Here is a 57,671-nt window from a genome sequence, read left to right as displayed (position 1 = left end):
TTTTCCCGGCAAAAACATCAGTATCACTACTGCAAGGGATCATTCGCGTTATGCAGGCTAACCTGAACACCCGCTATATTCCCCGGACACGTTATGAAGGGCTCGTCCATCTGATTAATGCAGAAGATGAAAACCCGGATGAAATAAAAAACCGTGAAACTCAATGGCGCACACATGTTGCAGAACTGGACGCGATGCCTGTGTCCGGCAATCATATGACCATGTTATCCACTCCATCAACCAAACTCTGGGTGGGTAAACTCTGGCAGAAACTGGCAAATACAATCAGGTAAGTCTAAAGAGGCAAACTATGCAGGATTTTCTCAACCCATTTATGACAAATATCGGTGCGCAGGAGTTGTCTGCACTGGAAGCGGACATCACAGATAACCCGGTCAGCTATTGTCATGATAGGTTAAACAGGCCGGTATGCAGCCTTGAAGAGCTGGAAAAACAGTTCTCTTCCGTAAACATACCGGAATGCCCGGTTGATACCGGAATATACACCCGGTATCTGAGCGAAAATGTGCTAAATCAGGTTATGCCTGTTTCCTCACCTGCCTTTGTGGGCCATATGACATCTGCTCTTCCCCTGCACTTACCGGCGCTGGGGAAGATACTGACAGCACTGAACCAAAATGTCGTCAAACTGGAAACTTCCCACGTCCTGACCGCGTTGGAGCGCCAAGTCTTGGGAATGATGCACAAACTCGTCTACAACTGTGATGACAACTTCTATCAAAAATGGCTTCACAATGGTGATCATGCGCTGGCGAGCTTCTGCTCCGGCGGAACGTTGGCTAATCTGACTGCATTATGGGCATGTCGGAATCAGCTTATGCCCGCAGATGGAGATTTTGCCGGACTGACTCGTGAAGGCTTAGCCCGTGGGCTAATCCATTATGGCTATAGCGGACTGGCGATTCTGGTATCAGAACTGGGACACTATTCACTGAAAAAGGCCGTCGATGTACTGGGTCTTGGGCAGGATGCGCTGGTTAAAATCGCCACAGACAAAGACGGGAAAATCTGTATTGACGATCTGCTCATTCAGTTACAGGAACTGCGCCGACGTAATATCAAACCGATGGCGATTGTCGGCATCGCCGGCAGTACCGAAACCGGCTCTATCGACCCGCTGGATGCGCTGGCTGATATCGCTGAACGAGAGCAGTGTCATTTTCACGTCGATGCCGCATGGGGAGGTGCCAGCCTGTTATCAGAACGCTACCGGCACTTATTCAAGGGTATCGAGCGTGCAGATAGCGTAACTATTGATGCACATAAACAAATGTACGTCCCAATGGGATCAGGCATGGTGCTATTCCGTCAGCCCACTATGGCCGATGCTATTGAGCAACATGCTAATTACATCTTGCGCAAGGGATCAAAAGATCTGGGCAGACATACTCTGGAAGGTTCACGTAGCGCGATGTCGCTGATGCTGCATAGTAACCTTCACCTGCTTGGGCGACAGGGAATGGCAGCTCTGATAGATGCCGGCATTGAGAAAGCACATCAGTTTGCGGACTTCATTCACCAACAGGAAGATTTCGAACTAATCAGCAAGCCGCAGCTTTGTCTGTTGACTTACCGTTATGCCCCACCCGTTGCAATTAAACTGATGCGTGAGGGTTCTGAGCAAATACGACAAAAAGTGCAGGATATGCTTAATGCCCTCAATCAGAATATCCAGACCATGCAGCGCTCTGCCGGAAAAACATTTGTTTCACGTACCAGTATTAAACCTGCGCAATGGGATAAACAACCAACGACTGTTTTTCGCGTTGTGCTGGCAAATCCACTGACAACGCCGGAAATACTAGAGGATATGATTAAAGAACAGCGCCAACTGGCAAGGCAAAGTGAGTTCTGGGAGGATTTACAAGCTTTGCTGAGTTCAGAGTGAAATAGGTTCTGAAAGAGGGGGCATCATGAGTCGATACGGGACTGACTAAGCAGCTTCGATATTGGAGCAGCCGATAATATATTGTACATTTATCGGCCTTCAATAAAGATTATCGCCCTGACAATCAAGGCCAGTGACTGACCGATAAAACAGAGGGATATGTTGTGGCAAAAAAAGAAAAACAGCCTAACCATGATGCGTTATTCAAGCATTTTTTAACACAACCTGAAACAGCCAAGGAATTTCTATCCCTTTATCTGCCAAGTGAGATTCAGTCTTTGTGTGATTTAACCACACTGAAACTGGAACCCGGTAGTTTTGTCGATCGGCATTTACGCCAACTGCACAGTGATGTGCTGTATTCCGTTGAGACAACGCAGGGGGACGGTTATATTTATTGCCTGATTGAGCATCAATCCACACCTGACCCCTTAATGGCCTGGCGGTTGATATATTATTCGATGTCAGCCATGGCCGCTCACCTGAAAAAAGGGCATACTGAACTGCCTTTAGTGGTTCCTTTGCTATTTTATCATGGTGAGGTTCGGCCATATCCTTACTCAAACCGGTGGCTGGATTGTTTCACACTCCCCGAACAGGCTGCTCGCTTATATCACCAAGCGTTTCCACTGGTAGATATCACTGCGTTTAGCGATGAAGAAATCCTGACGCATAAAAGCATTGCCTTAATGGAGTTGGTGCAAAAACACATTCGTTGTCGGGATATGCTGGAGTGGATCCCCCAATTGGTGGCCTTATTGAATGCAGGTTATAATACGGTGAACAACGCAATGTTGTGTTAAGCTATATTTTACTGAATGGGCATACTCTGGATATCTCACAATTTGTCCATCAACTCATTGAACAATCTCCGGAGCATAAAACGATGTTGATGACTATTGCAGAACAGCTTGAGCAAAAAGGGCGCGAGCAGGGTAGAACAGAAGGTCGAGCGGAAGGTAAGGCAGAAGGCAAACTAGAAACCGCTCGCGCTCTATTACAGCATGGTGTCAGTCTGGATATTATAGCCACCAGTACTGGACTGAGCCGGGAAGAAATTGAAGCGTTAAAACATTAAATTCATCTCCCTCTTTCATAGCAAAATGCCGATATTCAAAATCGGCATTTTTGTTTTAATCTAAAAAAATTGTTGTTTTTCATTACTAAATAGCTTAAAAATTGGCATGTCTCTTTATGATATAAATATAGCTTAATAATTAACTTGAGTAATATCATAAATAAAAGTTTCTACTTGTAGTAGTTCAGACTTAATCTGAACTATCACAATATATACATTTTGTTTTCTTAAGTTTATATTTATTATATTCACGCTCCTCCGTATATACTAAATTTAAACTATCTTCTGCTAATTTAGCACCCATAATAATTTCTCTTTTCTGACCATAAGAATCATGAGGACTATTAAAGGCGACCCCCTTTTCTGCAAACATCGGCATTAATTTTGTTTCATGATTTATATCACTAAAAATTGTGACATCTTTAGTTTCCTCCCCAACAGCTTCCTTGACAACACCTTTATTCTCAATTAGAAATTCTTTTATCGCCGATGCTTTATCCTCTTGCCTAAAACTCCCACCCCCATGATTGTTATTTTTATTTTCGATAATTGGTATCTTTTTTTTCACCTTAAAAGTATGAAGATAAACCTTTCCACTTCCTGATGTTTCTCCTTTTTTTTCTCCTGTAGGAAGAAAGTCTGAATCGTATCCTTCAGATATTTTTTTATCAAATGCAAAATATTGCCCAGCCCAATCATCTTGAGAATTTTCTGATGATGCAGCTATTGAAAAATCAATTTTTTCATATCTACTTGATTTAAATAACTCCGTGCCCACTTCTAGATAACTTTTAATCAATTCACCTGAGTTAATTTTAAGTGCTTTTTCCGCTAATTGCACTGGCGTCGATTTATCCGAAACAATGTTAGATTCTTTATTTTTTTGATCTTCTAATAATTTATTCTTTTCATTTCCAATGGCATTCTCTTCATTACCAGATAAAGAATCTTCCTCAAATTGATCATTTAAGCCAACAAGGCCTCTCCTTACTGATTTTTTTTCTTCTATTTCTACCTTATACATTATTTATTTCCTCACTTATTGTATATCCTTTAAATTTAAGATATAGGTTTCAAATCTGTTGAAAAAACAAATAATTTTCCGTTTTATTTTTCATTCGTGATTTTTGTTAGTTTTGATGAAGATACAATTCTCTATTTTGCAAGTTTCCTTACTCTTTCATTAATACTTATTATTAATTTTTCTATTTTTCCTTTTTTATCAATCAGCATGGGAAGATCTACCTCATCATATTTTACTATATTCTTTAATGCTGGCATTGGAGTCAATACCTTCCGTGCTACTGACCGAAGTTGATTTTTAAACCCCGTAAGTCTCATTTTATGATCTTTATACTTTTCGTTTAGAAATTTCTCTGCATAAGGATAGTTTTCATTTATATTTTCACGTAATTTATTTGTGAAATTCAATATTTTTTCAACTTTATTTTTTTCTATTTTTTTCATTGCCCTATATTGTGAAATTGCCAGATTAATTAATTCATATATAGGTATAAATTCAGACAAGCTATTAACCATTTTCTTCACTAACTCCAAACCAAATTCCTCCTTAACATTATTTTTATTAATTTTATCTTTTTTAATAAAATCATTAAAAAGCTTTATTATTAAATTTGTATCATAATTATTAAGTTCGGATATTACCTTGCTTGTTTTAGGATAAGAATCAACAAATTTTAAATGATCATCAATTTTTTTCGTGATCCCATCGACAGCTAAATTAAGTATAATCCCCAGACCTGATACGCTTACAGGGCCTGTTATCGCACCTACCACAGTTTTTCCTGTTTTATTTAAAATAGAAGTTACAACTTTTCCACCAAAATTAATAGCACTATTACGCTTAGACTTAGGCGAGGAATTTTGTAAAGACTCCATTAGCTCTAATGCTCTATCTATTCTCTCTAAATATGGCAAGGCAATATTCATATAATTATAATAAAGTGAAGTTCCATTTTGTAATTCATCAGAATCCAGATGTTCATATTCAGAATTTTCATATTCGTCTTCAGATTCATCTTCATACTCATCATCCGATATAGATTCATTATCAGATTTTTCTTGTATTAACGATTTTATTCTTTCTTCATCCGATGTTTTCATTTTAGGCATACTATGCCTCCTTTTATATAAATCACTTTACATAAATAGCATTTAATATAATTTTTAATTTTACTTAAAATAAGTGTTTTTATCTAAAACCATCTAAATCCATTACATCATTATTTTTTTCTCTATAAATATTATAGGTGGATTGTTTTTTATTTTTGTAGTCAACTTCGATATCTTTAAGTTGCTCATAGAGGGAAAATATTTTATTGTACAACCGTTCTCCTTCTTCCGTTAGAACTAATCCCTGACTTTTTCTGACAAAGAGTTTAACGCCTAATGAAAATTCCAGTTTTTTTAAACTTCGACTAATGGGAGATTGTGTAATAAATAATTCCTTTGATGCCTTATTAATTGATTTATTTCTAGCCACCGCCATGAAATTTTCTAAATCTTTTGAAATAAACACATCAGCTCCTTTTTACAAAAATAAGTTTTATCCACTGATACCATCAAATAATTGATGCATTATTTTCTGAGGATGATACCCAGCATATATTGGTTCTTTTTCTTATTTATATTAATTACTCAAGACATAACACCCCAGTTTTAATAATTTAAAGTTGATCACGCTCAAGTGATAACTTTTTCTTAATCATTTTAATACGAATACCATAATTATCTATTATGGTAATAACACTATTTTCTTTTTCCCAATTATTAAATATCATCTCAATTTCATCCAGATATTTATGATAGGTAATACCTGATACAGATAAAGAGAGGTCAATTTCTGTTGGTTTTTCAGGAACCATTACTTCGTTTACAACTGAAAAATTAATTTTACTTACTGCCAGACTAATATTTTCCTGACTTTCATTATTTGCCACAGATGATTTTTGTAATTCTGTAATCAGAATCTTCCTCAACTCAATAATAATCCGTTCATGGCTGATTGGAGCGATTTGTTCTAATGTGGTAGAAATATTAGATACCGCGGGCACATTATCTAAACCATCAGTGAGATGAACAGGTATTGTCACTGAATAATTCAGTGACAACCGTGGGCGATTTCCCAATGATTGCCAAAAATGCCCTAAGCTGTTCAGGCTTTCTTTTGGTGGCACAATTTGAGCATAAGAGCCAGAAATATCTGGCAATTTTCGGTTATTAATCAAAGCATTTAAGACTTGTGACATAACTTGTATTGCCTGATTACCCGGTTGACTTTCTGGGCTATAAGGATCGCTTTTAAATTCGTTCGCTCCCCAGTAAGTAATCAGATAATTACATTTAATATTAATCCAGCCCGGTAACAATGTTTTTGAAGCAGCCTTAAATACTCTGGATTCTGCTGAACGAAGCTGTAGATCTTCATGGATATCATAGAGAAAAACACTCACTACGGGATCGGAATGCGGGACATTTAATTCAGGAAGATCAAAAATAATTGAGACATTTTTCAAATATCTCTCTAAGACGCTCTTTATTGATTTATTAACTTCAATGATAGGATAATTTTCTGGCATAATTCAAAATCCTCTGAAAAAAATTAATACAATAATTCTGCAATAATAAATATGAACCGTTATTTAAATTTTATTATTGCTATAACATTCAGAAAGTTAATCTACCTACTTTAGCTAATTCTCGCGCCAATGCGATTTCAATATTCGCATTATTAACCTCATTCTGACCATTCTTTTTAGCAAAAAATGAGGACAATAAAGCAATATTTCGAATATTTGCTCCTGTAATGCTGATTTTTTGGGCTAATTTATTGAAATCTACATCTGCGGCAATACTTATATTCTTTGGCCAGATAGCCTGCCACATTTTCCTACGGATGATTTCATCCGGATAAGTGAAACGAGTAATAAATGTAAAACGACGATTAAAGGCGCTGTCCAGATGGTTGCGGTTATTGGTGGATAAAATAACCAATCCCGGAAAGTTTTCCAGTCGTTGCAGTAAATAAGAGACTTCAATATTGGCATGTCTGTCTTGGGCATCTTTGGTTTCACTACGTTTACCAAAGAGCGCATCTGCCTCATCAAAGAATAAAATTCCGGCATCCTGTTCCGCCAAATCGAAAATACGGGATAAATTTTTCTCAGTCTCCCCAACGTATTTATTTACAACAGTAGACAAATCTACTTTTATTAAGTCCACGCCAATACAATTGGCAATCACCTCTGCTGCCATTGTTTTTCCGGTACCGGAATCACCATAAAATAAGGCACTGATACCAGTGCCATAGCCAATTTTAGCTTTAAATTCTGTTGTTAAAACTTGTTCCCGGTAGGTAATCGCTGTCAATATTTCTTGTATTTGCTGCTCAATATCAGCAGATACCAATAAATCCTTTAATGAACGTTTAGGGATAATACGTTGTGCCAGTTGGCCAAAATTTTGTTGAGCCCGTAAATTAAATGCCTTGCGAATATCCGAGTGTTGCAATACGTCCAAAGGATCTCGCTGTTGCTGGTAAAATCGTGCTTCTTGCAAAATCAATGGCAAGGTTTGTGGATCAAATGTGTAACTTTGGCTTAAAGCAGTTACATCAATATCACTTACACCGTGGTTAATTAAATACTCAGCCAATAAACTGACTTTTTGCTCTGAGGTAAAAGTAGGCATCTCAATCACTACGGCTGATAATTTATCCAGCCAGACCAGTGAGGAAGACGACTCTATCAGGCAGATAACTCTTAATTCAGGTTGGTGTAATAAGGTGGCTAGAGGTGCCAGCAGCGGCTTATTCTCTTCGGCAAATGAGCTAAAATTTTGCAGTAATAAGCAAGCACCACGCAGACGAATTTCGCGCAAGATGAGTTTTATACGGGAAAGCAGTACCTTATCGTCATTATCAGCCAGTTTAGCGATATCCACTATCAGTGTTTGCCGCCCTTCAGACTCCATAATATTGGCAATTACCTGTACTTTGGCACTATTGCTTATTCCCTTCAATAAGACAATGGAACGGATATCATTATGGTCAGATAGCAAAACATTACTGAGTGACTGTTTTAATTGGACAGGATAATAGCTATTTTCAGTAGGAATTAACCATTCAGCATAATATTCCAAATCAGGCGCAATATATTGGTTGCCTAGTAAAAAGTGGTACACGCTATTATCTGTGATAAAAGATGTCTGAAGCCAAGACAATGTTTTCTTACGGTTGTTAATAGATATTAACTGACAATTAATTAAAGGGGCCTGATGTAAAAAACTTGCTTGTTGTGCGTGCTTATCCTGCACTGAGTGACAAAAAATCTCCAGCGCCAGTACAAAAGAAGGCAGTTGAGATGATTGATCCCTTTGAATTGCAGCAAACAACTGATAATAGCGGCTATCAAATTGTGGCAGTAAACCTAACAGCAAAACATCTCTTTCAAAATCAGTGAGTTCAAAACGTTCAATCAGATCAGTTAATCGGGAAGCGACAGGCGTGATAGTTTGCTCTATGGTCAGGTTCTCGCCATCAAGCCAGTGAGGTTTACCTAATGGATTATCCAGTCTGGCGATAACGTCTTCTTCGCTTAACAGAAAATCATCAAAGGGATCATCGTGCAGAGCACTTATATAATGAAAATGGGATTGAAGAATAAGATCGATGCGTTCCAATTGGCTAAATAAAAACGCTGAATGGCAGTCATTGCTTTTCTGAGCTGGATTAGAAAAGATCGGCGTTATATTCATAGTGTTTTACTCAAGTTAGTTTCTTCTTCGGATCAATCTATAGCCACTCTATTGTTATAGGATTCTTTAACCAGCTAAAACTGGCAATATTCATTGGCCACAACCATTCACTCAATAGAGCATCATAAATTTCAGATTTAATCTGGATATTGATTAAACCATTCAGCTCGCTGACTTCTCCGCCTCGTTGTAGAAATAAATATCGGGCATCATTTATTCCCATTTTTTTCCAACCCGGCAGTTGTTGAATAATTTTTTCCAACCACTGGCTGATGGCTATTTGTTGTTCCGGTTTTGGAGTATGCCATCGCGCGTTATCCTGTATAGATAAGCCACAAAGCAATTTATTGAGGGTTAATCGCCATTCCGGTATTTCGTCTTCCGACCAAATCAGCCAATCAAGTAAACAGACTGCCTCTCTTTGTGCTTCAGGGGTAATAAATTGGTTTTGATCTAATAAGCCAAAGGTACGAAAAAATGTGGGAAGTAATGGCCATAAGACTATACAACCAGCATTGGTGACGGATAAAACGGATTGCGCCAATAACGTTGGAGGGGCGTTATTTGATTGTGAAAGTAACGTTTCAGAAGATTTACCTTTTTGCGATAATAACGTCGTCGGAGCTTTATTTAATTGTGATAATAATGCCGGAGAATCTTTATCTGATTGTGAAAGTAATGTTTCAGTGGATTTACCTGATTGCGATAATAACGTCGTCGGAGCTTTATTTAATTGTAAAAATAATTGCCCTACTTTTGTCTGCATATCATTTTTATCGTACTCAGGTTTCAATGAATGCTGGTTATCTTGAGAAATATGATCTGTTGATGTTGAATTGTTTAATATGCCCCCTGTTTTTGTAGGCTGCTTAATATCAGTATTGAACGTTTGATGATAAAGATAATTCTTTGCCGCGATACTCAATTTTTCTGCTGCCATTGCTGCCCTGGGGATTGTCTGCACGGATGAGTTAATATCGGATATTATTGTTTTACTGAATAACCGGGAAAGCCTATCAAGCAGTTCCGGGTGGCAAATTTGAATCAGGCGGTTACGAGCCGCAGGTTGTAAACAATGTTTGGCTAACATCGGTAGCCAATGTTGTGGCTTATGAATAATCTGTTGCCAAACATCATTATCAACATGCGCCATATTTGTAGCGTAATGCCCATTTTTATCAGATAACCAACTGCCTTTGTGTAAGTAATAATCTATTTCTTTTATCAATGAAGACTCATAAAAAATACTATCAGTCATGTTATTGGCTGTTTTTTGGGACTGTTTTTTATGGTAATGACTTAATGAAAGAGAAGCATTATCATTTTTATGATCAGCATATTTAACCATAGTTTCTTTTATTGAAGAAAAGGAATGTATTTTCTTACTCATATTATGTTCTACAGAATGGCCATATTTTTTTAGTATTTTTTTCAATTCTCTCTCTAACCTTCTGGGAATCTCTGTCTCGAATAAAGTAATATCAATGCTGCCTAAATTTACTGTTAACTTTTCTATGAATAAATTATCATTCCCAACATGTTCTAATTTTTCAATATTCTCTTTAATAACAAAAGATAACTCCTTATGAAATAGAATAGAGAGTCTATCCATTATTTCTTTACCATCATAACCTAAAGATTCAATAGAAATAATTGTTTTATATATTATATTGCTTTTTCCGTTAATCAATAAAGTCATTCTTTAATTACGACTCCATAAATAGAATAAGTTTTCATTAATTATACGCAATGAATTTCAAAATGCGTCGCGGCGGCAAGGGAGCCCCAGGATCATAGATAACTATGTGACTGGGGTGAGCGAGCCTAGCCAACAAAGAGGCAACTTGAAAGAGGAAGCGTATAGCAATGAATATCGATCAATACTTATTTCTGTTAATTTTAATTAAGGAAACATCACTATTTTTTCATAATAAAAGCAAGAATATAATACGGTACGGTAACATTATTATCATGAGAATGTGCACCTTGATTAGTTAGATTGATATCATGAGAATGTGCTTCTCCTTCACCACTTTCCCACGTATAAGGTGAATATGTGGGTTTTGTTATTTCAGCTTGTACTTCTCCAACAGGAACAAAAACTTTGTCCTTTTCATATTTTTCATTTCCATTTAGCCCAAAATAATTATACTTATAGGTTTCTCCTTGCATATGATGATGTTTAGCATTTTCCTGTTCAGTTAATTTATGCCCTTCCGTTTTTCCTTTTATATTCACAGTTTGGCTTTCTGATTCGAACGTAAATTTTTTACTGTCCTTATCACCTGAAAATGTATTTGAGGACTGTCCTTCAATGTCAGCCAATACACCTCCCATAATAAATCTATTAACAAGATCGGGAGTACCATTATTACCATCACATAGCACCCAACCTTCTGGAATAACTTTTCCAGAAAACATCATAATCATTCCTTGAGGAAGTACTTCATTAAGATCAACGCTAATACCGTTTGAATCAACAGTAATACCATTACCAAGACCTACAGATAAAACATCGTCTTTTAATATTACTGGCGCGAATTTTTTATCTTTCGAACTGGAAGGTTCTGCTATCTTTAAGTTAAGCCGCCCTTCATCATCCAGTTTTAATCCCGTTCCCGGTCCTTGGCTATTTTCCGACTGATCGGGTGACTGACCACAAGCTTTACGCCCAATATCAGCAATATTAATTAAATTCCAAAAATCAACTTGCAAAGGAATACTTTGTTCTTTAAATTTGTTCTGTAATTCTTCTATTTTAGGCCCAATAACTTCAGCGTTGGATAACATTGGCTGTTTTTTTTCTCTTTCATCATTACGAATTTCTTTCATGGCTAACTCCATAAAATTAATTTATTTTTATTTAGTTATTCGGTGTTTTTATTTATCCAATTTGGGAACATAAAATAATTCGTTATCTATTATTATATTCTTATTCCATTTATCACCATTTTCACCAACAACTTGTTTTCTTTGTTCTGATGTAGCAATACGCATTGTACCTATACCTTCCAAAGCAGAAGGCAATCTACCCAGTGTCAGACTTTTAAGAATAGAATAGGCGGCCTCACCTAAAGGAGTACCATTATTTTGCCAACGCTGATAATTAATACCGAAATTCTCAAATTCCTCTGATCCCATCCAATGAATAATCATAGAAACATGGGCCGGAAATTCACTGAGGATTGTTCTTTTAACCCAATCTTCCAATTGGTAGGGATCAACTTTATAAGATTTATTATTCAATTTACTTATTAACCCATAGTTGACTACTACGCTAATAACAAATGAAAAACGGTCAGAGTTCTCATAGTCTTTATCTGAAAAATACCAATGATATCGCCAAGCGTCTTTTTTAGGAGGGAATGCTGATATGGAACCGCCCTGACGTTCAATAATCATCGTGCCTTTAATACGATCAAAACTGACAACTTTTGCATACAGCACTGCGGGCACTTCTTCTTTAGAATCAGCATCTGCAGATTTGGAAGCGGAATTTTTAGATGCCAAACTAATTTGTTTAGTCAGGGTAATTTCATAACCCTCTTTAATCAGCGATGGAAAGGGAGTTTGCGCTGTACGGGTCAGACGCTTTTGTGTTTCAGGTAAAGGCTTACCGTTTAAAGTTTGATCATCATCGTAAGCCAGACGATAATCCATATCTTCCATCCAAATTTCGCTATTTTCCCAGCGCAGTTTGCTCTCTCCTGCGGCTGTTATAATCTGTTTTAGATCGCGTTGCAGTTGTACACTATTTGCGATATCCAGCCAAAACTTATCTCCCTCGGTTTTGACTATTACCTGCCCGCGTATTGTTAATAGCTTTCTGCCCTGCTCGTCTCCGTCTCCATAGATGAGTAAGTTGATCAATTGCCCTTGCGCCAGTTGACCATCAATTTCCTGTTGCTCAATCACGACATAATGTTTACCGGTTTGGGCGTCTTTTTCTTCCGTTACCGATTTTGGTACCTGCTCATCGTCAAACTGCTTATTGGGTTTAATCGGCAGTAATGCTCTATGCTCTACCAGATAAAAAGGCAATTTTCTCAGATCAGGTTTGGGTTTAAAAATTTCACCGCTCAATCCCAGACGGGCAGCAATGCGTTTTTGTAATGATGATATCTGGTCAATTCGGACATTAGCACGGTGGTAAACGAGTGTTGGTTGTTCAGCCAGATAGCCCTGTTGCACGGTAATAAAATCATCAATGGAAGTGCTGAAGGTACGCGGGGCACGTTGTGTACCAAAATAGCCGAGCAAGTAATTAATAATCTCTAATTCGTGCGTGTTATCGTGCGAGTATTTTTTTAACAACGCTTTTAATTCAGACTCATAATTTTTATGAGCTTGATCACTGGCAGAATCCGGCTTAAATGGCCATTGATTACCCCATACTTCATTGCCTTTGCGTTTAAAAGCCAATAACTGGGGCAACATGGTGATCTGTTTGCAGCCAGAGGCTAATAGTTGTTCAAATGGCAGCATAAACTGGTGAAGTAACAATAGCCGTTGGGCATGTTTACTCTCAACTCTCTCAGGTAAAGACTGCTGTAATTCATAACAAGCAGGTAAGGTATTGCTGACAGGGTAATAATGCCCCACCTTCCGATGTCGGCCATAAGGCAGTACTACCGGTTTACTCTGAATCAAAGGCAAATTAGGTAGATGAGTTAGAATGTCGCTTTTCTCAATCATAACCCTAATCCCTCCTTTGGCGGTCACTTTCAGCGGGCCATCAGTTTTTACTAATTCACAGAGTGGGTCTTCTCCCCAAAGGCGAGGATAGTAGCCTTCTTTAATCATCCATGACCAACTATCCTGTTTAACAGGTGTAATTAGTTTTTTATTGAAATCATTCTTCAACTGAAAACGATTTATCTTCTGAACACCTTTAATTTCAAGTAGCTGATTCACCAGACAACTAAGATTGAGAGAAAGGGATTGTGTATAATTACGGTCGGGCGGTAATTCAGGTATCCAGCCATGTTTCAATCGTGGCCCTTCGAATATTTCACTATTATGCATTCCGGCATCTTGCAACGTCTCTGTATCATAACGGTGTGCCTCAGGCATCACATATTGTTCTGCCGTGCTATAAATAGCAGCAACAATACCTGCAATCTCTGTTTCATGTACATCGTTACCCAGTTCAATATCCAGTTGCAGCTGAAAATTAACCGGTTGTACCCAGATTATCTTACTGACTGCTTCACCAATATTGCGATTTTGAGTTAAAAATGCCTTCAATTGTTGAATAGCAATGGCCTGATTCTTTTCCGTATAACGGGTTGGTTCCAGATAAAGCCAGTAATTTCCCCGTAAATGAAATTCTTTTATTGTCTCTTGCTCTTGCTCTTGCTCTTGCTCTTGCTCTTGCTCTTGCTCTTGCTCTTGCTTTACAAAGCTATATTCTCTTGTTTCCGGATTATACCAATAGGTAAAATCTCCCGGTTTAGTCACCAATTGCACATTACGGAATAAAAAATCCTCCTTATTCTCTCCTGATACCTCTTTTTTCCAATCACTACTATGCAGATCCAATAACGCTCTCCGATAGTCATCAAGAGTAATTGGCCCACAAGTCAGCATGTTATCCGGGCTAAATTCAGAAGGGAAAATTCCCCCGTGCTTATCCTGTTTATCTGGTGCTGGTGTCAGTAAATCTTGCAGAGGAAGAGTATGACGATAAGATAAGTCGGATACAGCATAACTAAACCCTTCCAGAAAGGTGATACCGGGATCGTGTTCTGCTGTATCGCTCCACACTTTTCCGGCTTGTTGTTCAACTACCTGATGAGCTTGTTCCAACAGAGTATCAAAGTGAATATCGTCTTTTACGCTATGAAACAGTAAATCTTGATCATTCATGGCTATTTCCTCGCTTGCCTGATTATCTGTTGGTTTTATCCCAGACTAAAATTAACACCTCATTCTCTTTGGCTTCGATTGATTCAGTGTTGTTACAAGCTTTATCTTTGTCTGAATCTTTTCGGCACAGGGTCAAACTGGTCACTCTCTCAACCAGAGGTTGTTGCTGAATGGTTGCCAGTAATTGGTAATAGTTAATGCTATTATGGAGTACCACTGGTTGTTGCTTATCGATGCTCCACGGCATATATGCAGCCCTGAGATACAGTTGTAATTGGCGATAGCCAAAATCACGGTTCACATCGAGTTTAAAAATCACCTCATAGTGAATAATTACATCAATATATTGAGGGTTCAGGATATTAATCTGAGCCCAGGGAGAGTCTTTTTGTTGTAACCACTCTGCCATTTCTTGTCGACGTGCAGTGTTAAGCTCTGGACGTAAAGGATCATCACTGTCACTGTATCGGTTATCCGGAATGATTGTCAGTGGTTGTATTTTTAATGCAGATATTCGGGTCAGTTCATCATTATGAGGATATTTAACATCAAAAATACTGGCATAACGCTCTTTCAGTAGTTTTGTTATATCACCCCAGGTTAAAGCGCGGTTACGATGAGACAGGCGTTGGGCGACACGTTCAAAAAATGCGTCGTAAGATTCTGCAATACGACCTCCCCATGACGCCCAGGGTTGCTTGATTGAAGTTACGGTAAGGATAGTATCAACCGGGTGCTGAATGCTTCCTGCCGGTAATGGCGTTAAAAAGTGGCTGCTACTGATATTGTTAACATTCACTAATGTTGCAGTCATGGCGTTATTAATCAGACCATATAGCCACGGTTTTTCCTCCTGCGTATCATACTGTGGAGGGATGAACATAATTTCCGCCTTTATCCAATAGCGTCCCATTGGCATTAATGTTGCCTGACTGGATGCATCAGAGGGTAATATCACCTGCCAAGTACCATCCCGATAAAGTCTCTCAGTTTCATCGTGAACCCAGCTATTCAATTCAACCCATTTATTTTCTTGGCTAAGATAAAACCAGAAAATTGCGGTAGGTTGCAGCGGTGACTTTAACTTCCAATATAGTGATAAGGTTTGCCCCGGTTTTATATCAGTAATACCAAGATATAAATCATAGAAACGATATGATTCATCATACTCTCTCAGCGATACTCCTTTATCACTGTAGCCAAAGGGGGTCAGATGATAGGTCTTGAATAATGTTTTATCCACGGAGTTGCTTAGTACATTGAGAGTTTCCACATCAGGTAATGGGTCGCTGTCTTTTCCCTGTAACCTAAGTACAGGCTCATTGAAAACAAGGTTATCCAAATCCTTTGGCGCACTGACTGCCGGATCTTTATCTACCAACATCAGAGTAATTTCTTTTTCTTTTCCTGTAACACTTAAAATCAGCCATTTATTACCACTGCTGATTTGTGCCTCAATATTTTGGTTCGTAATTGTTTCTTTAAAAGTAATGGTTATTTTTCTTTCACCATCTTTCATATCCATAAATTGCCCAGAGGTGATGAGTATTCCACCTCGCACAAGTTTATCCAGAACTGTTTCACTGAATAACCTTATTCCCTTTGATGGCAATGATGATTGTGCTTGTGAATCCCAGGGAGCAGCAGTAACCCATTGCGATTTTTCTTTTCGGCGTAACCAGTACAAATCACTCAGATAACCACGGTTTGCCAATAAATCAGCATCCAGCTCGTATTGCAAGGTATTACCTTGTTCATCTTGCCCTGCTTCAAATAAAGTACCTTTAATAATGAGTTGCTCTGTCGCAGTTGTATTCAATTCTACAGATAAAGCAACCTGATCAGGTTGTGCAGGACGGAAAGATATTCCCAATAGTACCTGATAATAAAGCGAGCGATGAATACCTGGTAACGTATTGAATAAGGCAATGGGTGTTTCCAATAATTGCAGTATTGCTAATAAAAATGCCTGTTGAGGTAATAATTCCCCATCAGCTTCTTTTTCTCCCTGATATAATTCGGCAAGTTTCTCTGACGTATTATCCGCCATAAAGAAAAAATCATTCCAATGTTTATTTTCTTTATTTGCAGAGTTTCCATTGAATGGAATTATTTTGGCGTATTCTTCGATATATTTTAGTAATTGTAAACTGGTTCGATTCTCTAATTTAAAATCGCTTTTTGGCACCAAGTTCAACAATTTTTTATTTAACTCGGTTAATTCCATAGTATCACCCATATAACACAGCGATTACTCTGTGAATAAAGAATTATTCACACCTTTTAATTGACGGTAGAAAAAGTTTGTTGAGTATTAAAGCTTCCTGTCCCAGATGAAGGAGTTAAAAAATTTGGATCTGGTGTTAATGTACTTACTTCTTTGGCTGGTTCACTAGGTTGAAATGTGGCTATAAACTGTAGTCCTTTGATAATTAAAGGTCCATCACTAGTACAATAATAGGCTTTCTGGTTTTCATTTAAAGTGATAGTAATGGTTCCCTTTCCCGGCATTTTATATATGGGGGTAAAATAGTTTGCAGTAATACTTACTGATTCAGCATCCTTCAATATACAAACTTTCTTGCCATTTATTTGCGCATGTCCTGTCCCTTTTATTTGGTTCGGACTGGGAATTATCACTGTCCGTTCCCCAAATTGGGGGCTAAATTGCAGTATGTCACCATCTGTAACAATGGCTTCGCTCATATAACCTCCATTTTTCCACCTTCGCTCAACGCCAGTGTGCCCTGAATATTCTGATTAATATCGCTGCCCCGAAGACGATACATCACATGCACCTGCAAAGTATTTTTCTTATTGGGTGCTTGGTTGACCTGAATATCGGTAATATCTGCCCTCGGCTCATAGCGTAATATACTGTCATGAATGCGGGTTTCAATTTCTGCAAATAACTCATTACGCATATTCTCAAACATAAAATCATTTAAGCCGCTGCCATAATTTTCACGCATCAAACGTTCACCGGGTTCAGTGCTGAAGAGAATATGCAAACTTTGACGTACATCGTTTGCACCTTCAGCCATCTCTACGCCTTTTTCGAGGGAAAAGTCAGGAGGAAAAGCCCAGCCACGACCATAAAGTTGTGTGAGTATTTGATTTTCCATTATTTACCTTTTATCGGCTAAGGTTAATTTTATTGCCTTTGATTTCCACGCTGTCTTTACCGGATAAATTCAGCGACTGCTCCATCTGGGCATTCATAGTCTGAGCTTTCAGTGTTAACTCTTTTTCCGTTGACAAAGAAATATCTTTATCCTGCTGGAGCGTTATTTGGTTTTCTCCCGCATTTATTTGAATAATTTTCTCTTTGCCATCAATTGTAATCTGTTGCTGGCTTTCTCCTTTTTTCACTACCAGAACTTTTTGCCAGTTATCCTGCGTGAATTCTAAAGGCGCTTTATTTTTCGGGTTATGCATTGCCCCCAGAATGACCGGATAACGCGGATCATTTTCAAAAAATCCGACAATCACTTCATCACCGGGTTCCGGGTAGAAACAAAAACCGCTCTCGTGACTGGCATAAGGTTTCCCCAGCCTGGCCCACAAAAATTCATGCGGACGATTCAACACGGGCAGAATAATGGGAATGCGATTCAGAGCGGCTTTGTCCTGTTGGTATTGCGCAACAACAGCAACATGCAGTTCAGTAGCATCAGGCACAGTCGGCAAATGTTCCGACGGTAAGCCAATGCTCAGGCTGGTTTCCCAACCTATTCGCCGGTTAAGACGGTGGCGAACTGCCGTAATACTCGCTGTACCACTGAGATGCGAACCGAACCCTGTCAGTTGAATATTTTCCCCTAATTGATAATTTTCATTGCCTTTAACGATAAATTCACCAGTCACTCCAGAAATACGCTGATTCAACAACAACCCTTTCGCCAGAGCACCACTTTCTTGCAGCGGTAATGGACTACTGTAGAGAACTTCCCAACCTGCTTTATTTAACGGTATGAGCTGATCAGGAGAGAGAGCTGCTTTTCCCACGGCAACATTGTTGTAGCGACCACCTGATAGTGCCTGTTGTTTCGTGATATCCCAACCGCTGATTTCCAATGACGCCGGGTTAAGGTGGTTATCAAACTGCCAATTAGCCTCTTTGATAACGATATCCTTTTCGCAGCTCCCGTGGCTTTTAAGGATATGGGTTAGATTAGCTTTGAGGGCATCAGGTTGGGCAAAACTCACACCTTCTGTTGTCGGTAAGAGCCAAACCCCGGTAGCGGATAAACGGCACAACAAAAAATACCAATCTGAACAGCGAAATTGCACCATTTGTTCATGCTGTTGATCTAACGCAGCAGTTTGCCCAAATTGAGCCTTAATACCCGCCTGATTCAGCAAAACATTAAAGATTGTTTTCTCATTACTTGCCTTAAATAACTGCGAATGCTGTGTATCTGCCATTAATTGCAAACGATGCTTAATGACCAGAGTCAGCAGCAATTGTTTATTTTTGATCTTCAAAATATGGCGGGTGATAAGCCCATTAAACAGAACTGATTTCCTGCCTCCGCTAATCAATTCCAGACGCAAGGTTTTTCCTGCCTGACAATAAGCCAGCTCTCTCTGTACATCTGACTGATCTAATGAGGAAAATGATCTACCCGGCAAACTGAGTTTCAATGTTGCTGAGGGAATACTGTTAATACGATGATAAGTATCCACATCAACAGCCGCCAACAGTGACAATACCTTACCGTCCGCAATGATGTTCACCTGATGACTCATGAATCATCTCCTTTGGTGGCATGCAATATTTCACCCGGTACAAACCCGTTGAGGTTATCCAGACCGTTTTGCCAGGCCAGTGTCAGGTAATCAATACCACTGGAAAATGTTGAGGCTGTACTGGATGCCATCAGTGCCAACGAAACACCATCCTGTATTCGCATGGCAATTTTCGATGGAGACCTCAGTTTTTGTTCTGTTTCCTGCAATACCAGGCTCTTATCCGCCACCAATGTCAGTGTCGCTGTTACCCGCAAGGGAGTCGCATCACGGTCAAACAAGGTGTAGTTAATAGACAACCCTGTCGCTCTGCCAGAAAAATAACCACGGTTTTCCCAACGCATCTTTCCCCATTTAATTTGCAGAAATGCCGGTTCATGACTGGCAGCATCTATACTACATAATCGCTTAAGTTGTATTAGCTGCGTTTCAATGGGGGTGTTGTTATCCGGCATTGTGGCATCAAAAATCAGATCAATAGATAATGTTGGCAAACCGCTACCTGTGTACCCACTGGATTCACAGTCGTTATTAATACTTTCGCTTTTCTGGTAACTTGTCTGGTAATCCAATTGCAGTGAGTCTGGATTGTATCTAGCCTGTATAGAACCAATCTTTGTTTTTCCTTCTCTATCTTTGAAAGCACTGATAGTTAGCTTCGCCAAACCTCGCTCAATTAAACTCATGGTCGCCACCCTTCTTCATCACGTAATGCAGCTAACACTTCACGTTTAATAGTTTCAACCAAAGCTGCCTGATCCAAGTGTTCCTGAATCAAAGAATGGTCTTTCTGATCAGGCCTTGTAGTTTGCGTTGATGACACCACTTTTGCCTGAATAATTAATTCTCTGATTTCAATTGTCATAATTTGACTCCCAGCCAACACATATCCTGATAACGCAACTCAAGGGTATTTACCAAAATGGCATTACTGCTTGCGTCAAAGTCGCTGGTTTGCCAGCTCACAGGTAAGGCATTGCTCAGTGTCCAACTGGCTAAAGGCAGTGAGTGTTCGTTTAACAATATAATCACCACATCTGCATAAGCGATTTTTTCACCACGCAATACACGATCAAACATCAGCGTCAAAGGGGAAACGGTCATCACACCACGTTCCAACGTCAATGTGCCGTGTTGGATCTTTTCGGCCAGATAATTATTGCGGGCGTTTTCGCCACCCTGGCTGTGCTGAGTGACCTGAAGCTCCCTACTTAAACCCGAAATGCGTTGAAAGCGGATATCCAACGGGTCAGGAATACCGTTGAAAATAAAACTCGCCATAAAACGGTGAGATACCACAGGTGTATGATAATCATTCATCGTGTTCTTTCCTTATTAAGAGAGAAGCGTGCCTGTTTGGGTATCAAAAACCAGACTAATCTCAATAAATTCAGCGGGGGACAAAGCAGCTAAAGCGACTTTCATAATCATTTTTCCCGCCCTGATATCTTTATCAGTCATGGTTTCGTTTATCCCTAGCTGAACAGTAAAAGCTTCATCTTCCTGTGAGCCATACAATCCCCCCTGTAACCATAGTTGTCGCAGCCAGTTATAACTTTGCCCCTTACATTTCATCCATGTCAGTTCACTATTGGGTTCAAAAAGGTACATGCGAGCCAATTGCGTCAAATGAGCAATAACATAAGAGACCAAACGGCGGGTCTGTAGGTAACGCCACGGAGTGTTATCTGTGTTTTCCAGTGTACGACATCCCCATACACGTACACCTTTACCGGGAAAAGTACGAATGATATTGAGTGAAGTGCCTGATTCGTTAAACAGAGTATTCCCCTGAAGATAGGATATTACTGGTCGAATAACCTGAGACAATGCGACATTAGCGGGTGCTTTCCACACACCAATATTGTTATCTGTACGCTGGATAAGTGCCGCGATGGCTGCCGTGGGAGATACAACGATATTTTTGGAATTGGCAGTATCCGGATAAGTCGTTTCCAGACGAGGCCAATATGCGGCTCCCCATTGGCGATATGCTGATGAAAACCTGTTTAAACAACCCTGTGCTTGTTCAACATCATCCGGTGCATCCAACAAAACAAAAAGATTAGGTCGGATTTGACTTAATTCCAGCAGAGTATTCCAACTTTGTAGCCATAACCCCACTAAATCCTGAACATTACTGTTGTTCAAACGCGCAACATCAGGTGCCAGAATCAAAGTAATTTGCCTTTCCCCCGAAATAGCTTCTCTCACGGTATCGGAGCTTAATTCTGCCATCAGGGATTCCGCTTTCGTTTGGATGATATTTTCCGAGGGGATATTTTCTTCCAACGGTAAAACAAATGCCTGTTGCCCACCATTATCAAAATAGTGCCTGATCGCCCATGCCATCAGGTAACCATCACCAAATTGTTGGATATATTCCTCCATATCACTGACTCGAAATATTTTTTTTTCCTGTTGATACTTCCGGGTATAGCCAATAAATACAGGCACTGCACTGGGTATTTCCTGCCCCCTCTTGATGCTCCTTTCTGTCAAGATGACGCCCGGTTGAATTCTTTCCATCATTATCTCCTTTAATTGGGTGAGATAGGCACTGTCAATACAGTGCCTTATATTTAATCGCGGAGATTACTGCATGACATCCTGTGTAAATTGCAGGACGATAAACTCAGCCGGCCGAACTGCCGCCAGACCCACTTTCATGATCATTTTGCCTTGTTTGATATCCGTATCAGACATGGTGATACCCTGACCAATTTGAACGAAATAAGCTTCTTCCGGGGTGTTGCCCATCAGGGCATTCTTTTGCCAGATGGCATAAAGATAGTGATCAACGGCAGCCTTGACACGCATCCAGATTGGTTGATTATTGGTTTCAAATAACACAGCCCGCAGTGCCTGACGGATATCACGTTCAACGGAATTGAACAGGCGACGGACAGGAATGTAGCGCCAGTTGGTGTCGTTAACCTCTGTGCAAGTACGGGCTCCCCAAACCATAAAACCACGGCCTGTAAATGATCGGATAACATTAACGCCTTTATCATTCATGTCACCTTGCCGAGCATCATCAACTATATCTGTCAGCCCTTTGATACCGGTAATTGCAACATTTGCCGGGGCTTTCCAGACACCACGCTGGCTATCTGTTTGACAATAAATTCCGGCAATGACGGCACTAGGTGGAACAATCGTATTCTGCTCTTTCTCCTTTAATTGGGACACAATTCTTTGTGCAAATTCGTTATCTATCCCCTTAAGTTCTTTCAGATTTTTAGGGGGATTTCCATCCGTTCCATTTTGATATCCGTTAATAATAATGCCTTCATCGTCGGGCAAAAGAAATTTCAAGTCCGTTTTCAAATTAGGATAATAGGTGGCAGCCTTAGAAGTATTTCCAACGCTATCTAATTGATCACCATTTGGGCTATCAGTTATCAGGAAATAACCTACTTTGTTACCACTCAATAGTGGCGTTACAGCCGTGTAAACACTCTTTTTATAATCCGCATCATCTTCCGGACAAACCAATAGAGTGATATCCCCTTGTTGCTCAATCAGTTCCGGAATAGTTGCCAAAACTGATTCATCGTTAGCATCATTTAATGGGCAGATATAACAAGCCCCACCCCCATTTTGAAAGTATAATTGTAAGGCTGTTATGGTGGGGGATAATGTGATTGATTGAATGTCGTGAGTCCATTTGGGTTTATCTTCATCCTGAGAAAATATGTGTCCTTCAGCACTTGTCGATATTTTTCCTTCATTTTTCGGAGGTGAAGATTTAATTAAAACCTCTGTTCTGGGTGCCAAAGAAAAAGCGGAAGTAAATTCAAGCCAATTATTGATACGGATACAGGATAGGATTAGCTTTACTGGAGTTGACTTTACTGGAATTGGCTTTACCGTGTTTAGGGTAAACTTACCGATAAAAACAGGTACAGCAGTCGGGCTATTACTGACCGACAATGCAACGGAAGCATCTTCTTCAATATAAACACCGGGGCTTTTGAGAGTGACTGGCATGATAATTCCTCATCAATCAATATGATTAACGCTGTTCTATATCTTGCGTAAATTGGAGGATGATAAATTCCGCAGGTCGAACAGCAGCCAGACCGACTTTAACTACCATTTGTCCCTGATTAATTTGGTCTTCTGTCATCGTAATTCCCTTGCCAATCTGAACGAAATAAGCTTCCTCTTCTTTGCTGCCCGCCAAGCCGCCCTGTTGCCACAGATTATGAAGGTAATTGCTGATTGCCGCTCTGACACGTTCCCACGTTGGTTGGCTGTTAGGTTCAAATACAGCAAAACTCATGGCGCGCTTAACATCTCGCTCGACAGTATTGAATAAACGACGCACAGAGACATAACGCCAATTATCATCGTCTTTCAGCGTTCTTGCCCCCCAAACGGTAGTACCCGTATTACTGAAATTCCTAATCATATTGATAGCGCTACCGGAGGTATATTGACCTTGTTCATCATCTGTAACTAAAAACTTAGGGGTTAAGCCTCCTTTCAAAGAAATATTGGCCGGTGCTTTCCACACTCCGCGTGATAAATCAACGGAGGCATATACTCCTGCTATAGCGGCACTGGGTGGAATAGGTATTTTTGCCCAATCAACTTCCAGCCACGGATAATAGACTGCGGCAAACTCCGTGGGCGTGTATTTCGCATTATTGGGAGTCAACTTTCCTTCAGGTCCATCAAAAATAGCAAATAGCCCTTTTCCCGGCTTACATAAATTATCTACTGCTGTTTTAATATCTTCACCCGCAGCAACCAGCAAAGTGACATCATCTAAGGTTGGGATTACTTTTTCTAAATCTGAAGTTTTGATGAGATAACAATAACCTCCACCATTGGTAAAATAAGCCCGCAGAGAAACTGCTAATTTATCTTCTGCGTCAAATTTATTTGATACCTTATTAAGGTACTCTATCCAGGAATTAATTCGGAATGCAGTCTTTTCGGCAATAATAATTTTATTATCTTTATTCACTGCAAATACAGGAACAGCAGTGGGACTATTGGAGATAGATAAAGACAGGCTATTTAATTCTTCAATATAAACGCCAGGATAACTGGTTTGAATTACCATAAAAAGTTCCTTATGCCAAATAATTAATTATCAGTGTTTCAAACAGCTTGCACAGTTACACGATCGGCCATTAGTGTAATTTCCTGAACAGCTATATCATTGCTGGTGGCATCAAAGGAAGGTGCCGTCAATGAAGTCGGAAAACAATTGGCGACATTCCAGGTCATTAATAATTCAGTACCTGCATCATTGGTTAAACTAATGGTAATATCTTTTTTCTCAACTTGGTTAAGTTGAATTGAATTAATCCAGTCAAATAATTCTGTTTTACCGGGAAAAATACCTTTACGCAGAGTAATATTAATAGCTTTCTGTTGACCGGGCATTTTATAGTAATTACCAATACCATCGCGATATTCAATAGTTTCATATTGAATATCCAATCCGGAAACACTATTAAATGGAATGTGGTCATCCCCAATAGAAACAACGAAGCGATAAGAAGGAATAGGATATTCAACAGCAATTTGAGATGTGCTTGTGGACATAATAGCCTCTCTTAAAATAAGAATGGTTATATTAAAATAGAATGGAAAGAGATATATTCAGATAAAGCTACCGCCGCAAAATGAAAACATCAGTCATTTTGAAAATTTATTTAGTTAAATATATTATTCTTATACCAATATTTATCGTGCCGAAAAAGCCATATTGAGTACATTGCTAATAATGCAAATTGCTTTTTAAGCAAATTTAATTAATTAATTTATTTTTGCAGTACTTAAATAACATTTAATAATAATTAAAAATAATTCTACGAACAAATCAGAATCATTAAATAAAAATTAATGCAAGATAAAAATTAATCATAAATGAAAGTTGTGGAACGATAATTTAGGTTTAGCTTAAATGGATGTGTCTCTTTATTTATCTGAAAAACGACTAACATATTATTACAACAAGATGTTATTCTGGATATTATAACTAATAGCATAGAGTTAAACTGGAAATAAATTGAAGTATTAAAGCATTAAATTATTTTTCTTTTGTTAAAGAAAAATACCGATCCTGAAGATCGGCATATTTCTTTAACACAAACCAATTATAATGACATACGATATTCAATCATGCCTGACTTTTCAGCTACCCAGTTATAAAGGCGCTGACCACGTAGATTCGTTTCATGAGTATGCCAGTATAACCGCCCACAATGTTGTTTTTGTGCTTCATGCTGGACAAATTCAATCAGCTTTTTACCGATATGACGCCCTCTGAACTCGGGTGAAACAAAGAGATCTTCAAGGTAACAAAAATCAGTTTCAGACCATGTAGCACGGTGATAAAGATAATGAACAAAGCCAAGAATTTTACCACTCTCTAATGCGACCACACAGTGCATGGGTTCTTTTACATCAAAAAATCTGGCCCACGTCTTTTCAGTAATGTTTTTAGCTAAATCAACTTTATAAAAATCCTGATATGCCTGCCAATAAACCAGCCATTGCGAATAATGTTCAGGAAAAACAAATTCAATAGTAACCGGTAATAAATTATTGTTCATGATAACTCCTCTCAAATAAAAGCCATCCTATTTGATTTTTCTCGTAAAAATCATAATGACGAAATGACGGAGCAATATTACAATTCCATTTGGTACTTAATAAGATACACTTTTATTATTATTTAAGGATCCACTTTATCATGGTGTGCAAACCACAATCCCCGTTTCCGCATTTACTCTTAAACAATGGCTACATTAAGGATCAGGTTTACCACACGATAAGGAATGCTATTCTTGATGGTCGGCTCACCGAAAATACCAAGATCCCATCCACAAGAGCGCTGGCTGAAATGATGGCAATTTCACGCAACTCCGTAATTGCCGGTTTTGAGCGCCTGATCGATGAAGGATATTTGATAGCACGTAAAGGTTCAGGAACCTATGTGTCAACCACAATCCCGTATGAGTTGGTCACTACAAATCCTCCTCCTGATTACCCGAAAAGAAAAATGATTTCAGCACCAGACCTGAGCGCTACTGCAAATAGGTTGATGCCTTTCTGGGAAAAAATAAAACTAATGAGCGACCAATACCCTATATTTAACATCGGTGTCGGTTGTGTGGATCAATTTCCTCATGAATTATGGGGGCGGTTAATCGGCAGAGTCTGGCGTCACTCTAAAAAAACAATCGGGCAATTTAACCGACCTGATGGCTATCCACTACTAAAAAAAGTGCTGGCTGATTATGTTCATTCAACCCGTGGTGTAAATTGCCGCGAAGATCAAATTATTATTGTTAACGGTACTCAGCAGGCAATCAATTTAGCTGCCCGGGTATTATTACAACCTGATGATAAAGTCTGGTTAGATGACCCCGGTTATGACAGTGCCAGAGCCATATTCACCTCGATGGGCGCACAAATCGCCCCTATTCCTTCCGATGAACAAGGAATGGATATTGCTTATGGTGCAGCCAATCATTCCGATGCAAGGTTAGTTTATACCTCTCCTTCCCACCAGTTTCCGTTAGGAACTACATTGGCACTATCACGGCGTTTAGCACTTCTTGACTGGGCTAATCAACACAATGCATGGATTTTTGAAGACGACTATAATAGTGAGTACCGCTATTTTTCTAAGCCCATTCAGGCACTGCAAGGATTGGATACCACCCATCGGGTCATTTACGCAGGCACCTTCTCAAAAATGCTGTATCCCGGTTTACGCATTGGGTTTTTAGTCGTTCCTGAACCATTAATTGATGTGTTCACGATGATGAAATACTACAACGATACTCTCTCCGGTTATCTGGAACAGGTAGTATTAGCTCATTTCATACAAGAAGGCCATTATGCGCGCCATGTACGTCGGGTCAGAAAAGTATGTTATGAAAGACAAACCGCGTTATTTAATGCCATAAACAGATACCTTTCCCATGTTTTCGATGTGAATATCACTGATTCGGGTATCCATATGGTATGCCGGTTAAAGGACGGTTTTACCGAAAAAGAGATTATTACAAAATGCAGACAATTAGGTTTAGGTGCTCAACCATTATCACGTTACTGTATTCACTCCTTTTCTGATAAAGCGCTTCTTTTCGGCTACGCTGCTCATACTCCCGCCGAAATTAATGAAAACATAAAGCGACTGAGTAACTTACTGGTTTAGGTGCAATCATTGGCGGGTTAGTGATTTCTGAGTGGGGATTAATCAATATCGGCTATGTGGCAGCTGGTATTGCTGCAATAGCTATTTTCATGGTGCCGTGGGTAGCCCGACAAAGACATTAGGTATTTATGTTCAAGGTCAATCAAGTCTGTCTCTCTAACGTTGCTTCTTTAATTTTTAAACCCTATTTCTTTTAAATTAAAAGAATGACATAAGCTGGATTTAACTTTTCCATTTACTTATTGATAAAAAAGTATAAAAATATAGTCGCTTAATCATGGAGAAGATTAATATGAAGCAATATCTATTAATAACTACAAGTCTATTATTATCCTTATTTTTAGTCTTTGGTGTCGCTCCAACACTATTTTCAGCTAAAAGTGATTTATCTGTAGTTATAGCAATTATCATTATTTTATTTGTGGTGCCTGCTATCCTCTATTTCACCATCAAAAAACTAATAAAATGGAGTAAAAATAAATGAGTATTAGAAAGGGATTTATTAAAACAATATTAGTTTCACTTATTGCGGTCGGATTGGCTGGCTGTGAGCGGGCGAAGGTACCCGCCGGAAATGTAGGGATCAAAGTCGATTTGTATGGTTCAGATAAGGGAGTACAAAACGAAAAGTTAGGTACAGGGAAATATTGGCTAAGTTGGAACGAGGAAGTTTATTTGTTCCCTCTGTTTAAGCAATTACATCAATATCAAGATCCGTTTTTGTTTCAAACATCTGATTCTATGTCTGTCAGCGCATCTGTTGGCATAGAATATCGCGTTGTGGAAGAAAAAGTCATTGAGGTATTTAAGACATATCGAGCCGGTGTTAAAGAAATTACAGATAGCAATATTCGCCAATTGATTGCTGACTCTTTAATCAATCATGGCTCAAAAATGGATATTGATAAATTATCTTCCGGTGGAAAAACTCAATTACTGGAGTCAGTAACAACTGACTTGCGTAAACAATTAGAGCCTGTAGGTATTGAAATTCAGAAAGTCAGCTGGCTTGGTAAAATGGATTATCCAAATGAAGTGATTGATGCAATCAATAAGAAAAACAGAGCGGTCCAAGAAGCGCAAATGCGTAAAAATGAGGTTGAGCGCTCTAAGGCAGAAGCTGATAAAATGATTGAAGAGGCTCGCGGCCAAGCGGAGTCCATCAGGTTAAAAGCTCTGGCTGAAGCTGATGCTATCGCATTACGTGGTGAAGCTCTCCGTAAAAACCCAGAAGTTTTGCAACTGGAAGCCGTAAATAAATGGGATGGCGTAATGCCTCAATATTTAGGCAGCGGTGCTCCTATGCCATTCCTTCAGGTAGAGAAAAAGAAATAATAAAAAAGAAGGCGCTTTTCGCGCCTTTTGAATTTGATGCATTTTCTAATCTTTTCATTACATTAAGATACGATCTTACTTCTTTTCGATAGTTTTACTGTTTTGCTTTTTCGTGCTCTAAACAGAGGGAAAAAGCCTATTAGAGAAAATAAAAACCCAAAGAGTGAAAAAATAAGAGTAATACCATAAAGGCTAGAAAAGTTATTTAATTGAGCATTAGCAGGATTATCTTTCAAATAGATAATCTCTAATTTTTCACCAATTTTATAACTGGCTGGATTACTTCCGGAAGAGGAGGTAAATTGAACTTCTTTACCTTCTTCGGTTGTAAAGTTTATAACCGGATGATAATATTTGCTCTCTTTTTTTCCTTTAGACTTATTTGAATTTGAGATATGTAACTCTAATTTTGTAACAACCCCTGTTGTTTTCACCCCATCCAACGTAAGCACTACTGTCGATTTAGCAGAATGAAATGCACCAAAAAGAAATAAAACTCCAACAAATGCCACTAATCCTAAAAGAATTTTATATTTAGTTTCCATAGATTTCTTCTATTCCTTATGATCCACTTTTGTGGAAAAATTTATCTTTATTGCCCAATATAAATTCTTTCTTCCGGTAATAAATCTTTGGCTAAATCCAACTGATTATTTTTTACCAATTCATGGATATGATGTACTGTGTCGGTGATATCCGTGATATTACTAATCCAATGATTAACATAGTTTTCAACAGCCTGATTTCGCAATCCGATTTGGATTGTCCTCTGCTCTAATTTGTTCAATGAGATATCCCTTTCTGGATCCCACTGAATAACAACATCACTGTGTTGTACTTTCTTTTTCCAGACATCTCTTGAATCAGAGAATTCAGAATGATAGTGGCTAATAACACCTTGCTGGATAATTTCCCGGAATCCTTCATGGGTAATGTCAATTGCTAAAATGCGTTTTTGCCCCTCGTCTTTCATCCCCCAGCCGGATCGGTACATCATCCATAAGAATGAGGGTTTGATCCATGTCATGCGTGTCATACTAAAAGGGGGAGAAACAAAAGTATTATTTTGTATAGCGCTATCGGCAATTGAATCTGAAAATGCCTGATATACCCGAATATATTGTTCGGTGTAAAATGCTCGAATCGGATTTTCTTTATATGAAAACATATTATCCTTTATTACCATAACTTAATTGATTATTTAATTAAAAAACATGAATGTAGTTAATTCTAATAATCCATGGTATATCAGGTATATTATGAATAAAAGGAGAAATAGGACAGTAGAAATAAAATAATGATAGATAAACCCCATTTAAAATCATGAGGTTTACCGTAAATTAAGAAGTGAGATTATCTAGCACCACCAATTGTCGCTGTCATTCTTATTTGGCGATTATCGGTAATTTCAAGATTAGAAAGTACAACCAATCGAGGCAGTATACGACGCAGGAAACGTGACAGTAATGGGCGCAGCGCATGATTGACCAACAGTACCGGTGGTGCTCCCAGCATTTCCTGACGCTCCAGTGCTTCTGCCGCCTGACGCTCCAGACTTTCAGCCAGTCCCGGCTCCAGTCCGCCACCGCCCTGCAATGCCTGAAGAAGAATACGCTCAAGGTTTGCATCCAGACCAATCACTTTAATTTCATCCACGCCAGGGAACCATTGCTGAGCAATTGCTCTACCCAATGAAATTCGGATGGCAGCTGTCAGCTCGTAAGGGTCAGTCTGTACCGGTGCATGTTCCGCCAGCGTTTCAATAATGGTTCGCATATCACGGATTGGTACTTGTTCCGACAACAGATTTTGCAGAACCTTATGTAAGGTCGTCAGACTGACAACATCAGGGATAAAGTTTTCTGTCAGTTTCGGCATTTCCTGACTCACTCGTTCGAACAGTTGCTGTGCTTCATGCCTGCCGAACAGCTCACTGGAGTGCTGAGACAATAAATGGTTAAGATGTGTCGCCACAACCGTACTTGCCGCCACCACGGTATAACCCTGTACCTGAGCCTGTTCCCTTAAACTGTCATCAATCCAGACAGCAGGTAAACCGAAAGCAGGATCTTTTGTCAGATCACCCTGTAAATCACCGACTGCTCCGCCCGGATTAATGGCCAACCAACGTCCCGGATGGGCTTCACCACGACCAATCTCTACCCCTTTCATCATGATGCGGTAGCTTGCAGGGGCAAGTTCAAGGTTGTCACGAATATGGACGACAGGTGGTAAATAACCCACTTCCTGTGCGAATTTTTTTCGGATACCACTGATACGGCCAAGTAACTCGCCATTCTGACGAAAATCAACCATCGGGATCAAGCGATAACCGACTTCCATTCCCAGTGGGTCTTCCAACTGGACATCAGACCATGAAGCTTCAGCGGTTTGCTGTTGCTCTTCCACCGCTTTCATCTCTTCATGTTGTGCCGTAAGCGGATCTTTATCCTTACGTAGCAGGAAGTAACCGACTCCCGCTAATGCAGCAGTGAACAACAAGAAGACAAAGTTAGGCATTCCCGGAACTAAACCCAGTAAACCTAATACACCCGCACTCAACATTAAAACTTTAGGATTGTTGAAAAGCTGAGTCACCATCTGCTGACCAACATCTTCGTCAGTCGCTACACGGGTAACGATAACACCCGCAGCGGTAGAGATGATCAGCGCCGGTAACTGTGCAACCAAGCCGTCACCAATGGTCAGCAATGTATAGGCTTCGGCAGCATCACCCAAGCTCATATTGTGCTGGGCAACACCAACAATTAAGCCACCGATGATATTGATCACCAGAATCATTAATCCGGCAATGGCATCTCCACGCACGAATTTACTCGCACCATCCATTGAACCGTAGAAATCGGCTTCTTGTGTCACTTCTGCACGGCGTTTTTTCGCTTCATCTTCACCAATCAATCCGGCATTCAAATCAGCATCAATCGCCATCTGTTTGCCGGGCATTCCATCAAGTACAAAGCGTGCACCGACTTCGGCGATACGCCCCGCACCTTTGGTGATGACCATAAAGTTAATCAGGATAAGAATGACAAACACAACAATACCAATGGCAAAGTTACCACCGACAAGAAAGTGGCCGAAGGCTTCTACCACCTGCCCTGCCGCCGCTGATCCGGTATGTCCTTCCATCAGAATGATACGCGTAGAAGCTACGTTCAGTGACAGACGCAATAAAGTCGAAAACAGTAGGATCGTCGGAAAAGCAGCAAAATCCAGTGTCCGACGTGTAAACATCGCTACCAGCAAGACCATGATGGAAAGTGCAATGTTGAATGTGAACAGGAGATCGAGCAAGAATGGTGGTAACGGTAGTACCATCATCGACAGGATCATGAGGATCAGGACAGGCCCCGCAAGCATTTGCCACTCGGAACCTTTCATATTCCCCGGTAAACGATTCCCTGATAAACGTAATAATGAGGCCAGATTAGCCATGACGATTATTTTCTCCAGCAAAATCCAGTGCTGGCGGCACTGGCAGATTTTCAGGTGTTTTTGGTTTCAGGCCACCTTCCCGTTTCCAACGTTTCAATTGGTAAACCCAGGCAAGCACTTCAGCAACGGCAGCATAAAGTGCCGCCGGAATAAAGCCCCCCACTTCAGCATGACGGAATAACGCCCTTGCTAACGGAGGAGCCTCCAATAACGGAATTCGATTTTCCGCACCAATCTCTTTGATACGCAAAGCAATAAGCCCAGCCCCTTTAGCCAGTACTTTAGGCGCGCCCATTTTGTTACTGTCATACTGTAAAGCTACTGCGTAGTGAGTCGGGTTCGTGACAATGACATCCGCTTTCGGCACATCCGCCATCATGCGCTTACGTGCAGCCGCACGCTGCTGTTGGCGAATCCGCGCTTTTACATGTGGATCCCCTTCCTGCTCCTTAAATTCATCCTTGATCTCCTGACGGGTCATTCTCAGTTTTTTCAGGTGGCTGCGGATCTGATAAAGCACGTCAAACGCCACCATCGGTATCAACATAAACAGCACAATGTAGCCTGCAAAAATCAGCATCATCATGGCATCACTCAATGCCACCAGCGGTGGTTGAGTCGTCAGGTTCAGCATGGCAGGCCAGTTCGCCCAGATAAATAGTGCGGCTCCTCCTCCTACCAATGACGCTTTCAGAATTGCCTTGAACAACTCTGCCAACGCATTCATGGAGAAGATCTTCTTCAGACCCGCAATCGGATTCAGTTTAGTCAGATCAAATTTGATGGATTTCGAACTGAATATCAGCCCGCCCATTAACGTTGGTGCGCTCAGGGCAATCAAAACCAATCCGGTAAACACAGGCAATACTGCCCAGACAGCTTGTTTCAACAAGCGCCCCACCTGTTGCACCATCTGTTTATCATTACTGACCATGTTATGGTCAAAATTAAATCCTTCGAATACCATCAATGAAAGTTCGTGAGTGAGTGATTGTCCGCTCATCCAGAGCAAACTGACACCTCCCGCTAACATCAGGATAGAAGTGAGTTCCTTCGAACGCGCTATCTGCCCCTCTTTTCGAGCTTTTTCCCGTTTATGGGGCGTGGGTTCTTCGGTTTTTTCGAGATCGCTATCTTCAGCCACAGCTTTCCTTGGTGAGCATTCGTTATTGCATGCAGGAAATTTGCCCTTAACAAGATTCAGCAAAGGGCAAATAAAATATTGCTAAGCATGACAAAAGCAGCGAAATTCAATGGCGGGAACACTGCGGAATTTGCGGGGATATTTGGGGCATTATACGCCCCATGAATTAAAAGTATTCAGTGCAGCCAATAAGGTAAGAATTTCGAAGGTGGCAGATAGATGAAATTCACACCTTACTGACTATAAAACGCCGTGCCCATATCAAAATCATAACTAGTACGGCCAGTGGTAAACCGTGGAATATGATAATGACGGTGGAAGGTGGCAACCAGACGTAGAACGGTGCGACCAATAGCATTCCTATCCCAAAACCTGTCATTTGCAGTAAGGTCAGAAGACTGAAAATGGGCAATCGCAGACTTTCTGGTTCACTTTGTGCCCGGGAAATTAAACTCACTTCTGCAATTCCATCCCCAATCCCTGCCCAGCCTGCAAACACCAGCAACCAAAGCTGGTCAGTTTGTTGAAACGTCAGGATAAAGCCCGTTGACATCAATGCAACACCGAGAAAAAACAGTTTTTCCATTTTCAATAAGTTGCGACTACGTAGCAAATAACTGGCTAAACGCGCACCACTGAATTTTCCCACCGCCCACGTTGCCAATAACAGGCCCATTACCGTACTGGCATTATCCGGATTCAGGAGTTTGGAAATGATAGGAAAACCGACGTTATGGGCAGCACTGCCCAGTGTATCCGCCAGACTGAGAAATAACATTCCGGCAAGTATCGGTGCTCCGCGTAACCCAAAACGTAATTCTCGCCATTCGTTCCCCAAGGCCCGTGATCCCTGTGACTCAGGTTTGGTGAGAAAACGCAGTGGCATAATCAATATTGCCGCCACCAGATAGGTAATGATATTGACAATAAAAACCATTTCGTAACCACTGCCGGCAACCAGTAGACCGGATATCAGACTGCCAAGCACTGCGCCGGTAGCCGCAACAGAAGTCAGCCAGGAATTCGTTGATATACGTTGTGAAGCACATACCCAATGTGGGAGCTGGCTGTTTAACCCGATGGCAAACATTGAGTTACCCAGCCCAATCCCAAAAGCAATCGCCGGTAAGATCAATAATTGCTGTGAAACCGGAATTATCAGTAACAAACACAGCAATAAAACCCGCAATAAATCGAAACAAACCAGCGGCCATCGCCCGGCATATCGCCGGAAAAAAGGAGTTCCAATTAAACTGGCAATAACCCCACCAGCAACACGACAAGCCAGAAAAATACTGACGTGCATGACACTGTTACTCAGCAGGTAAACGTAGGTGGATAACGCCACCATATTCAGAAATGCGCCAAAATCAGAGACAAACCTCGCACTCACGATAAATAACGCATTACGGCCAGACCAACGCACATTCAAACTATTTTCCGGACTTAACATTATTATTAGCTCTCTTATTATTCAGGAGACTGCCGGAAGGTGACCAACAATAAATCCCGAAATGCCTCAGAGGTAGGAGATATTTGCCGAACATTGCTCGCCCGATGATAAAGTTGTTTGTCATCTATTGCGAGCGTTTCCAGAAATTTAGTCATCGCTGTTTGCAGTAAAGGCGGGGCTTCATCGCTACTTACATGAACCTCAGAAATCACAGGAGCAATATTATTGCCCTGAATAAAATGCATAAAAATCCACTCCTGCCCATCCTGATGAATACCGGAAGTCGTCGGGCTCTCTTTACCTGACAAGGCTTTGACCCGGAATTGGTGAATATCAATTGAATAGCGATAACCTTTTACTGATCGTTCGCCTAAGATAGCAATATTCGTTGAAAGAATATGTTGCATAATAGGATGGTTAATAAACCCTTCTTCCACATAACTAAGCTGGTTAGCTCCTTTTGTATATTCAACGTCATAGATTACTGATGAACGATATTCACTGTCTCGGTTAAGTCGCAAAGGATTTTCCATGCCGGGATAATAGTGGTAGCGCAGAATTCGCCTTTCCCTATGCGTATAGTTTTTGAAATTCTGATCCAGCACTAAATTATTCCAATAATTTTTAAATGTTCTGGCGTCTTCTTCATAATATGAAATCAGTTCATCAAAATGAGGAATATGGCAATAATGCTCATCCATTAATTGTCTCGAAATTTCTGCAATTCGCATGAGTGACGGCCCTTATAAAATTGGAGTAATAATGGGTTTTACATGTTGTATTATTTCATCGTGTAATGCATAGGCATGGAAAGCATTATCAACTTTTGCCCAGCACCTTATCAGGTAATGTTCTTCTGTTTCTGCATTAATATAACAGCCAGCCGGCTGAGTCCGACATTCGATGACACAAGCGTTGTTTTTGATGTATTCCATATTTTCTACTCCATGAAAATAACCGCTATTTTCTGGGTAAATAGCTAACATGGAGTAATGCTGTTTGCCTGTCATAGCCTGTTGTTGGCCTTGTTTAATCTGAGCATCAATATCTTTCTCATGTAAAAGAATAGAAAGATAAAGCTGATAAGGATTTAATCCTGCAACATCACGAAATGCGGTACTTACAAATAAACCACCAAGCCGCGGATTAATTTCAATAACTACCGGGCCATCCGCTGCCATGCGGAATTCAAGATGAGCAATAGAATAGTTCAATCCGACAGCTTGTATGCAAGCAATGGCATAATCTCTGATTTGTTCCTGTTCTGTTTCGGTAAATGAAACAGGCGGAGAAATAAGCAGGTTCTCTAATATCGTATTATTTTTTTCAGTCAAAATCAGTTTTTCATTTATTAATATCGGATAAGTTTCATCCTGAGTCATTACACACTCAACTGTACCTTCAATACCCTCAATATATTCTTCCAGCAGAATACTTTGTCCGGGCTGATTGAGGAGTGATATACCATCAGCGGTAAAATAGGTCTCAGTCATTCCCAGAAACTGAATTGAAGCGGTAGATTTATACTGTATTTTAAATAATTGGTAATGAGATTGTAATTCAGACCAGTTATTGCATTTCTTAATAAAAACTGAACCTGCGCCAAAAGGTGGTTTTGCTATAACCGGATAACCAATTATTTCTGCCTGCTTATATAATTCCTCTTCACTATTACACAATGCATAATTTATTGATCTAATTCCGTGCTTTTGTAATGCCTGACGCATAAGGAATTTGTTGTTACAGGCAGCAATAGAAGCAGAAGACGTGTGAGGTATCCCGATTTTTTGGCAGATTTCAGCAATAATACAGCCCAACTGTCCATAAGCAGAAGCCTGTCCCGCATAGCAGAGAATTGCGCACAGGTTGTAAGTCTGTTGCAAGCTAATAACAAATTCCTGCAAGGATTCAGCCGATAACGATGCCAGGAAAAAAACTTCATCACTGTCAGCAAAAAGCCGTTCTGTATTCTGACGGCCTTTATGCGCTACCGTCAGGCAAGAGATTCCCATCTTTTTTGCTTCTGCAAAATGAGGTTCCCGGTAGTAATAACGTGTTACATCCGCTTCATCAATATCAACAAATAGAATTGCATTCGGTTTCATGTGATATCCTCAAAATACACGGGCTATATACCCTTATTATTCCAGATCGCTGAGCGACTGAATGACTTTCAGCCGTCAGCCACCTGAAATCTATCGGGTATAAATTTATTTTTGAATTTATTAAATTAACCGTTGATAAAACAATAAATGAGATTAATTATCTAGCCATTCACATTGTTCATTTTTCCAGTTAATAAAACGATAATAATGTTGACTACCACGCGTTTCGAAATAAGGAATTCCATCAGGATCCGTGAATAGTGGAACAGTAAATTTCCCCTTCATATGTGGCAAAACATATTCCGGCAAGGCAATGTTAGAAACCCGGCGCTTGAGTTTTTTCATGATAGAGATGCCATCATTAATTGAGGCTTTGTATTCGGAAGAACCCGGCGAGAAAGGCATAAAGTGGTAGAGATAATAAGGTTTCACACCGATACGGTAAAGCGCTATAAATAACTTATGCAGTGTTTCTTCACTATCATTAATTCCACGTAAAAAAGGCATATTGGAAAAAACAATCGGCACAACTTGTTGGATGCGACGCACCGCAGACTGGAATTCCTCACTAATTTCCAATGGGTGACAAATATGTACACCAAAAGCATTAACCCGATATTTTTCCAGAGCTTCTAACAGATTATCGGTAATACGGTAAGGATTAAAAGTGAGAGCACGAGAATGAATACGAATTAACAGGTCATCCCTGATTTCTCTGATGGCAGCGAGGGATTCAGCTAATTTGTTATCCGTCAGCATAAGCGGATCACCGCCGCTCAGGATAACTTCTTCGATTGAAGGTGTATTCTTGATGTAATCTATGGACTGCTGGAAGGAACTACGGCCTGCGTTGGATTTACCAGAATCAACTTTCAATGTCCGCAGGGCTTCAAAACAGAACTGACAGTAGGAATTACAGGCATTTACCATGCGCAAAATGACTCGATTGTCATATTTATGCTGGCAAATAGGGGTTTTCATTTCATCATTCAGTTCCCAGTTTTCTGATTTCCCATCATAACCATTCAGCTTTTCTTCACTCCAGAATGGAACAACTTGCCGCCATAGCGGGCTTGCGGTGATATCGTCAGACTGGCTGGTGACTAAAATACGACGCAGATAATAAGGGGTGACCTGCATCTTTTGCCCATATAGATTATGTTGAATACGCTGGGTTATTTCTTCACTCCATCCGCCACAGGCTAAACGTAAAGCTTCTTCATCACGGATGGCATTTTTTTGCTGCCAGCGCCAGTCAATCCAGTTTTCAATTGAAGTGGTCAAAATTTGCTGAGAATGAGGTACGACATGGCTATATTTCATTATTATTGCCTCTAATTTTCATTATTATATTAATTGCATTAATTTCGTACCTCTCATAAATAGCATGCTCCCATATCTCAATCTGTGCGTTAGGCCTGATAACACTCAGCTGGAGACATAGGAGCAATTTCAATTTATAGCTTTTATTTAATAATTATTAATCTGTTTTCATTGCCGTTTTAATTTCAATGCTGTTTGCCTTAATTTCAAGGCTGTCCGCATTCACATCATGGATATGATCTTTGGTCAAACGGTATACCACCGGGCTTAACAGGGCAATCGCAATTAAGTTAGGGATAGCCATCATTGCATTGAGTGTATCAGCTAATAGCCAAACTAAGCTTAGTGACTGAGTCGCGCCAATTGGCAGGGCAATGATCCAGACAATACGAAAAGGTGTAATGGCTTTCGTTCCAAATAAGTACTGGATACATTTTTCACCGTAGAAACTCCAGCCTAAAATAGTCGTGAAGGCAAAAATGGCCAGAGCAATCGCAACAAGGTAGTGCCCCCCCGGAATCACTGCTGAAAAAGAACTCGCTGTTAGTGTTGCGCCGGTTTCACCTGTCAGCCAACCACCGGTAATGACAATTGTCAGCCCGGTAATGGAGCAAACGACAATGGTATCGATAAAAGTGCCCAACATGGCGATTAAGCCCTGCCGGATAGGGTTTTGGGTTTTTGCTGCTGCGTGAGCGATAGGCGCACTTCCCATACCCGCTTCGTTAGAGAATACACCACGGGCAATACCAAAGCGGATTGCAGCCCAGACTGCGGCACCGGCAAATCCACCCTGTGCTGCAACAGGCGTAAATGCAGATTTAATGATCAAAGCGAATGCTTCCGGAATAGCGGTCACGTTAAGCCCCAGAACGATAATTCCGATCCCCAAGTAACCGACGGTCATCACAGGAACCAGTTTACCTGCAACATCAGAAATACGCTTGATACCACCAATCAATACCGCACCCACCAAAAGAACCAGTGCAACGGCCGTAATGGCTTTATCAATACCAAAGCTACTGTGTAGTACTTCAGCAACCGAGTTGGCCTGTACTGTATTACCAATACCAAAACCGGCCATGCTGCCAAATAAGGCAAATAACGTTCCCAGCCAGACCCATTTTTTTCCTAACCCATTTTTGATGTAGTACATGGGGCCGCCCACATAGTTACCGTTTTTGTCTGTTTCACGGTAACGTACCGCCAGCACGGCTTCAGAATATTTAGTCGCCATTCCTACCAATGCTGTCATCCACATCCAGAACAGTGCACCCGGCCCCCCCATGACAATGGCGGTTGCTACCCCGGCAATATTTCCTGTCCCTATTGTTGCGGATAATGCGGTCATTAAGGCATTAAAAGGTGAAATCTGCCCTTCGCCACGTTGTTTGTTTTTTTGGAAAAGTAATTTGAAACCTGTTCCTAGTTTACGGATAGGCAGGAAAGACAGGCGGATTTGCATGAAAATACCAATGCCCAGAAGACCAATCAACATTGGTACTCCCCATACAACCCCGTTTATTGCACCTAACCATTGTGTGATCAGCTCCATATACAACCCTCGGAATTATAAATAACAAGTTAGCAACAAAATTGTTTCAACTAAATAAAGAGCATTTTGAGAAAATAATCGAGAACTAATTGCTCACTCTTGTTAATAAAACTTAATACTGTGAGTATGATCACCGAGTTAGGCGGCATGTTAATGATTTTATTTATTACTGTCCTACGTCATAACAAAATCAAGGACAAAGCACTATTTTGTGAGTTTTTATCACGTAATTTGGTAAATTTTAGGTTTTTATAATTAAAAAGTCGGTATTATTTCCTTCTGAATAGTTCATTACATAATTAAGGATTATCCGTGGCAAAAATTGGTTATATCAGGGTATCAACAAGTGACCAGAATAGTGATTTACAAAGAAATGCATTAGCCAATATCCACTGTGAAATGATTTTTGAAGATAAAATCAGTGGAAGAACCGCCAATCGTCCGGGATTAAAACGTGCATTGAAGCATCTGAAATCTGGCGATACGCTGGTTGTCTGGAAACTGGATCGTCTGGGGCGTAGTGTAAAAAATCTGGTAACATTAATTTCAGAACTGAATGAACAGGGAATTCATTTCCAAAGTCTGACAGATAGTATTGATACCAGTACCGCTATGGGACGTTTTTTCTTCCATGTGATGAGTGCACTGGCAGAAATGGAACGTGAGTTGATCGTCGAAAGAACAAATGCAGGCTTGGCTGCGGCCCGGGAACAAGGGAGGATCGGCGGACGACCTGTCAGATTTACCGAAGAAGATCGGCAACAAGCCGCCAGATTACTGCATAAAGGCCATACCCGAAAGCAACTATCTATTATTTATGATGTATCACTATCAACCATTTATAAATATTTACCCGTGAATTTAGCCTCTACGTCAACCCTTTCAGAGTAAAAACTACGGCTCTGGCTAGCGACGCTGTAAAAAATCGTTGATAACACTCACCCATTCTGTTGGGTTTTCCAACGGAACAGCATGACCACTCTTCACTTCCCTGTACTGGCTATTTTTCACATACCGATGAACTGCTCGTACCAGATAAGGCGGGATAAGCGTATCGTGACTTAAGCCGATAATTAATGTGTCTTTATTTATCCGGGTCAGGTGATCCTTGATATTAGCTGATAATCCCAGAGCTATGCGTTTGTTCGTCTCTTTTTCTGAGGGCCTGGCACAGATTTGATTGAGAGTATCCTGCCCCAGTGATGAAATAAATTCCGGGCTAAGAACATGGGATAAGCCAAAGGCAGTTGCTAAAGCCTGATCACTGTTTTCCAGTTTTAACCAAGTTGTGAACATCAACCTAAAATAGGGATCGTCATTGGTTGCCCACGGAGCAGTCAATACCAATCGGTTCACTAATTGTGGATGAGTCGCGGCAACAACCGCAGCAACCACTGCCCCCAAAGAGAACCCCACTAAATCCACAGGCTCATCGCTACTGTCATTGATAACTGCGACTACTTGCTCTGCAAGGTGTTCAACCGTCAGCTCACCGGATGGCAGACTGGAATTACCACAGCCTGCATAGTCGGGGATAATAACTGCCCGGTCACGATTAAATGGAGTTTTTATCTTTCCAAAACTACTATTTCCATCGCTATTTGTACCATGCAGAAACATCACTGGATTCTGGGAATTTTCCTGATTTTCACTAAAGTCTTTACGATAAGAAACAAATGAATTTGCCAGATGGATCGTTTTTTCGATCGTATGCACTGTCTATTACCCCGCCTAAATTTAAATGATGCTGTTTTATACTCTAAATCAATGAGATAACACTGTGATCTATTCCCAAATCCAGCATATTGGGTATTACTTTGTTTCAGATGATAAAAGAATGCATCATTGTCTACTTTTGGCAGTTTTAACAGCCAATAAAGAAAAAAATAAAATCTACACCTCTATTCAGGTTCAGCGTACATGTCAATTCACTCCGTGATTAGCTGTGGTTATTACAACTAAAACAAATGAAACCCGCCTCCAACCAAACGCTTAACCCACGTCGTTGTTTTTTATTTCCGAACAAATGACCACATCTCACCGACTCAGTTTGTTGACAAAATCGATACTTCACTTCTACCGTCGCCATCTTATTTCTTTCCTGAAAAAATGAGGGATATACAGGGGGAGCAACAAACTGAATGCATGATCCAATTTTGCACTACAAATTCGGTTCCTGAAATTGATACGCTGTTATGTTGAATCGGGTTCAGCCCCGCGACTGCGTCGGCATGGGGTGTCTGAACCCGATTTACACATAACGATATTATGCGCACCTGTGCGCATAATATCAGATTTAATTACTTTGCTGATTCTTTAACTCTATCATTTTGTTTATTTCTTTTGCGTTCCAGCTAGGTCCTGTATAGACGCTATGATGCTGGCTGTACCACCATTCAGGCATCGTATCTGGAAACATTGTGTAATTGCTATCAGCGCACGCAGATAGCAAAGCGCTAATAGCAAAAATTGCTGTCACTTTTAATGATGATAATTTTTTCATTTGATTAACATTATAGTTTGTTTTTGTTGGCACCCACTCTGGTTATTATATCAAAGCGACATTGGTTGAAATTCGCACCTTGAAATCCATAATTAAATTGGGCTGTTTTCCCCACAGACAATACAGCGCTGAAGGCAACCCCCGTCCTGTACTAGGGATAGTCTAAGGTTATCTTCGGGCTTTCAGGTGAACCTGAACAAAACCTAACTGTTTTTCTAGGGGCCGTGGATGTTTTGTGAAGGAAACTTGGACGGCATGATAATCTGGTATCATAGTTTTCGCAAAAAAACTGCTACCTTGAGACCACTATGCCAAGAACTATGTTACCAGCTCCTTTGCGGAATAAGCTATTTTTATTTATGCAACAAAAAAGAGCACCGTCTTACTTTCACCGCATGAGAACGGGATTTCCGTGACGGGACACTTCCCTGATAAATTTGGAAAATGTAATATCGTCAGCGCCATATCTTCCAAGCGTGACAGTTTCACGTCGTCCGTTAATTCGGTAATCATAACGAAACGAGACTGTGCCTGCTTTTGTAACGGCTACATAGAGTCCGTCACGGTCAGAAATCTTGTATAATTTATGGTAGGTTTGAGGTTTTTTAACTTGGTGTCTGTCAGCATAGCGGCATCCATTTTATCGTTCTGATACCGTCAATAATCGCATGCTGATACGGTGAAGCTTGGTGAGGTTTGGGGATGAAAAGACCCTGAAATCAGGGTCTTAATTCAGAAATCATGATGATTTGGTGAGGCTTGGGAAGGCTTTATATCATTCCCACTCAATTGTTGCTGGTGGTTTGCCGCTGATGTCATAGACTACGCGCGATATCCCGCTGACTTCATTGATGATACGGTTTGATACACGGCCAAGGAAATCATATGGCAGGTGTGCCCAGTGCGCGGTCATAAAGTCGATGGTTTCTACTGCACGCAGGGAAACAACCCAGTCATATTTACGTCCATCCCCCATTACGCCGACAGAACGAACTGGCAGGAATACGGTAAATGCCTGGCTGACTTTGTTATACAGATCAGCTTTATGCAGTTCTTCAATAAAGATAGCATCAGCACGACGCAGCAAGTCACAGTATTCTTTCTTCACTTCACCCAGTACACGTACACCAAGACCCGGGCCCGGGAATGGGTGGCGGTACAGCATGTCATATGGCAGACCTAGCTCCAGACCGATGCGGCGAACTTCGTCTTTGAACAGCTCTTTCAGAGGCTCAACCAGACCCAGAGCCATATCTTCAGGCAAACCACCCACGTTGTGGTGAGATTTGATTACATGCGCGTTACCTGTCGCAGATGCTGCTGATTCGATAACATCCGGGTAAATCGTACCCTGTGCCAGCCACTTAACCTGAGTTTGTTTTGAAGCTTCTTCGTCAAACACATCAATAAATACGTGACCGATGGTTTTACGTTTAGCTTCAGGATCATTAATTCCCGCCAATGCGGAAAGGAAGCGATCTTCAGCTTTAACATGGATGATGTTCAGGTCGAATTTACCCTCGAACATGTCCATCACTTGATCCGCTTCATTCAGACGAAGCAGGCCGTTGTCTACAAATACGCAGGTCAGACGTTTACCAATTGCGCGGTTCAGCAGCAGCGCTGTTACTGAGGAATCGACACCACCAGACAGAGCAAGGATAACTTTATCATCACCGATCTGCGCACGCAGACGCTCTACGATATCATCAATGATAGAGGCAGGTGTCCACAGGGCTTCACACTGACAAATATCCAGCACGAAGCGTTTCAGGATGTTCAGACCCTGATGAGTATGAGTCACTTCCGGATGGAACTGTACACCATAAAAACGTTTTTCTTCATTCGCCATAATAGCAAATGGGCAACTATCAGTGCTGGCTACGGTAGTGAAGCCTTCCGGAATGGCAGTAACTTTATCGCCATGACTCATCCACACATCCAGTACCGGTGTACCTGATTCATTCAGTGCATCCTGAATACCGCGGAACAGTTCGCTATCACCTTTCAGCTCAACCTGAGCATAGCCAAACTCACGCTCATTAGAGGTAGAAACTTCGCCACCCAATTGCATAGACATGGTTTGCATGCCATAGCAGACACCCAATACCGGCACACCCGCGTTGAACACATATTCTGGCGCACGTGGACTGTTGTTCTCAGTTGTGCTTTCCGGGCCACCAGAAAGAATGATGCCGCTAGGGTTAAATGCACGGATTTGTTCTTCAGTGACATTCCATGTCCAAAGTTCACAATAAACACCGATTTCACGGATACGGCGAGCAATAAGTTGTGTATATTGCGAGCCAAAATCAAGGATCAGAATGCGATGCTGATGGATATTAGTTGTCATTAGAGGTGAATTCCCAAAACAAGTGGCAATTAAAAAATAAAAAAATCAGTGACCCGCTATTGCGAGCCACTGTGTAAGTAAATTACAGACCTAAACGGTAATTTGGTGATTCTTTCGTGATAGTCACGTCATGAACGTGACTTTCCTGAATACCAGCGCCACTGATACGAACGAATTCTGCTTTAGTTCTCAGTTCATCAATCGTAGCGCAGCCTGTCAGACCCATACAGGAGCGTAGTCCACCCATTTGTTGGTGAACGATATTTTTCAGCAATCCTTTATAAGCAACACGGCCTTCGATACCTTCCGGTACTAATTTATCTGCCGCATTATCAGTCTGGAAGTAGCGATCAGAAGAACCTTTGGACATTGCGCCCAGAGAACCCATTCCACGATAGGATTTGAATGAGCGGCCCTGATAGAGTTCAATTTCACCCGGAGATTCTTCTGTACCTGCCAGCATTGAACCCACCATCACACATGCAGCACCTGCGGCAATCGCTTTAGCGATGTCGCCAGAGAAGCGGATACCACCGTCAGCAATAACCGGTATCCCTGTTCCTTCCAGTGCTTCTACTGCATCAGCAATCGCGGTAATTTGTGGTACACCAACACCGGTCACGATACGGGTAGTACAAATAGAACCAGGGCCGATACCGACTTTAACGGCATTCACACCTGCTTCTACCAGCGCTTTAGCGCCTTCACCGGTTGCTACGTTACCACCAATAATTTGCAGATTAGGGTATTTAGCGCGGGTTTCGCGGATACGCTGCAAAACACCTTCAGAATGACCGTGGGATGAGTCAATCAACAACACGTCTACACCAGCAGCGACCAGCGCATCAACACGCTCTTCGTTGCCAGCACCGGCACCAACAGCAGCGCCTACACGCAGACGACCCTGCTCATCTTTACAAGCGTTTGGCTTACGTTCTGCTTTCTGAAAATCTTTCACTGTGATCATGCCGAGCAGATGGAAGTTATCATCAACAACCAGTGCTTTCTCAACGCGTTTTTCGTGCATTTTCTGCAATACTACATCGCGAGCTTCGCCTTCTTTTACCGTCACCAGACGCTCTTTTGGTGTCATTACTGCGGTAACTGGCAATTCCAAATCTGTAACAAAACGCACATCACGGCCAGTGATGATACCTACCAGCTCGTTAGATTCTGTTACGACAGGATAACCAGCAAAGCCATTACGCGCAGCTAATTCATTAACTTCACGCAATGTTGTTTGTGGCGTTACAGTGACAGGATCGGTGACAACACCACTTTCATGTTTTTTCACGCGGCTGACTTCTTCAGCCTGACGTTCAATAGGCATGTTTTTGTGAATAAAGCCAATTCCCCCTTCCTGTGCCAGCGCGATAGCCAGAGAAGATTCCGTCACGGTATCCATTGCTGCTGAGAGCATAGGCACGTTCAGGCGAATAGTAGATGTTAATTGTGTGGACAAATCCGCCGTGTTAGGCAGAACTGTAGAATGGGCAGGAACCAACAGAACGTCGTCAAAAGTTAATGCTTCTTTTTTAATTCGTAACATGAGCAATATCTCACCAAGCTATGGGGCGTCAATAAGGGATAAAATATTGCCGCGGCATTATACAGGCCGTAATCGGTTGCCTCCAGCATTTTCTGAAAAAATTTCTTGATTAGTGGTGGCGAGCAGTTATCATCAGTCAATTAAGTCCTTGTTTTAAAATTTGATCTAGCTCACATGTCACTGCCAACCAACACTGGAATTTTTTCTGTTAGCCGTCTAAATCAGACGGTTCGTCAGCTATTAGAGCTGGAAATGGGTAAAATTTGGCTCAGTGCCGAAATTTCTAACTTCTCCCAGCCTTCATCCGGTCATTGGTATTTCACGCTGAAAGATGAGCGGGCACAAATCCGGGCTGCAATGTTTCGTAGTTACAATCTGCGGGCAACCTTCCGGCCACAAAACGGTCAGCAGGTATTAGTTAAAGCACAGATCACTCTATATGAGCCACGGGGTGATTATCAGTTGATTGTGGAAAGTATCCAGCCTGCCGGTGATGGGTTGCTGCAACAACAATTTGAAATTTTAAAACAAAAACTCACCGCTGAAGGGTTATTTGAGCAAATTTATAAAAAATCGCTTCCTTCGCCTGCAAAACGGCTTGGTGTGATTACTTCAGCCAGTGGTGCTGCGTTACACGATATTCTGAATATTCTGAAACGTCGTGACCCTTCTCTACCCGTTATTGTTTACCCTACCGCGGTTCAGGGAACAGAAGCACCGCTACAAATTATTCGGGCGATTGAATTAGCTAATATCCGGCAGGAATGTGATGTTCTCATTCTCGGGCGCGGTGGTGGTTCACTGGAAGATTTATGGTGTTTTAATGATGAACAGGTGGCACGGGCGATATTCCACAGCCAAATTCCTGTCGTCAGTGCCGTCGGGCATGAAACTGATGTCACCATTGCAGATTTCGTCGCTGATTTACGTGCTCCCACTCCTTCCGCTGCGGCTGAGTTAGTTAGTCGTAATCAACTTGAGCTGCTGAGACAAGTTCAATCCCTGCAACAGCGCCTCGAAATGGCAATGGATTATTTCTTTGCCCAGAAGCAACGTGTTTTTAATGGATTACACCACCGCCTCCAGCAACAAAGCCCTGATTTACGGCTGGCACGTCAACAAAATCGTTTATCTGAATTACGTCAGAAATTAATTGATAGTTTACTACGTCATTTAAAACAGAATTCTGCTACCAGTGAAAAATTAATTCAGCGTCTGTTACAGCACACTCCTGAGCAGGAGATACGACATTATGGCCAGCATATTCAACGAATTGATTTTCGCTTAAAACAGGCAATTGAACGGCAATTATCCCGCTATAAAGAGAAATTCGCTGTTTCCTGCTCGCGCATGGAAGCTGTCAGCCCACTGGCAACCTTGAGTCGCGGTTATAGTATCAGCGAAACACCGGATGGGAAGTTGCTGAAGCAAGTTAAGCAAGTAAAAGTGGGTGATTCACTGAAAACTCGAGTGCAGGATGGCTGGGTGGAGAGCCGGGTGACACAAGTACAGAAAGCAAGCAAGAGAAAAAAATAAATTCACATTATAATTTTTAAATTAATAAGGGGGTTATATTAAAAGTGATCCTCTTATTGTGTTTTTCCTAATTTTATTACTTGATGAATGGTATATATACCCTACAATTAATTACAGGGTGAGATGATTTATATTATTACTATAAATTACAATCATAATTATTTTATTTTTAAACACCTTATTCTGTGTGCAAAGGCATATAAATAGAAGCCTATAAAAAACATTATCTTAGTTAACTCATAAGAAATAATAATCACCATATTTATATAGCGTACTCAACATTAGAAAATAGAGAGAATATTATGAGCAAACTTAAAAACAAAGAGTTAAATAAAACAACTATTCCTGACGCTTTTTGGGATGACATAAACAATGCCTGTGAAGGAGTAAAAGATATAATTGAAAATATATTTTTAGCAGTAGAAGCTTCTGGTAAGCTTTCTAAAGAAATAGTAGAACAAATAAATTTTGCCATAGAAGAAATCTATAAGGCCGCATCAGAAATAATCAAACATCAAAAAGAAAAACATATTAGCTAAAGAAAAAACACAAATTAATAAATAATTATTTTTATATTATCTATTTTTAGAATTAATAACCTCACCATATTCAATATTATGAAACATTATTTACCCTGAAAAATAACGAGGTCATTATGAATGAATTAGCACAATTAAATGAAAATTTCACTGACGATTTTTGGAGACATCTCGATAAAATCAGTGATAATTTTAAAGATGTATTAAAAAGCATAGCCAGCGCATTAAAAGAATTAAAAATTTTATCTACTAATCTTGAAAGCATTATAGATTCAATAATAGGAGTAATCATTAGCCTCCTTGAGATTAGTATAAGTATTGCAAAATATTTCTTACAGAAACAATGAATATTCAATGAGCATAAAAATTCATCACGATGGAAATTATATTAATAATATAGATAAAATAAAATCATTAACCACTTTATATTTTTTATAAAGTGGTTACTCTCTCTAATATTAATCTTATTGAAAAAAATAAAATTAAACGAGGAGAAAACCATGAATAAAACAACAAACAAAAAAAATTCATTCCCTAATGATGATTTCTGGAATAGTTTAGAAAATATCTTTAGTGGATTATCCACATTAATTAAAAACATCATTAGCGCATTGAGTGAGATGGGAATAATATCTTACAATCTATCATTAACAATACGAATTTTTCTATCATCTATAGTGGCAGCCATTAATAGTATTTTTGAACGTCAGAAGCACTATTAAGAATAAATTGAATATGATATTGATAGGATTGGACTATGGGGATTTATTTTTTATCTTACAGTATGTTATAAAATAGCGGCAGTTTTCTACCGCTATTTTAAAACAATTATATTCTATCAGAAACGAATTTCAGCACCCATTACGTAGGTTCTGCCGCGGGCGGTTTTTGGTGCAACATCTACTTCATCCATCATTGGCAATGAATTAATACGATTAAGCGCTTCAGAATAATTTCTATTTGTTAAATTTTTCACTGAGAATTTTAAAGATAAATTTCTATTAATATCGTAAGTACTATACAAATCAATAATTGTTGGCATCTTATTTTGTTCTACCGTCTCTCCCATATATCCACTTTCATCAGTTGCATCCACATAAGACAATGTGCGATGAGATGGACCAGTATATTTTATGATAGTTCCGATAGTGAGCTTTTCATCTAATAAACGAACTCCAGTGTCTAAAGTAATATAACGCTCAGGTAACTGAGTATATGATTGAGCGTTAAAATCTATTATCGCCGGTGAAATAGGCTGCTCTGATTTTTGCTGGCTATAAGATAACAAACTATAAAACATACCTGCATCATAGTTTGCTGAAATTTCATACCCATGCATATTAACTGGTTCCAATGTATTAGTATAAATATACATTTTAACATTAGCATCTATCTTATTCCAGTCGGCAGTTGCCAGTGTTTCATCGTACAAACAACTTACTTTGTTTGCACATAATAGGTATACATCACTAGAGATATAGTCTTTAATCTTGGTACGATATAAAGCGGCCTTTAAGAAAAACTTATCCCCTTTAATAATTAAATCAGGTCGATAACTATTAAAACCAATTTGGTAAGTATCTATTTTTTCTCCTTTCAAAAATGGATTCATGGAGGCTCCACCTTCATTAGCATAAAAAACCTCCTGAACATTTGGTGCTCTCATTGAATGGAGATAACTCACAAATGGTTGAAACTCAGGAATAATCTCTGCTGATAATAAAATACTTGGATTAAATCCACTTTCTTTTAGGTTTATGTGTGCTTTTTCTTGTGGAAAACACTCTATCTTTTCTTCACATGCTGGTTTTAATCCCTTAACATTATAATTAAGATAGTTTAATCCCAAATCCGCAGTATAAATATCTCGTTCTATTTTCAGGCTAGTGTAAATACTGGAAATATTTTGTTTACCACTTGGAGCAAAAACATTATTTTCTCGTATCTGCTCATCCAGTTTTTTATCATCTGAACTTGTGTCTATTTTTTTTCGATAATCAGTGCTCATCAACTTACTACCTAGAGTGAAAGCAAAGTCAGTATCACCATAATTAAACCGACTTGTATTTTTGATATCGATTGCATCAGATTTATTTTTTGCTTCACTCCTACCTAATACTCCAATCGATTTATTGTCAAAATGCTGCTGACCATTGCTCGTACTGAGCATAACCTTAGTATCCACCAATTCAGTAAATGGTGTGTAATGATATTTTAAATAGTAATCATAACTATCAACATGACGCTTATTGAATTTATTATGATAAAAGCGGCTACCTAACTCTAGGTCATGAAAATCATTAGGTTTAATATTTACTTTTATCAATTGAGAATTTGGCTTTTGTTTAAATGCTTTATCTGTACCAAACATTTCACTACTGATACCATCAGCATTGCGATAATGAGCTTCAACATTGTGTCCACTGTAAGCGAACATTGCTCCCAAAGAACCTTCTGAGCTGAATGCTTGTGTTTTTCCTGCAACAGCTATCATACCGCTTCGGTCAGTACCATTATTGCCATATATCCATTTAGAACGGCTTCCAAAATTGTTGCCTTCAAATATTACATCATCTACACCAATAGTACGGAAATTTACACTTCCCGCTAATGTGTTGACTGAATCAGAATCATCAGCTTGTCCACGAGAAATATCGGTACGAATAATAAAATTAGGATCAATTAATGCCCCAAATTCATTATTAGGTTGTTCCCCATGTGCATATTCACTCGGTGCAGCACCATAAAAACTTTGACTAACACCATCTACCATCATATTAACGCGACCAAAACCACTTAGCCCACGAATATTAACACTTACAACCCCAACTCCCTGGCTTGCATCCATCTGAGTATAAGTCCCCGGCAAACTGCGCAATATACTATCTACAGATTCCAGTTTATTATCTTCTCCCACAGAGCTATAAGCACCGGGTTTTTCCATGGCTTCAATTTGTGGTCTGTTTTTATTATCCTGAGAACCAGAAACTTTTAATGGGCTGAACCGCATGACTTTTTGGTTTTTATTGTCATCTGTGTTTTCAGCATAAGCGATTCCCTGAAGCCCGATAAATACCGCACTGGCTCCGGCTATTTTTGCCATGATTTTCATTAATATCATCCTAAATTAAAAATATTTATTAAAGCTCACATTGCTTCGCTAATTTCGCGATAGTTTTATTGTTTTTAAGGCATAAAAACCCTGGATACTGATAACGAATTATCAGTATCCATCATTATTAATATATTTTTATTAATCTTTTAAGTGTGGAAAATAGGTTTTAGCATCATCCAACATCAACAGGAAACTATAATCGAAAGCGATATCGTTTATACGATTAAAACGTCCCGGCTTTCCACCGTGTCCTGTATCCATGTTGGTTTCTAATAACAGTAAACTATCCCCTTTTTTCATTTCCCTTAATTTAGCTACCCATTTCGCTGGCTCCCAGTATTGCACCTGAGAGTCATGTAAGCCGGTTGTTACTAATAAATGAGGGTAACGCTGGGGCTGAATATTGTCGTAAGGGCTATAAGACTTAATACGGAAATAAACGTCCTTATCATCCGGATTCCCCCACTCATCATATTCCCCTGTCGTTAATGGAATAGACGGATCAAGCATTGTCGTCACTGCATCAACAAAAGGAACTTTAGCGATCACACCACGGTATAGCTCAGGTGCCTGATTGACCACCGCTCCCATCAGTAAACCGCCTGCACTGCCACCTTCGGCATAAACGCGTTTACTATCGCCATAACCTTCAGCAATTAATGCCTTCGTAGTATCGATAAAATCATGGAAGCTGTTCATTTTATTTTCGAGCTTACCCTGAAGATACCAATTACGGCCTAAGTCGCCACCACCACGAACATGCACCAATGCATAGACAAAACCACGATCCAACAGGCTTAAAAGTGCAGAGCTAAAATAAGGATCCATGCTGATACCATAGGCACCATAGCCGTAAATCAAAATCGGGTTCTGGCCTTTTTTGAACAGGGACTTGCTGTAAACCAAAGAAACCGGTACTTCTACCCCATCCCGCGCTTTGATCCAAATACGCTGGCTTTCATAGTTTTCTTTATTGAACCCTTTCACTTCCTGCTGTTTCAGCAATTCACGTTCACCTGTTTGCATATTCCACTGGAATACTGAGCTTGGTGTTGTCAGGGATGAATAACTATAACGCAGCAAATCCGTTTCTGGCTCAGGATTATAGTTCAAGGATGCCATATAAGCCGGATCATCAAACTTAACCTGTTTTTCTTGCTGGGTTTTCCAGTCAATCTGACGAATTGAGGACAATCCTTTAGTTCGCTCTTGTACCACCAGCCACTTGTTAAACAGAGTAAAATCTTCCAGATCAGTATTATCCTGTGGTGCAATTACTGTTTTCCATGGCTTATTAATGGCATCTGTCTGATATAGACCAAACAATGGGTGTTCATAATTGGAACGGATATAAAATTGCCCACGGAAATGGTCGATATAATATTCACGCCCAGCCTGACGGGCAGAGAACATTTGTGGTTCCTGTTGCGGGTTATTTGCATCTATCAACCGATATTCTGAGGTTGAATAGCTGGTGATCGAAACCAGAATGTAGTCAAGCGAGGTACTTTTCGAAATTGACAGATAGAAACGATCATCATCTTCCTGATAGATCTTTTTATCCTGTTGAGTATCCGTGCCATATTGGTGACGAAATAGCTGGTAAGGCAGCAGGGTTTGTGGATCTCTGCGAACATAGAACAGAGTCTTACCATCATTGGCCCACAAAATATTACCGGAAGTATTCTCTATAACGTCATTTTGCCACTCACTGTCACCAAAATTTCTGAAGGAGATTTGGAAGTTACGGCGGCCCTGAGTATCTTCAGCGATAGCAATGCGTTTATTGTCCCGGGTTACAGCAAACCCACCGATTTGATAAAATTTATGGCCTTTCGCTCGTTCGTTACCATCAACCATGACCTGCCAGTCAGTTGAGTTATCAACCGGCTTACGCTGATAGATAGGGAAATCTTTGCCTGATTCATAAATGGTGCGATAAATATAACCATTGTAAGTATAAGGTACCGACTGGTCTTCCTTATTCATACGGCCAACCATTTCGTTATACAGAGTTTCCCGTAGCTCCTGACCAGATTTCAGCATCTCTTTGGTATAGTTATTTTCAGCGGCCAGATAATCAATAACTTCTTTATTCTGACGCTGGTCATCACGTAACCAATAATAATCGTCAACACGGGTATCACCATGAATAGTTATTTCATGAGGCTGCTTTTTAGCCATAGGTGGTATCATTTTTTCCTCCAACGCGATAGCCGTGACGCTATTACTCAGCAAACTACTACCCAACAAAAAACTGAGCACGGCTTTCTTGGCTTTTGGTGAAAACACCGTTTTATACTGTGACATGCCATTCGTCCTGTTTTTTTATTGTTTTTAAAATCAATTGTTATTGATATAAAGTGAAATCAACCGGTAATTCAACCGTAACACTGCCATTGGTTAAAATAGAATCAGGCGGAATGGGTAATGGCTGCGCCCTTTCCAGTACAAGCCTTGCTTCCCTGTCAAGTGAGTTCGTTCCAGAGCGTCTTACCAATTCACTGTCAATCACATTACCAAATTGATTAACTGTAAATTTCACCATTGGACGCCCTGTACGTTTTCTCCTCTGAGCATCTGAGGGGTATTTTTTATAGCGGTTTAAATGACCACTAACTTCCGCCTGCCAGACAGCTTTAGCATCAGCGGCAGCATCTGAATTACTTTCATAAGAAGCCGCAGTGCGGGAAGTAATGTTATCCGCCGTAGCCGTACTGGTTGTCGGTGCTGCGGTACTTTGTGATTTTTCACTTTCCTGCTCTTTTGCCTGCACTCGCTTAACCGGTTGGGCTTTTTTAGGTGCATCTTGCTCTTTTGGTTTCTTTTTCTTCGTTTTATCAACCAGAAGCATGGCTTCTTCATTCACATCCAATTTTGGCATATTGACAGCATCAATCTTACTTTCTTGTTGTTCGCTGGTAACAGATAACTGCTGCTCAATACCAATCGGTTGTTTTTCGACTTTGTGTATTGCTTCCGTCTGTAGTGATACTTCCATCATAACTGCGGGTGGAGGTAAAAATTCCTCAATATCAAGATCCTTCGGTTTATAAACCAACCAACCGACCAACAGGACGTGCAGTGTGATAGCGGCGAGAAAGGATTTTGTCACGTGACCAACGTGAGTGGTTTGATACGTTGTATACGTCAACATTTCTTATAGCACATTATGTCAAAGATAAATTAAGGGAATGATAATCAATTGGATATATAAATGAAAACTATTTTTATTTATTATGAGCATCACATCCTTGTGATAGATACACCTACTTAGTTACTTTGGCAGTCACTTTGGGTGTAAACCAGACAAAATCAGCATATTCTTTATTCAAGGCGACGCCTTTTTCAGCAATAACCAGCACAACAACCTGTTCATCAGATGCTACTTTTTTCACATGCTGAGGGACTCCCATCGCTTTTACCGCATGGTATCCTCCGGCAAACAGCATTGCAGGTGATGGCGCTTTCATCAATTGTTCAGCCATTCTCTGATCACGCAGTTGCTGAATTTTGCTCATTGCAGCAAGATTTAATTCATCTATATTGCCACCATGGGAATTTTTGATGGTTTCATCAATACGCTTTTTGACATCTTCAGAGACTAAGGAAGTTTTGTCCCCGGCTTTATAACTTTTATATGCCCGATCAATTTCACTGCGATTCAGGTTAGCGGCTAACAAGGGATAAGGTGCTTTCACTAATTCAACAACCAGTTTTCCATATTGTTCCCAAGGCCAGCCTTCTTGCCATGCTAACAACTGTTTAATGCGTTCATCCCTGACTATCGGATCATCCTGCAACCAGCTTTTCACTTTATTGACTCTTTCTTGCTGATCCGGATTAATCATTTCCAGCAATACGGAACCATGAGGCCGTTTTTTCTCCAGCTGCTGAACCAGCCATAATTCAATTTGATGGTGATAAGGGTTATCGTGTTTTTCACCCACAATAACTCTGGGATAAGTGGCCAATTGATTAAGTAATTCATCAGAAGTGATGGCTTTGCCTGTTCTCATGTCAAGCAATACACCTGATTGGGTTAATTCACCGGAAAGCGTTTGTTTTACTGCCTGAGAGTTACTTTGTGTCGTTGTTGATGTTGTCGCACAACCACCAAGCAGAAAGGCACACGCTAAAAAAGTTGTTTTTATACAGATAGATGTTTTCATTGGTATTCATTATCCAGTTAAAAATTCCCTGCATATTATAGATAATGATAATTATTTACAAATAAAAATACCCCGCCAAACAAGAACCTGACGGGGTATTTGTCTGTTTATCCCGGCTAATTAATGAAACCTGGATATTGATAGCAATAAATTATAATACCAATCAATTACAGTGGATTAGTCTGCGCTTCGACCGCAGCCAGTGCCACCATGTTAACAATACGGCGAACAGAAGCGATTGGTGTCAGTACATGGACAGGCTTAGAAACCCCCATCAGCACCGGACCCACTGTGACACCATCTGAGCTGGTAACACGCAGCAAGTTATAACTGATACGAGCGGCTTCCATATTAGGCATAATCAGCAGGTTAGCTGAACCTTTCAACGGGCTGTCCGGCATAATGTCACGGCGAATGCTTTCCACCAGCGCAGCATCACCGTGCATTTCACCATCAATTTCCAGCGATGGTGCCATTTGTTGTACCAACTCCAGTGTCTTACGCATCTTTTGAGCAGATTCACAGTCAGAAGAACCAAAACTTGAACGGGACAACAGAGCAACTTTTGGTTCAATACCGAAGCGACGCACGGTTTCTGCTGCCATCAGTGTAATTTCAGCCAGCTCTTCGGGGGTCGGGTCTTCGTTAACATAAGTGTCAGCAATAAAAGTATTACCCATCGGCAACAATAAAGCATTCATTGCACCTGCTGTGTGCACACCCTGACGGAAACCAAAGACGTCTTTGATAATCTGATAATGCTCACCATAACTACCAACCGTACCACAAATCAGGCCATCAGCTTCGCCACGATGAACCATGATGGCACCGATTAGAGTCGGATTACCAATAACCGTCCGGCGTGCCTGATCCTGAGAAACACCACGACGCTTCATCAGTTGGTAATATTCCTGCCAGTATTCTTTGAAACGTGGATCGTTTTCGTTATTAACGACTTCGAAGTCTTTACCTGCTTCAATATGAAGCCCCTGCTTCTTGATACGCATTTCGATAACGCTTGGGCGACCAATCAGAACAGGATACGCCAACCCGAGGGAAACTAATTCCTGAGTCGCGTGGAGTACCCGGATATCCTCACCTTCTGCCAGTACAATACGTTTTTTCTCTTTTTTCGCCTGAGAGAAAATAGGCTTCATGAATAAGTTAGTTTTGTAGACAAACTCATTCAGTTTTTCGATATAGGCACCGAAATCGGTAATAGGACGGGTTGCTACGCCTGAATCCATCGCGGCTTTTGCTACAGCAGGTGCAATTTTCACAATCAGACGTGGATCAAATGGCTTCGGTATAATGTATTCCGGGCCGAAGAACAAATCCTGATCGCCATAAGCAGAAGCCACTTCCTGGCTTTGTTCAGCCAGCGCCAGATCAGCAATTGCGTGTACACAAGCCAGTTTCATCTCTTCATTAATAGTCGTTGCGCCTACATCCAGTGCACCACGGAAGATGAATGGGAAACAAAGCACATTATTGACCTGATTAGGGAAATCAGAACGACCTGTACAAATAATTGCGTCAGGGCGCACAGCTTTTGCCAGTGGAGGCAGGATTTCCGGCTCTGGGTTCGCCAGTGCCATAATCAGCGGATCCTTCGCCATTGTTTTCACCATCTCTGGCGTCAGTACTCCGGGGCCGGAGCATCCGAGGAAAATATCAGAATCAGGAATAACATCAGCCAGTGTACGGCTGCCATTATCTTCAATTGCGTAATCGGCTTTCGTTTTTTCCATATTCTCTTCGCGACCACGATAGATAACACCTTTCGAGTCACAAACGACAATATTTTCACGTTTCAGGCCTAAAGCCACCAGCAGGTTCATACAGGCAATAGATGCCGCACCCGCACCAGATACTACCATCCGTACTTTGCTGATATCTTTATTAACGACACGCAGTCCGTTAATTACAGCGGCAGTACAGATAATTGCTGTACCATGCT

The 57,671-nt window shown here is 40.4% G+C and carries 48 protein-coding genes and 2 pseudogenes (2 of these 50 cut by a window edge); 11 read left to right on the top strand and 39 right to left on the bottom strand.

All coding sequences use genetic code 11. The annotated features are described in order from the left end of the window. From Xsto_RS05045 to Xsto_RS05035, 3 genes and pseudogenes are all read left to right on the top strand, one after another. Positions 1–293: the end of a non-ribosomal peptide synthetase gene (locus tag Xsto_RS05045; RefSeq protein ID WP_099124274.1), read on the top strand. Its footprint begins 14,527 nt before the window's first position; the window shows 293 of its 14,820 coding nt (coding positions 14,528–14,820); the start codon falls outside the window, past its left edge; its stop codon occupies positions 291–293. A gap of 17 nt (positions 294–310) precedes the next feature. Continuing rightward, positions 311–1,909, top strand: a complete 1,599-nt coding sequence (gene panP / locus Xsto_RS05040; protein ID WP_099124273.1) for a pyridoxal-dependent aspartate 1-decarboxylase PanP — start codon at positions 311–313, stop codon at positions 1,907–1,909. Positions 1,910–2,073: 164 nt separating this feature from the next. Then, positions 2,074–2,987: pseudogene (locus tag Xsto_RS05035) on the top strand (Rpn family recombination-promoting nuclease/putative transposase). Between the two features lie 190 nt (positions 2,988–3,177). On the opposite strand, the gene Xsto_RS05030 reads toward Xsto_RS05035, so the two are convergent. The 20 genes from Xsto_RS05030 to Xsto_RS04935 form a co-directional block, all read right to left on the bottom strand. Continuing rightward, on the bottom strand, positions 3,178–4,011 hold the full coding sequence (locus tag Xsto_RS05030; protein ID WP_099124272.1) for a hypothetical protein: 834 nt from the start codon (positions 4,009–4,011) through the stop codon (positions 3,178–3,180). A gap of 131 nt (positions 4,012–4,142) precedes the next feature. After that, entirely contained in the window at positions 4,143–5,120 is a 978-nt protein-coding gene (locus Xsto_RS05025; protein WP_099124271.1) for a hypothetical protein, read from the bottom strand. Positions 5,121–5,199: 79 nt separating this feature from the next. Continuing rightward, positions 5,200–5,526 carry a LysR family transcriptional regulator gene (locus Xsto_RS05020; RefSeq protein ID WP_099124270.1) on the bottom strand — a complete coding sequence of 109 codons (327 nt, stop codon included), beginning with the start codon at positions 5,524–5,526 and terminating at the stop codon, positions 5,200–5,202. Positions 5,527–5,674: 148 nt separating this feature from the next. After that, positions 5,675–6,586, bottom strand: a complete 912-nt coding sequence (locus Xsto_RS05015) for a Pvc16 family protein (protein ID WP_099124269.1) — start codon at positions 6,584–6,586, stop codon at positions 5,675–5,677. Positions 6,587–6,674: 88 nt separating this feature from the next. Beyond that, positions 6,675–8,762 carry an ATP-binding protein gene (locus Xsto_RS05010; protein ID WP_099124268.1) on the bottom strand — a complete coding sequence of 696 codons (2,088 nt, stop codon included), beginning with the start codon at positions 8,760–8,762 and terminating at the stop codon, positions 6,675–6,677. Between the two features lie 37 nt (positions 8,763–8,799). Then, entirely contained in the window at positions 8,800–10,461 is a 1,662-nt protein-coding gene (locus tag Xsto_RS05005) for a contractile injection system tape measure protein (protein WP_099124267.1), read from the bottom strand. A gap of 218 nt (positions 10,462–10,679) precedes the next feature. Further along, positions 10,680–11,594 carry a tail fiber protein gene (locus Xsto_RS05000; protein WP_099124266.1) on the bottom strand — a complete coding sequence of 305 codons (915 nt, stop codon included), beginning with the start codon at positions 11,592–11,594 and terminating at the stop codon, positions 10,680–10,682. Positions 11,595–11,642: 48 nt separating this feature from the next. Continuing rightward, a complete protein-coding gene (locus Xsto_RS04995) occupies positions 11,643–14,630 on the bottom strand; it encodes a hypothetical protein (RefSeq protein ID WP_169926590.1) in 2,988 nt (995 codons plus the stop codon). Positions 14,631–14,652: 22 nt separating this feature from the next. Then, positions 14,653–16,857 carry a hypothetical protein gene (locus tag Xsto_RS04990; RefSeq protein WP_099124264.1) on the bottom strand — a complete coding sequence of 735 codons (2,205 nt, stop codon included), beginning with the start codon at positions 16,855–16,857 and terminating at the stop codon, positions 14,653–14,655. Between the two features lie 56 nt (positions 16,858–16,913). Next, complete coding sequence (locus Xsto_RS04985; RefSeq protein WP_099124263.1) at positions 16,914–17,336, bottom strand: hypothetical protein; 423 nt, start codon at positions 17,334–17,336, stop codon at positions 16,914–16,916. Further along, entirely contained in the window at positions 17,333–17,755 is a 423-nt protein-coding gene (locus Xsto_RS04980) for a GPW/gp25 family protein (RefSeq protein WP_099124262.1), read from the bottom strand. The genes Xsto_RS04985 and Xsto_RS04980 overlap by 4 nt, the downstream gene beginning before the upstream one ends. Positions 17,756–17,765: 10 nt before the next feature. Then, positions 17,766–19,382, bottom strand: coding sequence for a phage baseplate assembly protein V (locus Xsto_RS04975; RefSeq protein WP_099124261.1), 1,617 nt, complete (start codon positions 19,380–19,382; stop codon positions 17,766–17,768). Continuing rightward, complete coding sequence (locus tag Xsto_RS04970) at positions 19,379–20,068, bottom strand: CIS tube protein (RefSeq protein WP_099124260.1); 690 nt, start codon at positions 20,066–20,068, stop codon at positions 19,379–19,381. Before Xsto_RS04970 ends, Xsto_RS04975 begins: the two co-directional genes overlap by 4 nt. Then, on the bottom strand, positions 20,065–20,247 hold the full coding sequence (locus tag Xsto_RS04965; RefSeq protein WP_244590339.1) for a DUF5908 family protein: 183 nt from the start codon (positions 20,245–20,247) through the stop codon (positions 20,065–20,067). Before Xsto_RS04965 ends, Xsto_RS04970 begins: the two co-directional genes overlap by 4 nt. After that, positions 20,244–20,702 (bottom strand): phage tail protein, encoded by a 459-nt coding sequence (locus Xsto_RS04960; RefSeq protein ID WP_099124259.1) that lies wholly within the window; start codon positions 20,700–20,702, stop codon positions 20,244–20,246. Before Xsto_RS04960 ends, Xsto_RS04965 begins: the two co-directional genes overlap by 4 nt. 15 nt (positions 20,703–20,717) lie before the next feature. After that, positions 20,718–21,914: a phage tail sheath C-terminal domain-containing protein gene (locus Xsto_RS04955; RefSeq protein ID WP_099124258.1), complete on the bottom strand. Its 1,197-nt coding sequence runs from the start codon at positions 21,912–21,914 to the stop codon at positions 20,718–20,720. Between the two features lie 63 nt (positions 21,915–21,977). After that, entirely contained in the window at positions 21,978–23,375 is a 1,398-nt protein-coding gene (locus Xsto_RS04950) for a phage tail sheath family protein (protein WP_099124257.1), read from the bottom strand. Positions 23,376–23,400: 25 nt separating this feature from the next. Continuing rightward, positions 23,401–24,459, bottom strand: coding sequence for a phage tail sheath family protein (locus Xsto_RS04945; RefSeq protein WP_099124256.1), 1,059 nt, complete (start codon positions 24,457–24,459; stop codon positions 23,401–23,403). 38 nt (positions 24,460–24,497) lie between these two features. Next, positions 24,498–24,947: a phage tail protein gene (locus Xsto_RS04940; protein WP_099124255.1), complete on the bottom strand. Its 450-nt coding sequence runs from the start codon at positions 24,945–24,947 to the stop codon at positions 24,498–24,500. A 554-nt stretch (positions 24,948–25,501) separates the two neighbouring features. Then, entirely contained in the window at positions 25,502–25,960 is a 459-nt protein-coding gene (locus Xsto_RS04935; RefSeq protein ID WP_099124254.1) for a GNAT family N-acetyltransferase, read from the bottom strand. A gap of 140 nt (positions 25,961–26,100) precedes the next feature. Here Xsto_RS04935 and pdxR point away from each other — a divergent pair, with 140 nt between their 5' ends. From pdxR to Xsto_RS04920, 3 genes are all read left to right on the top strand, one after another. Further along, a complete protein-coding gene (gene pdxR / locus Xsto_RS04930) occupies positions 26,101–27,573 on the top strand; it encodes a MocR-like pyridoxine biosynthesis transcription factor PdxR (protein WP_099124253.1) in 1,473 nt (490 codons plus the stop codon). Positions 27,574–27,865: 292 nt separating this feature from the next. Further along, on the top strand, positions 27,866–28,057 hold the full coding sequence (locus tag Xsto_RS04925; protein ID WP_099124252.1) for a hypothetical protein: 192 nt from the start codon (positions 27,866–27,868) through the stop codon (positions 28,055–28,057). After that, on the top strand, positions 28,054–28,908 hold the full coding sequence (locus Xsto_RS04920; protein ID WP_099124251.1) for an SPFH domain-containing protein: 855 nt from the start codon (positions 28,054–28,056) through the stop codon (positions 28,906–28,908). Before Xsto_RS04925 ends, Xsto_RS04920 begins: the two co-directional genes overlap by 4 nt. A 62-nt stretch (positions 28,909–28,970) precedes the next feature. On the opposite strand, the gene Xsto_RS04915 is transcribed toward Xsto_RS04920, so the two are convergent. The 9 genes from Xsto_RS04915 to Xsto_RS04875 all read right to left on the bottom strand — a co-directional run bounded on the left by Xsto_RS04915 (position 28,971) and on the right by Xsto_RS04875 (position 39,944). After that, positions 28,971–29,453, bottom strand: a complete 483-nt coding sequence (locus Xsto_RS04915; RefSeq protein ID WP_099124250.1) for a DUF3592 domain-containing protein — start codon at positions 29,451–29,453, stop codon at positions 28,971–28,973. Positions 29,454–29,500: 47 nt separating this feature from the next. Next, entirely contained in the window at positions 29,501–30,076 is a 576-nt protein-coding gene (locus Xsto_RS04910) for a DUF4291 domain-containing protein (protein ID WP_099124249.1), read from the bottom strand. A gap of 185 nt (positions 30,077–30,261) precedes the next feature. Next, entirely contained in the window at positions 30,262–32,247 is a 1,986-nt protein-coding gene (gene flhA, locus Xsto_RS04905) for a flagellar biosynthesis protein FlhA (protein WP_422646220.1), read from the bottom strand. Between the two features lie 109 nt (positions 32,248–32,356). Further along, positions 32,357–33,508, bottom strand: coding sequence for a flagellar biosynthesis protein FlhB (gene flhB / locus Xsto_RS04900; RefSeq protein WP_099110913.1), 1,152 nt, complete (start codon positions 33,506–33,508; stop codon positions 32,357–32,359). Positions 33,509–33,734: 226 nt separating this feature from the next. Continuing rightward, the gene (locus Xsto_RS04895; protein ID WP_099124247.1) at positions 33,735–34,961 is read right to left on the bottom strand and encodes an MFS transporter; all 1,227 of its coding nucleotides are present in this window, start codon (positions 34,959–34,961) and stop codon (positions 33,735–33,737) included. Between the two features lie 17 nt (positions 34,962–34,978). After that, the gene (locus tag Xsto_RS04890) at positions 34,979–35,692 is read right to left on the bottom strand and encodes a 2OG-Fe dioxygenase family protein (RefSeq protein ID WP_099124246.1); all 714 of its coding nucleotides are present in this window, start codon (positions 35,690–35,692) and stop codon (positions 34,979–34,981) included. A 12-nt stretch (positions 35,693–35,704) separates the two neighbouring features. Beyond that, positions 35,705–37,066, bottom strand: a complete 1,362-nt coding sequence (locus Xsto_RS04885) for an ATP-grasp domain-containing protein (protein WP_099124245.1) — start codon at positions 37,064–37,066, stop codon at positions 35,705–35,707. A gap of 153 nt (positions 37,067–37,219) precedes the next feature. Beyond that, on the bottom strand, positions 37,220–38,389 hold the full coding sequence (locus Xsto_RS04880; RefSeq protein WP_099124244.1) for a KamA family radical SAM protein: 1,170 nt from the start codon (positions 38,387–38,389) through the stop codon (positions 37,220–37,222). Between the two features lie 157 nt (positions 38,390–38,546). Continuing rightward, entirely contained in the window at positions 38,547–39,944 is a 1,398-nt protein-coding gene (locus Xsto_RS04875; protein ID WP_099124243.1) for an alanine/glycine:cation symporter family protein, read from the bottom strand. 312 nt (positions 39,945–40,256) lie between these two features. Between Xsto_RS04875 and Xsto_RS04870 the strand changes: the two genes are divergently transcribed. After that, on the top strand, positions 40,257–40,835 hold the full coding sequence (locus tag Xsto_RS04870) for a recombinase family protein (RefSeq protein ID WP_099124242.1): 579 nt from the start codon (positions 40,257–40,259) through the stop codon (positions 40,833–40,835). Positions 40,836–40,850: 15 nt separating this feature from the next. On the opposite strand, the gene Xsto_RS04865 is transcribed toward Xsto_RS04870, so the two are convergent. The 5 genes and pseudogenes from Xsto_RS04865 to guaB all read right to left on the bottom strand — a co-directional run bounded on the left by Xsto_RS04865 (position 40,851) and on the right by guaB (position 46,349). After that, positions 40,851–41,660, bottom strand: a complete 810-nt coding sequence (locus tag Xsto_RS04865) for an alpha/beta fold hydrolase (RefSeq protein ID WP_244590338.1) — start codon at positions 41,658–41,660, stop codon at positions 40,851–40,853. A 580-nt stretch (positions 41,661–42,240) separates the two neighbouring features. Then, complete coding sequence (locus Xsto_RS21040; protein WP_141554489.1) at positions 42,241–42,447, bottom strand: hypothetical protein; 207 nt, start codon at positions 42,445–42,447, stop codon at positions 42,241–42,243. 421 nt (positions 42,448–42,868) lie between these two features. Then, positions 42,869–43,074: pseudogene (locus Xsto_RS21850) on the bottom strand (Arm DNA-binding domain-containing protein); the annotation flags it as partial. A 148-nt stretch (positions 43,075–43,222) separates the two neighbouring features. Further along, entirely contained in the window at positions 43,223–44,800 is a 1,578-nt protein-coding gene (gene guaA, locus Xsto_RS04855) for a glutamine-hydrolyzing GMP synthase (RefSeq protein WP_099110908.1), read from the bottom strand. An 82-nt stretch (positions 44,801–44,882) separates the two neighbouring features. After that, a complete protein-coding gene (guaB, locus tag Xsto_RS04850) occupies positions 44,883–46,349 on the bottom strand; it encodes an IMP dehydrogenase (RefSeq protein WP_099110907.1) in 1,467 nt (488 codons plus the stop codon). 174 nt (positions 46,350–46,523) lie between these two features. Here guaB and xseA point away from each other — a divergent pair, with 174 nt between their 5' ends. From xseA to Xsto_RS04825, 4 genes are all read left to right on the top strand, one after another. Further along, a complete protein-coding gene (xseA, locus tag Xsto_RS04840; RefSeq protein ID WP_099124241.1) occupies positions 46,524–47,885 on the top strand; it encodes an exodeoxyribonuclease VII large subunit in 1,362 nt (453 codons plus the stop codon). A 302-nt stretch (positions 47,886–48,187) separates the two neighbouring features. Further along, entirely contained in the window at positions 48,188–48,424 is a 237-nt protein-coding gene (locus Xsto_RS04835; RefSeq protein WP_099124240.1) for a hypothetical protein, read from the top strand. A gap of 116 nt (positions 48,425–48,540) precedes the next feature. After that, on the top strand, positions 48,541–48,771 hold the full coding sequence (locus tag Xsto_RS04830; RefSeq protein WP_099124239.1) for a hypothetical protein: 231 nt from the start codon (positions 48,541–48,543) through the stop codon (positions 48,769–48,771). A gap of 153 nt (positions 48,772–48,924) precedes the next feature. Then, positions 48,925–49,146 carry a hypothetical protein gene (locus Xsto_RS04825; protein ID WP_099124238.1) on the top strand — a complete coding sequence of 74 codons (222 nt, stop codon included), beginning with the start codon at positions 48,925–48,927 and terminating at the stop codon, positions 49,144–49,146. A 116-nt stretch (positions 49,147–49,262) separates the two neighbouring features. Here the strand turns inward: Xsto_RS04825 and Xsto_RS04820 are convergent, their stop codons facing one another. The 5 genes from Xsto_RS04820 to maeB form a co-directional block, all read right to left on the bottom strand. Further along, positions 49,263–51,536, bottom strand: coding sequence for a TonB-dependent receptor domain-containing protein (locus tag Xsto_RS04820; RefSeq protein WP_099124237.1), 2,274 nt, complete (start codon positions 51,534–51,536; stop codon positions 49,263–49,265). 141 nt (positions 51,537–51,677) lie between these two features. Beyond that, on the bottom strand, positions 51,678–53,849 hold the full coding sequence (locus tag Xsto_RS04815) for a S9 family peptidase (protein WP_193756959.1): 2,172 nt from the start codon (positions 53,847–53,849) through the stop codon (positions 51,678–51,680). 40 nt (positions 53,850–53,889) lie between these two features. Beyond that, on the bottom strand, positions 53,890–54,696 hold the full coding sequence (locus Xsto_RS04810) for an energy transducer TonB family protein (RefSeq protein WP_099110902.1): 807 nt from the start codon (positions 54,694–54,696) through the stop codon (positions 53,890–53,892). A gap of 112 nt (positions 54,697–54,808) precedes the next feature. Then, positions 54,809–55,711, bottom strand: coding sequence for a ChaN family lipoprotein (locus tag Xsto_RS04805; protein ID WP_099124236.1), 903 nt, complete (start codon positions 55,709–55,711; stop codon positions 54,809–54,811). A 167-nt stretch (positions 55,712–55,878) separates the two neighbouring features. Further along, a protein-coding gene (maeB, locus tag Xsto_RS04800; RefSeq protein WP_099110900.1) for an NADP-dependent oxaloacetate-decarboxylating malate dehydrogenase crosses the window boundary here: on the bottom strand, positions 55,879–57,671 show its 3' portion. The gene runs 487 nt beyond the window's last position; only the last 1,793 of its 2,280 coding nucleotides appear in the window; its start codon lies off the right edge, out of view; it ends in the stop codon at positions 55,879–55,881.

The organism is Xenorhabdus stockiae (genome assembly GCF_002632825.1).
Classification (GTDB): Bacteria; Pseudomonadota; Gammaproteobacteria; order Enterobacterales; family Enterobacteriaceae; genus Xenorhabdus; species Xenorhabdus stockiae.
Note: the sequence above shows the minus strand (reverse complement) of the source record. Positions and strands in the feature narration are given on the sequence as shown.

What these genes read in the sequence shown, in the direction of transcription:
- panP (WP_099124273.1), top strand. Translation starts at nt 311, where the DNA reads ATGCAGGATTTTCTCAACCCATTTATGACAAATATCGGTGCGCAGGAG.
- Xsto_RS05030 (WP_099124272.1), bottom strand. Translation starts at nt 4,011, where the DNA reads ATGTATAAGGTAGAAATAGAAGAAAAAAAATCAGTAAGGAGAGGCCTT.
- Xsto_RS05025 (WP_099124271.1), bottom strand. Translation starts at nt 5,120, where the DNA reads ATGCCTAAAATGAAAACATCGGATGAAGAAAGAATAAAATCGTTAATA.
- Xsto_RS05015 (WP_099124269.1), bottom strand. Translation starts at nt 6,586, where the DNA reads ATGCCAGAAAATTATCCTATCATTGAAGTTAATAAATCAATAAAGAGC.
- Xsto_RS05010 (WP_099124268.1), bottom strand. Translation starts at nt 8,762, where the DNA reads ATGAATATAACGCCGATCTTTTCTAATCCAGCTCAGAAAAGCAATGAC.
- Xsto_RS05005 (WP_099124267.1), bottom strand. Translation starts at nt 10,461, where the DNA reads ATGACTTTATTGATTAACGGAAAAAGCAATATAATATATAAAACAATT.
- Xsto_RS05000 (WP_099124266.1), bottom strand. Translation starts at nt 11,594, where the DNA reads ATGAAAGAAATTCGTAATGATGAAAGAGAAAAAAAACAGCCAATGTTA.
- Xsto_RS04995 (WP_169926590.1), bottom strand. Translation starts at nt 14,630, where the DNA reads ATGAATGATCAAGATTTACTGTTTCATAGCGTAAAAGACGATATTCAC.
- Xsto_RS04990 (WP_099124264.1), bottom strand. Translation starts at nt 16,857, where the DNA reads ATGGAATTAACCGAGTTAAATAAAAAATTGTTGAACTTGGTGCCAAAA.
- Xsto_RS04985 (WP_099124263.1), bottom strand. Translation starts at nt 17,336, where the DNA reads ATGAGCGAAGCCATTGTTACAGATGGTGACATACTGCAATTTAGCCCC.
- Xsto_RS04980 (WP_099124262.1), bottom strand. Translation starts at nt 17,755, where the DNA reads ATGGAAAATCAAATACTCACACAACTTTATGGTCGTGGCTGGGCTTTT.
- Xsto_RS04975 (WP_099124261.1), bottom strand. Translation starts at nt 19,382, where the DNA reads ATGAGTCATCAGGTGAACATCATTGCGGACGGTAAGGTATTGTCACTG.
- Xsto_RS04970 (WP_099124260.1), bottom strand. Translation starts at nt 20,068, where the DNA reads ATGAGTTTAATTGAGCGAGGTTTGGCGAAGCTAACTATCAGTGCTTTC.
- Xsto_RS04965 (WP_244590339.1), bottom strand. Translation starts at nt 20,247, where the DNA reads ATGACAATTGAAATCAGAGAATTAATTATTCAGGCAAAAGTGGTGTCA.
- Xsto_RS04960 (WP_099124259.1), bottom strand. Translation starts at nt 20,702, where the DNA reads ATGAATGATTATCATACACCTGTGGTATCTCACCGTTTTATGGCGAGT.
- Xsto_RS04955 (WP_099124258.1), bottom strand. Translation starts at nt 21,914, where the DNA reads ATGATGGAAAGAATTCAACCGGGCGTCATCTTGACAGAAAGGAGCATC.
- Xsto_RS04950 (WP_099124257.1), bottom strand. Translation starts at nt 23,375, where the DNA reads ATGCCAGTCACTCTCAAAAGCCCCGGTGTTTATATTGAAGAAGATGCT.
- Xsto_RS04945 (WP_099124256.1), bottom strand. Translation starts at nt 24,459, where the DNA reads ATGGTAATTCAAACCAGTTATCCTGGCGTTTATATTGAAGAATTAAAT.
- Xsto_RS04940 (WP_099124255.1), bottom strand. Translation starts at nt 24,947, where the DNA reads ATGTCCACAAGCACATCTCAAATTGCTGTTGAATATCCTATTCCTTCT.
- Xsto_RS04935 (WP_099124254.1), bottom strand. Translation starts at nt 25,960, where the DNA reads ATGAACAATAATTTATTACCGGTTACTATTGAATTTGTTTTTCCTGAA.
- pdxR (WP_099124253.1), top strand. Translation starts at nt 26,101, where the DNA reads ATGGTGTGCAAACCACAATCCCCGTTTCCGCATTTACTCTTAAACAAT.
- Xsto_RS04925 (WP_099124252.1), top strand. Translation starts at nt 27,866, where the DNA reads ATGAAGCAATATCTATTAATAACTACAAGTCTATTATTATCCTTATTT.
- Xsto_RS04920 (WP_099124251.1), top strand. Translation starts at nt 28,054, where the DNA reads ATGAGTATTAGAAAGGGATTTATTAAAACAATATTAGTTTCACTTATT.
- Xsto_RS04915 (WP_099124250.1), bottom strand. Translation starts at nt 29,453, where the DNA reads ATGGAAACTAAATATAAAATTCTTTTAGGATTAGTGGCATTTGTTGGA.
- Xsto_RS04910 (WP_099124249.1), bottom strand. Translation starts at nt 30,076, where the DNA reads ATGTTTTCATATAAAGAAAATCCGATTCGAGCATTTTACACCGAACAA.
- flhA (WP_422646220.1), bottom strand. Translation starts at nt 32,247, where the DNA reads ATGGTACTACCGTTACCACCATTCTTGCTCGATCTCCTGTTCACATTC.
- Xsto_RS04895 (WP_099124247.1), bottom strand. Translation starts at nt 34,961, where the DNA reads ATGTTAAGTCCGGAAAATAGTTTGAATGTGCGTTGGTCTGGCCGTAAT.
- Xsto_RS04890 (WP_099124246.1), bottom strand. Translation starts at nt 35,692, where the DNA reads ATGCGAATTGCAGAAATTTCGAGACAATTAATGGATGAGCATTATTGC.
- Xsto_RS04885 (WP_099124245.1), bottom strand. Translation starts at nt 37,066, where the DNA reads ATGAAACCGAATGCAATTCTATTTGTTGATATTGATGAAGCGGATGTA.
- Xsto_RS04880 (WP_099124244.1), bottom strand. Translation starts at nt 38,389, where the DNA reads ATGAAATATAGCCATGTCGTACCTCATTCTCAGCAAATTTTGACCACT.
- Xsto_RS04875 (WP_099124243.1), bottom strand. Translation starts at nt 39,944, where the DNA reads ATGGAGCTGATCACACAATGGTTAGGTGCAATAAACGGGGTTGTATGG.
- Xsto_RS21040 (WP_141554489.1), bottom strand. Translation starts at nt 42,447, where the DNA reads ATGAAAAAATTATCATCATTAAAAGTGACAGCAATTTTTGCTATTAGC.
- guaA (WP_099110908.1), bottom strand. Translation starts at nt 44,800, where the DNA reads ATGACAACTAATATCCATCAGCATCGCATTCTGATCCTTGATTTTGGC.
- guaB (WP_099110907.1), bottom strand. Translation starts at nt 46,349, where the DNA reads ATGTTACGAATTAAAAAAGAAGCATTAACTTTTGACGACGTTCTGTTG.
- xseA (WP_099124241.1), top strand. Translation starts at nt 46,524, where the DNA reads ATGTCACTGCCAACCAACACTGGAATTTTTTCTGTTAGCCGTCTAAAT.
- Xsto_RS04835 (WP_099124240.1), top strand. Translation starts at nt 48,188, where the DNA reads ATGAGCAAACTTAAAAACAAAGAGTTAAATAAAACAACTATTCCTGAC.
- Xsto_RS04830 (WP_099124239.1), top strand. Translation starts at nt 48,541, where the DNA reads ATGAATGAATTAGCACAATTAAATGAAAATTTCACTGACGATTTTTGG.
- Xsto_RS04825 (WP_099124238.1), top strand. Translation starts at nt 48,925, where the DNA reads ATGAATAAAACAACAAACAAAAAAAATTCATTCCCTAATGATGATTTC.
- Xsto_RS04820 (WP_099124237.1), bottom strand. Translation starts at nt 51,536, where the DNA reads ATGAAAATCATGGCAAAAATAGCCGGAGCCAGTGCGGTATTTATCGGG.
- Xsto_RS04815 (WP_193756959.1), bottom strand. Translation starts at nt 53,849, where the DNA reads ATGTCACAGTATAAAACGGTGTTTTCACCAAAAGCCAAGAAAGCCGTG.
- Xsto_RS04810 (WP_099110902.1), bottom strand. Translation starts at nt 54,696, where the DNA reads ATGTTGACGTATACAACGTATCAAACCACTCACGTTGGTCACGTGACA.
- Xsto_RS04805 (WP_099124236.1), bottom strand. Translation starts at nt 55,711, where the DNA reads ATGAAAACATCTATCTGTATAAAAACAACTTTTTTAGCGTGTGCCTTT.